General features: G+C 62.6%; 46 protein-coding genes and 1 tRNA gene (2 of these 47 cut by a window edge). 24 read left to right on the top strand and 23 right to left on the bottom strand.

All coding sequences use genetic code 11. The features are described 5' to 3' along the window. Nucleotides 1-1,270, bottom strand: the 5' portion of a protein-coding gene (locus tag BM400_RS01995) for an ABC transporter permease (RefSeq protein WP_089841375.1). Its footprint begins 2 nt before the window's first position; only the first 1,270 of its 1,272 coding nucleotides appear in the window; its start codon is at nt 1,268-1,270; its stop codon straddles the left edge of the window (only 1 of its three bases is visible, at nt 1). 73 nt (nt 1,271-1,343) lie between these two features. On the opposite strand from BM400_RS01995, the gene BM400_RS01990 reads away from it, so the two are divergent. Beyond that, nucleotides 1,344-1,433 (top strand) — tRNA-Ser (locus tag BM400_RS01990). Between the two features lie 236 nt (nt 1,434-1,669). Here the strand turns inward: BM400_RS01990 and BM400_RS01985 are convergent. Genes BM400_RS01985 through BM400_RS01970 form a run of 4 tightly spaced genes read right to left on the bottom strand, consistent with a single transcriptional unit; the run spans nt 1,670 to nt 10,948 of the window. Further along, nucleotides 1,670-3,238: an efflux transporter outer membrane subunit gene (locus tag BM400_RS01985; protein WP_089836145.1), complete on the bottom strand. Its 1,569-nt coding sequence runs from the start codon at nt 3,236-3,238 to the stop codon at nt 1,670-1,672. Then, the gene (locus BM400_RS01980) at nt 3,235-6,366 is read right to left on the bottom strand and encodes an efflux RND transporter permease subunit (protein WP_089836143.1); all 3,132 of its coding nucleotides are present in this window, start codon (nt 6,364-6,366) and stop codon (nt 3,235-3,237) included. Before BM400_RS01980 ends, BM400_RS01985 begins: the two co-directional genes overlap by 4 nt. Next, the gene (locus BM400_RS01975) at nt 6,363-9,707 is read right to left on the bottom strand and encodes an efflux RND transporter permease subunit (RefSeq protein ID WP_089836141.1); all 3,345 of its coding nucleotides are present in this window, start codon (nt 9,705-9,707) and stop codon (nt 6,363-6,365) included. Before BM400_RS01975 ends, BM400_RS01980 begins: the two co-directional genes overlap by 4 nt. Next, nucleotides 9,704-10,948 (bottom strand): efflux RND transporter periplasmic adaptor subunit, encoded by a 1,245-nt coding sequence (locus BM400_RS01970; RefSeq protein WP_089836139.1) that lies wholly within the window; start codon nt 10,946-10,948, stop codon nt 9,704-9,706. The genes BM400_RS01975 and BM400_RS01970 overlap by 4 nt, the downstream gene beginning before the upstream one ends. 863 nt (nt 10,949-11,811) lie before the next feature. Between BM400_RS01970 and BM400_RS01965 the strand changes: the two genes are divergently transcribed. Beyond that, complete coding sequence (locus BM400_RS01965) at nt 11,812-13,059, top strand: hypothetical protein (protein WP_141223778.1); 1,248 nt, start codon at nt 11,812-11,814, stop codon at nt 13,057-13,059. 724 nt (nt 13,060-13,783) lie between these two features. On the opposite strand, the gene BM400_RS01960 is transcribed toward BM400_RS01965, so the two are convergent. Beyond that, nucleotides 13,784-15,088 carry a M23 family metallopeptidase gene (locus BM400_RS01960; protein ID WP_089836135.1) on the bottom strand — a complete coding sequence of 435 codons (1,305 nt, stop codon included), beginning with the start codon at nt 15,086-15,088 and terminating at the stop codon, nt 13,784-13,786. 664 nt (nt 15,089-15,752) lie between these two features. Here BM400_RS01960 and BM400_RS01955 point away from each other — a divergent pair. The 3 genes from BM400_RS01955 to BM400_RS01945 are packed head-to-tail and all read left to right on the top strand — an operon-like array spanning nt 15,753 to nt 20,855. After that, nucleotides 15,753-16,403, top strand: coding sequence for an RNA polymerase sigma factor (locus BM400_RS01955; RefSeq protein ID WP_089836133.1), 651 nt, complete (start codon nt 15,753-15,755; stop codon nt 16,401-16,403). Further along, entirely contained in the window at nt 16,400-19,927 is a 3,528-nt protein-coding gene (locus BM400_RS01950) for a CHAT domain-containing protein (protein ID WP_089836131.1), read from the top strand. The genes BM400_RS01955 and BM400_RS01950 overlap by 4 nt, the downstream gene beginning before the upstream one ends. 28 nt (nt 19,928-19,955) lie before the next feature. Next, nucleotides 19,956-20,855 carry a hypothetical protein gene (locus tag BM400_RS01945; protein ID WP_089836130.1) on the top strand — a complete coding sequence of 300 codons (900 nt, stop codon included), beginning with the start codon at nt 19,956-19,958 and terminating at the stop codon, nt 20,853-20,855. A 55-nt stretch (nt 20,856-20,910) separates the two neighbouring features. Here BM400_RS01945 and BM400_RS01940 read toward each other — a convergent pair whose 3' ends face one another. Next, complete coding sequence (locus BM400_RS01940; protein WP_089836128.1) at nt 20,911-21,756, bottom strand: fumarylacetoacetate hydrolase family protein; 846 nt, start codon at nt 21,754-21,756, stop codon at nt 20,911-20,913. After that, on the bottom strand, nt 21,757-23,157 hold the full coding sequence (locus tag BM400_RS01935) for an NADP-dependent isocitrate dehydrogenase (protein ID WP_089836126.1): 1,401 nt from the start codon (nt 23,155-23,157) through the stop codon (nt 21,757-21,759). Nucleotides 23,158-23,462: 305 nt separating this feature from the next. On the opposite strand from BM400_RS01935, the gene BM400_RS01930 reads away from it, so the two are divergent. The 13 genes from BM400_RS01930 (at nt 23,463) to BM400_RS01870 (ending at nt 35,862) form a co-directional block, all read left to right on the top strand. Next, nucleotides 23,463-23,834 (top strand): NADH-quinone oxidoreductase subunit A, encoded by a 372-nt coding sequence (locus BM400_RS01930; protein WP_089836124.1) that lies wholly within the window; start codon nt 23,463-23,465, stop codon nt 23,832-23,834. Nucleotides 23,835-23,851: 17 nt separating this feature from the next. Further along, the gene (locus tag BM400_RS01925) at nt 23,852-24,493 is read left to right on the top strand and encodes an NADH-quinone oxidoreductase subunit B (protein ID WP_089836122.1); all 642 of its coding nucleotides are present in this window, start codon (nt 23,852-23,854) and stop codon (nt 24,491-24,493) included. Further along, on the top strand, nt 24,477-25,100 hold the full coding sequence (locus tag BM400_RS01920) for an NADH-quinone oxidoreductase subunit C (protein WP_089836119.1): 624 nt from the start codon (nt 24,477-24,479) through the stop codon (nt 25,098-25,100). The genes BM400_RS01925 and BM400_RS01920 overlap by 17 nt, the downstream gene beginning before the upstream one ends. After that, nucleotides 25,097-26,251 (top strand): NADH-quinone oxidoreductase subunit D, encoded by a 1,155-nt coding sequence (locus BM400_RS01915; protein ID WP_089836117.1) that lies wholly within the window; start codon nt 25,097-25,099, stop codon nt 26,249-26,251. The genes BM400_RS01920 and BM400_RS01915 overlap by 4 nt, the downstream gene beginning before the upstream one ends. 60 nt (nt 26,252-26,311) lie before the next feature. Then, nucleotides 26,312-26,896, top strand: a complete 585-nt coding sequence (locus BM400_RS01910) for a 4Fe-4S binding protein (protein ID WP_089836116.1) — start codon at nt 26,312-26,314, stop codon at nt 26,894-26,896. Next, entirely contained in the window at nt 26,893-28,071 is a 1,179-nt protein-coding gene (nuoH, locus tag BM400_RS01905) for an NADH-quinone oxidoreductase subunit NuoH (RefSeq protein WP_089836114.1), read from the top strand. Before BM400_RS01910 ends, nuoH begins: the two co-directional genes overlap by 4 nt. 13 nt (nt 28,072-28,084) lie before the next feature. Next, entirely contained in the window at nt 28,085-28,606 is a 522-nt protein-coding gene (locus BM400_RS01900) for an NADH-quinone oxidoreductase subunit J family protein (RefSeq protein ID WP_245781628.1), read from the top strand. Further along, complete coding sequence (nuoK, locus tag BM400_RS01895; RefSeq protein WP_089836112.1) at nt 28,603-28,914, top strand: NADH-quinone oxidoreductase subunit NuoK; 312 nt, start codon at nt 28,603-28,605, stop codon at nt 28,912-28,914. The genes BM400_RS01900 and nuoK overlap by 4 nt, the downstream gene beginning before the upstream one ends. 21 nt (nt 28,915-28,935) lie before the next feature. Further along, nucleotides 28,936-31,014 (top strand): NADH-quinone oxidoreductase subunit L, encoded by a 2,079-nt coding sequence (gene nuoL, locus BM400_RS01890; protein WP_089836110.1) that lies wholly within the window; start codon nt 28,936-28,938, stop codon nt 31,012-31,014. Continuing rightward, entirely contained in the window at nt 31,014-32,516 is a 1,503-nt protein-coding gene (locus tag BM400_RS01885) for a complex I subunit 4 family protein (RefSeq protein ID WP_089836108.1), read from the top strand. Before nuoL ends, BM400_RS01885 begins: the two co-directional genes overlap by 1 nt. 4 nt (nt 32,517-32,520) lie before the next feature. Next, nucleotides 32,521-34,017 (top strand): complex I subunit 4 family protein, encoded by a 1,497-nt coding sequence (locus BM400_RS01880; protein WP_089836106.1) that lies wholly within the window; start codon nt 32,521-32,523, stop codon nt 34,015-34,017. Beyond that, nucleotides 34,017-35,465 carry an NADH-quinone oxidoreductase subunit N gene (locus tag BM400_RS01875; protein WP_089836104.1) on the top strand — a complete coding sequence of 483 codons (1,449 nt, stop codon included), beginning with the start codon at nt 34,017-34,019 and terminating at the stop codon, nt 35,463-35,465. The genes BM400_RS01880 and BM400_RS01875 overlap by 1 nt, the downstream gene beginning before the upstream one ends. A 115-nt stretch (nt 35,466-35,580) precedes the next feature. Next, a complete protein-coding gene (locus tag BM400_RS01870; RefSeq protein WP_089836102.1) occupies nt 35,581-35,862 on the top strand; it encodes a hypothetical protein in 282 nt (93 codons plus the stop codon). Nucleotides 35,863-36,096: 234 nt separating this feature from the next. Here BM400_RS01870 and BM400_RS01865 read toward each other — a convergent pair whose 3' ends face one another. The 4 genes from BM400_RS01865 to BM400_RS01850 form a co-directional block, all read right to left on the bottom strand. Further along, nucleotides 36,097-36,426 (bottom strand): DUF2752 domain-containing protein, encoded by a 330-nt coding sequence (locus BM400_RS01865; protein ID WP_141223777.1) that lies wholly within the window; start codon nt 36,424-36,426, stop codon nt 36,097-36,099. After that, on the bottom strand, nt 36,423-37,142 hold the full coding sequence (locus BM400_RS01860) for a DUF4339 domain-containing protein (protein WP_089836098.1): 720 nt from the start codon (nt 37,140-37,142) through the stop codon (nt 36,423-36,425). The genes BM400_RS01865 and BM400_RS01860 overlap by 4 nt, the downstream gene beginning before the upstream one ends. Nucleotides 37,143-37,417: 275 nt before the next feature. Beyond that, the gene (locus BM400_RS01855; protein ID WP_089836096.1) at nt 37,418-39,124 is read right to left on the bottom strand and encodes a rhamnogalacturonidase; all 1,707 of its coding nucleotides are present in this window, start codon (nt 39,122-39,124) and stop codon (nt 37,418-37,420) included. Between the two features lie 411 nt (nt 39,125-39,535). After that, nucleotides 39,536-41,203 carry an alpha-amylase family glycosyl hydrolase gene (locus BM400_RS01850; protein WP_089836094.1) on the bottom strand — a complete coding sequence of 556 codons (1,668 nt, stop codon included), beginning with the start codon at nt 41,201-41,203 and terminating at the stop codon, nt 39,536-39,538. Between the two features lie 61 nt (nt 41,204-41,264). Between BM400_RS01850 and BM400_RS01845 the strand changes: the two genes are divergently transcribed. Together BM400_RS01845 and BM400_RS01840 are read left to right on the top strand one after the other, a co-directional pair. After that, nucleotides 41,265-41,900, top strand: a complete 636-nt coding sequence (locus tag BM400_RS01845) for an LbetaH domain-containing protein (RefSeq protein ID WP_217644066.1) — start codon at nt 41,265-41,267, stop codon at nt 41,898-41,900. A gap of 2 nt (nt 41,901-41,902) precedes the next feature. Then, nucleotides 41,903-42,322: a GNAT family N-acetyltransferase gene (locus BM400_RS01840; protein ID WP_217644065.1), complete on the top strand. Its 420-nt coding sequence runs from the start codon at nt 41,903-41,905 to the stop codon at nt 42,320-42,322. 75 nt (nt 42,323-42,397) lie between these two features. Here the strand turns inward: BM400_RS01840 and BM400_RS01835 are convergent, their stop codons facing one another. Both BM400_RS01835 and BM400_RS01830 read right to left on the bottom strand, forming a co-directional pair. Beyond that, nucleotides 42,398-43,492 carry an alpha/beta hydrolase gene (locus tag BM400_RS01835; protein ID WP_089836092.1) on the bottom strand — a complete coding sequence of 365 codons (1,095 nt, stop codon included), beginning with the start codon at nt 43,490-43,492 and terminating at the stop codon, nt 42,398-42,400. Between the two features lie 102 nt (nt 43,493-43,594). Further along, the gene (locus BM400_RS01830) at nt 43,595-44,839 is read right to left on the bottom strand and encodes an MFS transporter (protein ID WP_089836090.1); all 1,245 of its coding nucleotides are present in this window, start codon (nt 44,837-44,839) and stop codon (nt 43,595-43,597) included. 548 nt (nt 44,840-45,387) lie between these two features. On the opposite strand from BM400_RS01830, the gene BM400_RS01825 reads away from it, so the two are divergent. After that, the gene (locus BM400_RS01825; protein ID WP_245781627.1) at nt 45,388-46,956 is read left to right on the top strand and encodes a DEAD/DEAH box helicase; all 1,569 of its coding nucleotides are present in this window, start codon (nt 45,388-45,390) and stop codon (nt 46,954-46,956) included. A 114-nt stretch (nt 46,957-47,070) separates the two neighbouring features. Next, the gene (locus BM400_RS01820; RefSeq protein WP_089836088.1) at nt 47,071-47,586 is read left to right on the top strand and encodes a VIT1/CCC1 transporter family protein; all 516 of its coding nucleotides are present in this window, start codon (nt 47,071-47,073) and stop codon (nt 47,584-47,586) included. 75 nt (nt 47,587-47,661) lie between these two features. On the opposite strand, the gene BM400_RS01815 is transcribed toward BM400_RS01820, so the two are convergent. The 8 genes from BM400_RS01815 to BM400_RS01780 all read right to left on the bottom strand — a co-directional run bounded on the left by BM400_RS01815 (nt 47,662) and on the right by BM400_RS01780 (nt 55,091). Then, a complete protein-coding gene (locus BM400_RS01815; protein ID WP_089836086.1) occupies nt 47,662-48,480 on the bottom strand; it encodes a DUF3891 family protein in 819 nt (272 codons plus the stop codon). A 184-nt stretch (nt 48,481-48,664) separates the two neighbouring features. Then, a complete protein-coding gene (locus BM400_RS01810) occupies nt 48,665-49,456 on the bottom strand; it encodes an ABC transporter permease (RefSeq protein WP_089836084.1) in 792 nt (263 codons plus the stop codon). Continuing rightward, nucleotides 49,453-50,223 carry an ABC transporter ATP-binding protein gene (locus BM400_RS01805; protein ID WP_089836082.1) on the bottom strand — a complete coding sequence of 257 codons (771 nt, stop codon included), beginning with the start codon at nt 50,221-50,223 and terminating at the stop codon, nt 49,453-49,455. The genes BM400_RS01810 and BM400_RS01805 overlap by 4 nt, the downstream gene beginning before the upstream one ends. Then, nucleotides 50,223-51,875 (bottom strand): CocE/NonD family hydrolase, encoded by a 1,653-nt coding sequence (locus BM400_RS01800; protein WP_089836080.1) that lies wholly within the window; start codon nt 51,873-51,875, stop codon nt 50,223-50,225. The genes BM400_RS01805 and BM400_RS01800 overlap by 1 nt, the downstream gene beginning before the upstream one ends. After that, nucleotides 51,872-52,255 (bottom strand): hypothetical protein, encoded by a 384-nt coding sequence (locus BM400_RS01795; RefSeq protein WP_141223776.1) that lies wholly within the window; start codon nt 52,253-52,255, stop codon nt 51,872-51,874. Before BM400_RS01795 ends, BM400_RS01800 begins: the two co-directional genes overlap by 4 nt. Continuing rightward, on the bottom strand, nt 52,252-53,043 hold the full coding sequence (locus BM400_RS21530) for a creatininase family protein (RefSeq protein WP_141223775.1): 792 nt from the start codon (nt 53,041-53,043) through the stop codon (nt 52,252-52,254). Before BM400_RS21530 ends, BM400_RS01795 begins: the two co-directional genes overlap by 4 nt. Before the next feature lie 77 nt (nt 53,044-53,120). Further along, nucleotides 53,121-54,464 (bottom strand): FAD-binding oxidoreductase, encoded by a 1,344-nt coding sequence (locus BM400_RS01785; protein WP_089836076.1) that lies wholly within the window; start codon nt 54,462-54,464, stop codon nt 53,121-53,123. A gap of 24 nt (nt 54,465-54,488) precedes the next feature. Then, complete coding sequence (locus tag BM400_RS01780; protein ID WP_141223774.1) at nt 54,489-55,091, bottom strand: nucleoside deaminase; 603 nt, start codon at nt 55,089-55,091, stop codon at nt 54,489-54,491. Nucleotides 55,092-55,257: 166 nt separating this feature from the next. On the opposite strand from BM400_RS01780, the gene BM400_RS01775 reads away from it, so the two are divergent. Both BM400_RS01775 and BM400_RS01770 read left to right on the top strand, forming a co-directional pair. Beyond that, nucleotides 55,258-56,298 carry a LacI family DNA-binding transcriptional regulator gene (locus tag BM400_RS01775; protein WP_089836072.1) on the top strand — a complete coding sequence of 347 codons (1,041 nt, stop codon included), beginning with the start codon at nt 55,258-55,260 and terminating at the stop codon, nt 56,296-56,298. A gap of 319 nt (nt 56,299-56,617) precedes the next feature. After that, nucleotides 56,618-57,589, top strand: coding sequence for a sugar phosphate isomerase/epimerase family protein (locus BM400_RS01770; protein WP_089836069.1), 972 nt, complete (start codon nt 56,618-56,620; stop codon nt 57,587-57,589). Here the strand turns inward: BM400_RS01770 and BM400_RS01765 are convergent. After that, on the bottom strand, nt 57,586-57,671 hold the final stretch of the coding sequence (locus BM400_RS01765; protein WP_245781626.1) for a c-type cytochrome. 2,293 nt of this gene lie beyond the right edge of the window; 86 of the gene's 2,379 nt are visible here — the last part of the coding sequence; the start codon falls outside the window, past its right edge; it ends in the stop codon at nt 57,586-57,588. The two genes, BM400_RS01770 and BM400_RS01765, sit on opposite strands and share 4 nt — an antisense overlap.

Raw genomic sequence — 57,671 nt, 5'->3', positions numbered from 1 at the left:
ACTCGTACTTCAGCGTCTCCACCGGGTCCAGACGAGCCGCCCGGTTCGCCGGAAGCGTCCCGAAGATGATCCCCACGATCACCGAAGTCGAAAGCGCGATCACCGCCGAAAGCGGGTCCACGGGGATCGTATACGGCGTCAAAAAACGCACCGAAAGCGGAATCGCCAGCCCGATCGCCGTCCCGATAATGCCCCCGCATAGCGAAAGCAGCACCGACTCCGTCAAAAATTGCAGACGAATCTCCAGACGCGTAGCCCCCAGCGCCTTGCGTATCCCGATCTCACGCAGCCGCGACTGCACATTTGCCAGCATCGAATTCATGATGCCCACGCCCGAAACGATCAGCGTCACCATCGCCGCCAGCGACAGCACAATCGTCAACATATCGGCAATTTTGGCCATCTTCACCAGCAACTCCGTCAACGTCACCGCGTTATAAACCGACGTTGGACGATGCCGCGACCGGATAATCTCCAGGATCCGCTTGCTCGCCGGCTCCACCATCGCCGCGTCCTTCGTGGTGAAGAAAATCTCCTTCACCGTATCGGTCCCGGTAAAGTAGCGCGCCACCGGATAGGGAATCAGCAGCGTCTGCTCGCTGATCTCCGACATCCCATACGTATCGAAGCTCTCCTTGAACACCCCGATAATCGTGATCGGAATCCCCAGCACGCTGATCGTCTGCCCCACGGCCGCATTCGAAGTCCCAAACAAAGTCTTCGCCAGTGGTTCGACCATTACGGCGACCTTCTGGTGTCCCAGCGAATCTTCCTCGTCGAAAAACCGGCCAGCCAGCACCTGCAAATTCCGAACAGTCTTATACTCCGGCGACACCCCCAGGATCATCGTGTCCTTGGTGACACCGCCGCCCACGCTGATCGGATGATGCGTCTCCAGCATCGGCGACGAAGCCACGATGCCCGGAACCTCATCCAGTACCGCAGTCATATCCTCGCGGGTCATAAAGTCCGGCGTGGCCGAGTTGTCCGGGCCAACCGTGCTTCCGCCCGCGAACTGCACCTCAATTTTGTTGGGGCCCATGCTCGTCAGTTGGTCCAGAGCATACTGTTTGCCCGTAAGTCCAAGCGTAGCAACGAGAATGATGGATGCGGATCCAATGATCATGCCCAGCATCGTCAGCAAGAACCGAACCTTGCTCGCCCTGAAGCTGTCAATGGCGAGATGGAAGATATCGGAAAAGAGCATCGTCGATCGCGCGCTCGCGAGGGTCGAGTCGAAGGTGCTCTTGGTTGTGCCAGCCGTTGCCATCTTCATTAGACGCTATCGCATTTCGATACGATGCGGTAGTTTCGTCATCGTACAATCGTACTGGTACGACCGCGGAGGGATGTGTGAGCGGTTGAAACAGGCGGTCTTGAAAACCGCTTAGCCTTGACGGGCTACGGGGGTTCGAATCCCTCTCCCTCCGCCATTCAGCCTTCATAATGATCAACTTGCGAGATGTTGTAAACCACGGTTGCCCTTTACGGGTATTCTGTCGAGTTTTCAACTCATTCGGGAAACAGAGAAGCTAAGTAGCCGATTGGCATGGCGATACTGGACCCGTTTCTCTCGCGATGAGGAGCTTGGTCTGTGGAATGGCAACTCAAGCGAATGCCTGTCTCGCCGGCACTTGAATCCTTAGAGGCCCCGGGAAGGTCCCCTGCTTCATTTCTGAATGGTGCTATCCGCTTTGCTGAAGCGCGCTGAAACTTGAGCGGGAGTCGGCAGGTCCGAGTTACTCCAACCTCCCCCTAAGGCTTGTATGAGCTGCACGGACGCTGTCATCTGCGAGGTTCTCACTGTCACCAGGTTCGTTTGATCGCTGAGGAGAGTGAGCTGCGTTTGCACCACGTTGAGATACGGGTCGACGCCCGCTTCATAGCGAGCTGTTTCCAGATCGAGAGACTTTTGCGCCGAAGCGGCCGCGGTTTGCTGCTGCAGATACTGCCGCGCAAGGATGCGTGACGATGCGATGTAATCCTCGACCTGCTGGAAGGCAGTGAGCACCGTCTGACGATAGGCGGCGACATCCGCGTTATAGGTGGCGATATCTTGATTCACGGTGGCTCGGCGCAGACCGGCATCGAAGATCGTCTCCGATGCGGAGGCGCCGACCGACCAGACTCGGCTCGGCCAGTCGAAGAGTTGCGCGATCGCTGCGCTCTCCGTGCCGGCGCTGGCGGTGAGTGGGATCGTCGGGAAGTAGGCTGCCGTGGCCACGCCGATCAGCGCGTTCGCCGAGGCCATCTGCCGTTCCGCGGCAGCGACGTCAGGCCGCCGCTCGAGAAGCTGCGACGGCATGCCAATCGGGATCGCGGGCGGAGTTGCGTCCAGCGGCTTGGTCGGGATCGAGAAGCTGGAGGGATTGACGCCCACAAGCACCGCGATGGCATGTTCATATTGCGCACGGAGGATGCCCAGGTTGGTCGCGGCAGCCTCGGCATTCTGGAGCGTGTTCTCGGCTTCGACAACCGCTGCCTGGTCGTCGATCCCCGTGTCGTAAAGCCCGCGCGTCAGCTCAACCGACTTGCGATCGGCTTCGATCGTCTTCTTGTAAACCTCGCTCAAGGCATCCTGCCCGCGCAGTTCAAAGAGATAGATGGCTAAGTTGGACTGCTCGCTCAGCCGCTCGTTCTCAAGATCGGCCGCGCTCACTTGTGCAGCATACTGGTTCGCACTCACCTGGTTGCGCACCTTGCCAAACAGATCCGGCTCCCAGGAGGCCTCGAATGGGATGGAGAACAGCGAGGTCTGTCTTCCTCCTGTCGTGATCGTACTCGTGGTGGCGGTTGTTCCTCCTGTGGTGGTGGCGTTGGTCCCCGTACTGGTGGTGGTGTTCGCGGAGGATCGCGAGCGTGTGACGCTGGGTGCGACGCCGAGCGTTGGATAAAGCTGCGACCTCGCCTGCGCAATCAGCGTCCGCGCCTCCATGTAGTTCTGGAAGTATTGCTTGATGTTCTGATTGTCGATGTTGAGCTTGTCTTCAAGATCATTGAGCTCCGCGTCGTTGTAGATCAGCCACCACTTCCCACGCAGCATGGCGTCCTGCGGTTGCGCGGGTTTCCAATCGCCGGAGCCTTCGGGCGCGGGCGTCGCGGCCTCCTTGTACTGCGTCGGCGGGGGCGCGGGCAACGCCGCGGGTCTCGTATAGTGCGGACCGACACGGCAGCCGGCGAGCAGAGACAGGCTGAGAGCGGCAAGGGAAATCGAGCCAATACGTAGAGGGGTGTTCATCCGTGAGCCTCCGACGGCGCCGTCGTGGGTGTTGCGTTGCCCGCATGATCCTTACCTGCAAAACGAAGCCGTATGCGATCCAGCGTGAGGTAGACAACGGGCGTGGTGTACAGCGTGAGCATCTGACTGACGAGGAGGCCGCCGACAATGGTGATGCCTAGCGGGCGGCGCAACTCCGAACCCGTTCCCGTACCGAAGGCCAGCGGAAGAGCGCCAAAGAGCGCCGCCATGGTCGTCATCAGGATAGGACGGAAGCGCAGGATGCAGGCCTCGAAGATAGCCTCTTCGGTATTCATGCCCTGCTCGCGCTCAGCCTGCAGCGCGAAGTCGATCATCATAATTGCATTCTTCTTGACGATGCCGATCAGCAGCACAATGCCAATGATCGAGATAACGTTCAGGTCTTGGTGGAAGAGCATCAGCGCCAGCATCGCACCCACGCTCGCCGAGGGCAACGTGGAGAGAATTGTGAGGGGATGAATCAGGCTCTCATAAAGCACCCCAAGCACGATGTACACGGCGAGCAGCGCGGTCAGGATGAGGTAGGGCTCGGAACCGAGGGATTGCTGATACGCCTGCAATGTTCCTGAGAAGAACCCCTGAACCGTCGTGGGCAGGTTCAGCTTCTGCTTCAGGCCTTCGATCGCCTGGGTCGCGTCGCTGAGCGAAAGGCCCGAGGCCAGGTTGAAGGATACGGTGACCGATGGGAAGAGGCTTGTGTGATTCAGAGCAAGCGGAGTCGTGCCCGGAGTCGCCGTGCTGAAGGATGCGAGCGGCGTGTTGCCCGAAGCCGTTGTCGAAGAAGCATTCGGATTGTGGAAGTACACGGTCTTCAGGCCATCCGGACGCTGCCAGTATTGCGGAGCAACCTCGAGCACCACGTAGTACTGGTTGAGCTGCGTATAGATCAGCGACACCTCCGATTGACCGAAGGATCCATAGAGCGCACTGTCGATCGACGTCGCGGTCTGGCCGAGCCTTGCCGCGGTCACGCGATCGAAGTTGACCTTCTCTTCCAGGCCACCCATCTGCTGATCGGAACTGACGTCCTGAAAGCCGGGCAGGCGCTGCATCCCGGCAAGGATCTTCGGGCCATACGTCTGCAGGTCATCGACGCTGTCCGCTTCGAGCGTGTACTGATACATCGCATTGCTCGAGCGGCCACCGATGCGGATGTCCTGCTGGGCCTGGAGGAATGCGGAGGCAACGGGAAGCGCATTCAGCTTTGGCCGCAAGCGATTGATAACATCCGCCGCGCTCGTCTTACGGACCGCCAGGGGCTTGAGCGAGATAAAGATGTTGCCCGTATTGGTCGCGCCCTGGCCACCCGTGAAGCCGATGACATGTTGCACGGCAGGATCTTTCCCGATGACGCCCTGGATCTTCTGGATCGAGTCGTTCATCACGTTATAAGACGCATCCTGTGGCCCGCGGGCCGCACCCGCGAGATTCCCCGTATCCTGCTGCGGAAAGAAGCCCTTCGGAATGCGAACGACAATGATGACGTTGAGCGCAATCGTGAGACCGAGGAGCACAAGCATCAAGACAGAGTTATCGAGCGCCCAGTGCAGGCTGGAGCGATAGACTCTCAAAACCCAGTCGAAGAACCTTTGGGTGATGTTGTAGAACCACCCATGTTTCATCCCATGCTCGCTCTTGAGCAGATAGGCGCACATCATGGGGGTGGTCGTCAGCGAGATCACCATCGACACCAGGATGGCGGTGGAAAGTGTCACCGCGAACTCCCGGAACAAGCGTCCGACGATACCGCCCATCATGAGCAGCGGAATGAAGACCGCGATCAGCGAGATGCTGATGGATAGAACGGTGAACCCAATCTCCTTCGCCCCAAGCATCGCGGCGTCGAAGGCCGACATCCCCGCCTCCAGATGGCGGGTGATGTTCTCCATCACGACGATGGCATCGTCCACGACGAAGCCGGTGGAGATCGTAAGAGCCATCAGAGACAGGTTGTCGATCGAATAGCCCAACAGGTACATGACCGCGAAGGTGCCGATGAGCGAAACCGGAACCGCCACCGCGGGGATCAGTGTGGCGCGGCCGTTCCGCAGGAAGAAGAAGACAACGCCGATCACAAGAACGATGGAGAGAACCAGCGTCCGTTCGACATCGTTCACGCTGGCCCGGATGGTCGTCGTGCGGTCCAGGACGACCGTCATATCGATGCCTTGCGGAATCGAGGCCTTCAACGACGGGATCTGTGCGTAGATGCGATCCACCGTGTCGATGATGTTGGCGCCCGGCTGGCGGAAGACAATCAACACGACCGCGCGTTTGCCGTCGAGATAGCCAGAGGTGCGAATATTCTGCGTCGAATCGACGACATCCGCGACGTCGGAAAGTCGAATCGCCGCGCCATTCTTATAGGCGACCACGATCGGTTGATACTCTGCCGCGTGCGAAAGCTGGCCGTTCACGACAATATCCGCGGTGTGGTCTCCATCGGTGATCTGGCCGCGCGCGAGATTGGTGTTTTGCAGACTCAGGACCGACTGCAGGTTCGCCATCGTAAGCCCGTAGCCGGCCAGTTTGTTCGGGTCGACCTCCACGCGGACCGAAGGCAACGCACCGCCGCCAGGGTTTACCTGACCGACGCCCTGGATTTGAGAGAGCTTCTGCTGAACCACGGTCGAGGCTTCATCGTAGAGCTTGGACGCCCCATACTTGTCCGACGTCAGGCCGATGATCATGATCGGCGAGTCCGCGGGATTCACCTTGCGGTAGGTCGGATTGGAGGGCAGGTTCGCAGGCAGGTAACTGCGGGCTGCGTTGATAGCGGCTTCCACATCGCGCGCTGCGCCGTCGATATCGCGGCTGAGGTCGAACTGGATGGTGATGGAGGTCGCTCCCAGCGTGCTGGAAGAGGTCATCTCCGTCACACCCGCAATATGGCCGAACTGGCGTTCGAGCGGTGTCGCGACGGACGAAGCCATGATGTCCGCGCTTGCACCCGAAAGGCTCGCGGCAACAGCGATGGTTGGGAAATCAACCTGGGGCAGAGGCGAGACCGGCAACACGGTAAAGCACACCCCACCGGCGATCGCGATGGCGATGGTGAGCAGAATCGTCGCGACGGGGCGGTGGATGAAGGGCGAGGAGAGGTTCACGCTTGTCCGCCCTCGGGCTGCAGGCCCTGACCGCTTTGACCATGATCGCTCGCGTCGCCACCGTGACCGGGGGCATGCTCACCGGTCCTTTGCTCCGGCTTGCGCTTGCTGAAGCGCTTCGCCAGGTTGTCGAAGAAAATGTAGATCACCGGAGTCGTATAGAGCGTCAGTACCTGGCTGACCATCAGTCCGCCGACCATCACGATGCCGAGCGGACGGCGAAGCTCCGAACCGATGCCATGGCCGAAGGCAAGGGGAAGACCACCCAGAAGCGCCGCCATCGTTGTCATCATGATCGGGCGGAAGCGCAGCGTTGCCGCCTCGAAGATCGCTTCCGCCGAGGTCTTGCCATGGTCGCGCTCTGCCTCCAGGGCAAAGTCGACCATCATGATGCCGTTCTTTTTCACAATGCCGATGAGCAGCACGATCCCGATGATCGCAACCACGCTGAGGTCTTGATGAAACAGGATCAGCGACAGGAAGGCTCCAACGCCAGCCGAAGGAAGTGTGGACAGGATCGTGATGGGATGGATGAAGCTCTCGTACAGCACGCCCAGCACGATGTACACGGTGACCAGCGCAGCGAGAATCAGCAGAGGCTCGTTGGAAAGCGAGTTGCGGAAAGAAGCCGCCGTTCCCTGGAAGTCCGCCTGCACACTCGGCGGCATCTTCATGTCCTTCTGGATCTTCGTGACCTTGGTGATTGCCGTTCCCAGCGATGCGTTGGACGCAAGATTGAACGATACGGTGACGGAGGGAAACTGCCCTTGATGCGTGATGGACAGTGGCTCGGTGGCTGTTTCGAAGTGCGAGAACGCACTCAACGGAACGGAGTTCGAGTAGGTCGATCCGCTGGTCGAAGTCGGAGCGACATGGGTCAGCGCGTTGACTGGCGCGTTCAGCGTCGGTGTGGACGCCGTGTACGCGGCAGTGGTAGTCAGCGCGTTGCTTCCCGCAGAGGTGGAACCTTGGCCGGACGACGTCGCCGCAGCGCCCGTAGCCGCGCTCGAAGCATTTGCCTGGATAAACAGATGGTTCAGCTTGTTCGGATCCTGCTGGAACTGAGGCTGCGCTTCGAGGATCACGTGGTACTGATTCAACTGCGTGTACATCGTGTTGATCTGGCGCTGTCCGAATGCGTCATACAGTGTTTGATCGACCGTGGTCGGCGCAATCCCCAGACGGGAAGCCGTGGGGCGATCGATCACGAGCGAAACCGCAAGGCCACCCAACTGCTGATCCGTCGCGACATCCTCGAGCTCTGGCAACTGCTTGAGCTGGGCCACGAACTTGTCCGTCCACTGATTCAACTCCGCTTGATCCGCATCTTCGAGGGTGTACTGATACTGTGTGCGGCTCACGCGATCGTCGACCGTGATGTTCTGCACGGGCTGCATGTACAGCGTGATGCCCGCGACATCCTTCAGCTTCGTCTGTAGCCTGCGAATGACATCCGCGGCCGATGCGTCGCGATCCTCAAGCGGCTTCAGGTTGATGGAGAACCGTCCGCTGTTCCCGGTGGTGTTCGTGCCATCGGCGCCGATGAAGGCGGAGAGACTTTGGACCGCGGGATCCGTCAGGATGATCTTGCTGAGTTCCTGCGTCTTCGCCGTCATCTCCTTGACGCCGATCGTCTGCGGCGCCTGCGAGATGCCCTGAATCACGCCCGTGTCCTGCACCGGGAAGAAACCCTTGGGCACAATGATGTAGAGAAAGACCGTGAGTGCCAACGTGGCAACGGCCACCAGCAGTGTGGCGGTCTGGTGCGTGAGAACCCACTTCAGCGTCCGTCCGTAGAAAGCGATCATGCTCTCGAACACACGCTCGGACGCCTGATAAAACCGGCCTTCCTGCGCCTTGGGATCGTGCTTGAGAATGCGCGCGGCCATCATGGGCGTGAGCGTCAAAGACACCACGGCCGAGAGGATGATGGTGACCGCAAGCGTCACGGCGAACTCACGGAAGAGGCGGCCGACCACGTCGCCCATAAACAGCAAGGGGATGAGCACGGCAATAAGAGAGACGGTCAGCGAAAGAATCGTGAACCCGATCTGCTCTGCGCCCTTGAGCGCAGCCTCCATCGGCGGCATCCCTTCTTCGAGATAGCGTGAGATGTTCTCCACCATGACAATCGCATCGTCCACCACAAACCCGGTGGAGATCGTCAACGCCATCAGCGAAAGGTTGTCCAGCGAATAGCCGAGAGCGTACATGGCGCCCATCGTTCCCACCAGGGACAGAGGCACCGCCACCGCTGGGATGATCGTCGCATACAGGTTTCGCAGGAAGAGAAAGATGACGAGAATGACCAGGCCGATCGTCAGCACCAGCTCGAACTCCACATCGCTCACGGACGCCTGAATGGGCGTGGTCAAGTCGGTGAGTGTCGTGACCTCGATGCCTGCCGGCAGGTTGGCCTTGAGCTGTGGCAGCAGAGCCTTGATGCTCTTCACCACGGAGATCGTATTGCCGCCCGGCTGGCGCTGCACATTCAAAATGATGGCGGGCGTCGTGTTCATCCACGCGGCCTGCGTCGTGTTCTCCACGCTGTCGACGATATTCGCGACATCCGGCAACATCACCGGAGCTCCGTTGCGATACGCGACCACAACCTTCCTGTAGTCCGCGCTCGAAACCAACTGATCGTTGGCATCGATCTGGTAGTCCTGCCGGCCACCGTCGAAGTTGCCCTTCGCCGCGTTGACACTGGCCGAAGTGAGGGCGGTGCGAAGATCTTCCATCCCAAGCCCATAGGATGACAGCGCCGTGGGATTGGCTTGAATGCGAACGGCCGGCTTCTGTCCACCGCTGATGCTCACAAGGCCAACGCCGTTGAGCTGCGAGATCTTGGGCGCAAGCCGCGTGTCGACGAGATCTTCCACCTGTGGCAGCGGAATATTCTTCGAGGTCACAGCCAGTGTCATCACCGGAGCATCCGCCGGGTTCGTTTTGCTGTAGATCGGCGGCGAGGGCAGGTTGGCCGGGAGAAAGTTCTGCGCGGCGTTGATGGCTGCCTGGACTTCTTCTTCCGCCACGTCGATGTTCAGCGACAGGTTGAACTGCAGCACGATGACGGAGTTACCGCCCGCGCTGGTGGAGGTCATCTGACTCAGCCCTTGCAGCTCGCCGAACTGACGCTCGAGCGGAGCGGTCACCGTGGTTGCCGTCACCTCGGGGCTTGCGCCGGGATAGAACGTCAACACCTGGATCGTCGGGTAGTCCACCTCAGGCAAAGCCGAGACAGGCAGTTGTGTATAAGCCACAATGCCCACCAGCAAGATCGCCGCCATCAGAAGCGCCGTCGCCACAGGACGGAGAATAAACGGTCGGGATGGGCTCAAGGCGTGTTGCTCCCGGTGCTCTGTCCCGGTGCGGCGCCCTGATCGGAAAACTTCACCTGCGACCCGGACTGCAACTTGTCGAAGCTCGAGTTGGCCACCACTTGCCCTGGGTTGACGCCTGTGACCTGCGACGTATCTCCGTCCGTCACGCCGACCTTGACCGGCTGCATCTGCGCTTTGTTGTTCGCAATCACGTAGACGAACGTGCTCTTATCGCTGTGCTGCACCGTTGAGCTGGGCAACAGCGTTACATTCTGCAGGGTATTGACCAGCAGCCGTGCGTTGACGAACTCATTCGGATACAGCGTGCCGTCTCGATTGTCGAACTGCGCGCGCGCCTTTACGGTTCCGGTCGTTGTATCCACTTGGTTGTCAAGTGATAACAAGGTGCCGGAGGCGATCTTCTTGAGCGCCGTGCGGTCGAACGCGTCCACCGTAAGCTTCGTGCCGCCCTTCATGCGTGGAAGGACCTGGCCCAGAGCATCTTCGGCAAGCGAGAAGATCACGGTGATGGGCTGGACCTGGGTGATGACCACAAGCGGCGTCGTTCCGCTCGCAGTGACGAGGTTACCCGGGTCGATGAGGCGAAGACCCACGCGTCCACTGATCGGCGCGACGATGTGGCAGAAGTCCACCTGCACCTGATCGAACTGCACGGTGCCTTCGTCCTGCTTGACCGTGCCCTGATCCTGCAGCACAATCTTCTCCTGGTCTTCAAACGTCTGACGCGGAATTGCGTTCTTCGCCCAGGCCTGCCGATAACGCTCAAGGTCCATCTGCGCTTCCGCAAGAATTCCTTGATCGTGAAGCAGCGTTCCCTGCGCGGTCAGAAGGTTGGCGCGATAGGGTCGCGAATCAAGATCGACAAGCGGATCGCCTTTCTTCACCATCTGTCCTTCGCGGTAGTGAACGGCAACAACCACGCCCGTGACCTGTGCCGTGATCGACGAAGTGTACACCGGGGTCACCGTGCCGATGCCTTCCTGATAGATGCCAATGCTCCCTTGCTTCGCCGTAGCAGGCACCACAGGCACGGTTCCACCGCCTGCTCTCGCTGGCTTGGCAGCGGCCGTGTCATGCCGGTGCATCACCCACCAGAAGGCGAGGAAGAAAACAAGCAGAAGAATGCCCCACACGATGAAGCGCGACGCATCCTTGCGTTTGTGCTCTGGGGTGCCGGTGGTGGCTGGGAGCAGATGGGCGGGATCCGATATCGGCTGCTCGGAGCTATCGAGAGACAATATTGCACTCTCCTCAATCTTCCGTCGGAAGATGAATTCTCTACCAACCAATGACGAAGGCTCGAGACAAAAAGATTCAGGGCCAAACGAAACGATTCCATATCAATCACATTGACGACGGGGATTGCGGGATGAGGAGCTGAACTCACGAGGCCCCATCTGGAGCTTCGGAAGATCGAGAATCACTGGGGCGAGAGGACTTGAGTGAGACGGTGTGCAAACGGTTCGCGACCCACACGGTGAGTGCCTTCGTCAGCGTGGATTTGTCGGTCCCTGCCCACGCTCCAGGGAGAATGGCTTCGGAAACTCGTCGGCATCGGGCTCACCAAAGATCTGCCGGAGTGCATAGAAGGATTGACTCTCTCTCCTTCGCACGCTCCAATAGGCGACGGGAGAAATTCGTAGAACCAGTAGCGTGGTTTTTGGGGCATGTGAGATCGCGGAACAGGTTGTGCGGCATCGCAGAGCACCATCGATCGCGATCCTGTTTCCAGCCGCACTTGTCATGGCCGTAACGCATCTCGGGGCAAGCGAACTCAAGCCGCCAAGCAATTAACGTTTCAAGCATTGTTGAGCATAGGATCATGACAAGCAAACCCCTCTGGAAGTGCCTCTTCGCGTTCTGCCTCCTCCCCTTCACCTGCGAGATGGGTGCAGCGCAAACGGATGCGGTCATTTCTCATCTCGAGTTTCATTCGTCAGACCCTGCATTGGACACAAGCTTTGCGTGGGCCAGGCAGCAGGCACTGGCGTACGCCCATGCCGGGACGGGCTCCATGGGGCCATGGTACGAAGCGGCTCTGCCGGGCCGAGATTCCTTCTGCATGCGCGATGTATCGCACCAGACGACCGGAGCCGCTGTGTTGGGTCTCTACGAGGCTAACCGCAATATGCTTCAACGTTTCGGTTATGCCGTGTCCGCGACGCGAGACTGGACCGGCTATTGGGAGATCGACAAGCAGGGAAATCCCTCTTCGGCCGACTACGTGAACGACGATGATTTCTGGTACAATCTGCCCGCAAACTTTGACGTAATCGATGCAGCCTATCGCATGTGGTTATGGACTGGCGACGATACCTACATCCGGAGCAGCCCAATGCGCAACCTGATCTCGCACTCTGCGCATGAGTACGTGGATACATGGAACCTTTCTCCCACGACGATCCTTACCCGCACACGGCTGATGAATCGCCGTCAAAAGCACGGCAAGTTTGTCGATGCGCGAGGCATCCCAAGCTACACAGAAGAGACGCAGGACTTTGTTGTCGGCTCCGACCTCATCGCGGCGGAGTATCGCGCGTTTCGAGACCTGCAAGCTATCGAAGAGCGACAGGGTCATACTGCCACTGCGAAAGAGTATGACGGAAAAGCGGCGCAGCTCTCTTCTCTCCTGGAGCAAGAGAGCTGGAACCAGGCCGATCATCATCTGGGAGGCTCGTACTCCCGCGAAAAAGGGTGGAAGGGGACCGGGGACGATCTTGCACTTTACTTTGAGGCTCTCGCCGATTCGTCTCACGTCCGTGAGTCGCTGAAGTATGTCGCCTCCGGAGATCATTGGAAGAACGAAGGAATTGAGGCGGAGAGCTATCTTCCGCAGACCCTGTATCGATATGGCGACAAAGAGTCAGCCCATCGGGTGCTTCTCGATCTGTCGCGTGCGGATAAACCGCGGCGTGAATATCCTGAGGTTTCCTACGCCGTAGTTGCCGCGGTCGTGACGGGCGCGATGGGGGTTCAGCCAAAGTACGACTCAAAGGTTCGCAAAGTTGTACTCGCGACGTTTCCACAACTCATGTCCGATGAGGAGACAGCGACGCTGACAGGTCTTCGTATCTTCACCGGCACAGTGGATGTCGGCGAAGTCGGGTTGCATCAGGTGACGATGAAGAACAAGACCTCCAAAGCTTTTACATGGAGAGCGACTTTTCCAGGAACTCACCAACAAATCCTGGTCGATCACCAGAGACGCCGATCCCATGCCACAACGCTGCTCGATGGGCGATCGATTTCTTGGGTGGATGTAACCCTTGATGCGGGTCGCACAGCCGTTGCGCAACTGGATCAAACCGCGGAGCACACAGATCTCAGCAGTCAGAGTTCTCTCCGGTAACACTCGCCTTCGACAAAGGCGAAATGAACCGCTGTATTGCCCATTCAAAACTCGAGGCCGGCAGTGTATATCGCTCCTGACGTGAGTCGAACGCAGCAGGCAGCCAATCCAGTGTTCGACTTCGTCATGACGGCCCAACAAGAAGCTGTGTTTATGGGGAAGACAGAGCAGCATATTTCGGCATTGCTCAGAACGGGCTGCCTGCGATCCGCTCAGTCATGTCTTGGACTTTATCTCTCATCGCCTGCACGCCTTTTTCGCCAATGTCAGGCTTAGGTTTTTGGCATGGACCAACTGAAAACAAAGGCTCGCTGTCGCACGCGTGCGATGACCTGCTGCGTCAATGCGCCGGGCTCTCTTTGAACGATGCATCCGATCGCTTCGTTCCCCACACCAATTAGTTTGCGGCTCAGGGGACCATATGATGCCGGATAGGATCCGAAGTCCTTGAGGCGAACGTCACCTCCGACGAGTCCGGCTGCGGTAGCTCGATTGATAGGACGAGGTCAGACCGCATGAGGCAGTGAACGGATGGCAGATACGATACGCGACATCAGTGGAGTTTCTCTCCTTGGCCTCATCCTCGGAGTGCAAGGCATGGCGCAAGACTGCAACGCATACTGGAGAGGGGTTTGACCAGGCCTGCGTCCTCCGCCATTACGCCTCTTGCGCTCTGCCGCAGGGGGTTCTAATCTCTCTCCCTCCACCATCAATCCCCGGGTCGCTATTGATTAAACCCAGGCAGATCCACGCGCCGCACGACGTGATCCTTGATCCAGTGCGCGTCCCACCATTCTTTCGGATCGATCTGGACGCCATCGAGCTGCATGGCAAAGTGGATATGGTCGCCGCCGGCCATCCCCGTCATGCCGCTCAGTCCCATCACCTGCGAGCGCTTGACCATATCGCCCACATGCACGTCGATCCGGCTGAGATGGCCATAAATCGTCTGCAGGCCGTATCCATGGTCGACCACGATGCAGTTGCCATAGATGCCCAGCGGCGCTGCCCAGACGATACGCCCGTCATTCGAAGCCTCGACGCCTACATGCTGAGTCACGGCAAGATCGTAGCCAAGGTGAACCTGCTGGTCGATCTTGTTGCCTTTGTAGACGTAGCTCCGCACATCGGCAAACGTAGCCTCGGCCGCGGAGTGCGCCTGCCGCGTAAAGGGCTGCGACCAGAGAAAGCTGTCGGCGGTTTTTAGGCGAAGGTCGGAGAGCGTCTTGTTGTTGGCTTTCCGCATCTCGGTGTTGATCTTCACGAAGCGCGCGATCGGGTCGCCGGTTCCATTCGGATCGAGCTCTCCGAGCACCTTCTGCATAAACTGGTCCGTAATCTGGATCTGGTGTTGCGTGTAGACTGGCTGCTCCCGCTTGGGGAAGATGACGGTCAGCGGCGTGGTCACATCGTTGCCGGCGGCATTCGAGGCATACGCCATGGGAATCGTCCCTGCCGGCATATTCCACGCAAACGCGTAGAGCGAAAATAGGCCCGGCTTGCCTCCAGGCATCGGCCAGGCCCGGAAGGTCTGGTCGCCGACCCGTACTCCGGCCGACGTGTACGAGCCGGTGACGTTCATCGTGGCGAGATCGGCCATGCCGAGATAGAGATAGTGCTGGTCGGAGTCCGCGCTGATCTGCGGCGGCTGGGTCACCACATTCACGTCGCGCTCCCAGCGGGTGGTCTTGTGCAGCAGCCCGCCGGAGGTTGCTTCCAGGATCAGGTGCGCCGTCCCGTCATGCAGTTCCGGCGTGGTCCTGGTGCCGAGTTCGACGTTGAAGCTGGAGTCCGGACCCTTGGTGGTGGCGGAAGGCTGCCACGTCTTCTGATACTGCGCCCCGCTCTGCACGAGTGTAGAGGTCAGCTTGCTGACGCCGTGTGCGTCGTGGACGTTCACCGTAAACGGCGTTGCCTGACCGATCGTCGTGGGCGCTTCCGGGACGTCGAGAGTGGGCTTTGAGCAGCCGGTGAGGGCGAGAAACGACGAAAACACAACGAGAGGGACGGTAAGGGCCGGGGTTCGCACAGAACGATTTTAGCGCTGTGGAGCGGGTATCGAGGCGCAAGTCTTGTCTCTGCTGTTTACCTCTTGCGCTCCCTCCGACCGCAGAGTAGCGGCGAATCCGCACCAGGATGCACTCATTTTGGTGCATCGCCCGTAATCGTGGTCTTCTAAAGGGTTTGCGAGTGAACTCCACAAATTTCCCAATGTTTCACCAGAAACATTTTGGGTGCGAAGACGTGGTGTTGTGCATGGATATTCGTGGTGCCATGTATGGAAAACCTGGAAGAGTGGCGCTAACGCACAGCCGGTGGATACTCATGGTACAGGTAGAACACGCGCGGCTCGTCTTCGAGCACCTTCAACTGGCTTTACGACACGCCGGCCAACCGCACGAAGCTGCCTGAAAAGCACCATAGCCTGCTCGCCGGTGTCCTCGCGCAGTCCGACCCGGAGAAGGCTGATGCCGCCATGCGGGCGCATGTCATGCATGGCGCAGAAGAAATCCTCAAACGCTTCGAACCACGCTCGCTGTTGTTTCCGCGAGGATAGCTCCGCGGCAGCGAAGGCGATGCCACAAGCAGCCGCTGCCGGCGCAGCTTTTCCTCCCCTGTGCCTCTGACTTTGTCTATACTGGCCATAACACTCCCACTATCGTGAACTTCTGACCATAGACAGAGATTTTGCCATGCCGCAGAAACGGACTGTCGCCGAGTTGATCCCCATTTGCCTGGAGACAAACTCTGATTCCGCGTGGCTGGAGCTTGTGCAGACGCTACAGCCGGTTATCGCCTCAACCGTGCTCCGGTGCGTCCGGCGGTATGACCATCCCAACCGTGCCGTGGTGGACGATCTCGTGCAGGAATCCTTCCTGCGGCTCTTTCGCGACGACAGCAAGGCTCTTCGCACCTTCGTGCATCGCCATGAGGCGGCGATCTTCGCCTTCGTGCGCGTGGTGGCCGCCTCGGTCGCCAACGACTACTTCCGTAAGCTCAACGCGCAGAAGCGAGCCGGCGAATATGCCGTGGACATGGACGATCACGCCCTGACCAGCGCTGCGCAGAGCGAGGTCATCGTCGATCCCTTGCTGCTGCGCGACATCGAGCGCCATGTCGAGGGCCTGGCCAGCGATCCAAGAGACAGGATGATCTTCTGGTTCCACTACCGCCAGGGATTCACCGCGGCCGACATCGCGGCGCTGCCGGGTATCGGCCTGACCCCGAAGGGTGTGGAGAGCTGCCTGCTGCGGTTGCTGAAGGCCGTGAAACGAAAGATGGTTCCGATGCTGCCTCCGGCTGAAGGTTTACCGCCATCGTCTGCGTTAGGAGAGATGAGATGAGGCACGCCGAAGACCATATCGATTTCTCCGACCTGGAGCTCCTGACCCTTCCCGGTACCGGTCTTGCGGAAGAACAGATCGAGCGCCTGCGCCGAATGCGCGAGCACATGGAGGACTGCACCGACTGCGCTGGGGCCGCGGCGACACACCTGGCGCTACTCCGTGGCGAACCCGGCACGGCAGCCTCCGCCACGTCCGGGTGTCCGCATGACGAGCTCTGGCTGCATCTTGCGGCGGAACTGCTCGACGAGGCCCAAGCGCAGCCCATGTTGATCCACGCGGCGACCTGCGGGGACTGCGCCCAGCGGTTGAAGGACGCGATGGCCGAGGTGGCGCCGTCCTCGCTGGACGACGAGGTGCCGTGGCTGGAAAGCTCAACCGCACCCTGGCAGAGCGAGATGGCACGCACGCTCGCAGACCGTGTAGTGCCGGCACCCGCGAAGATCCTGCCGTTCCCGCGGCGCAGAGTATGGATGGCAGCCACCGCCGCGGCGCTTCTGTTCATGATCGGCGGAGCCACCTGGTTTGCGCGTCGCGATACGGACAGCGCCCTGCTCGCCCGCGCGTACGACACGCAACGGCGCACCGATCTGCACCTGCCCGGCGGTTCCTCTGTCGCGAAGGCCTCGGCCACACGGGGCGCCTCCGCCCAGGACCTCCCGACGGAGCTGATGCAGCTTCAACTGCGCACCGCGGAGCATCTGCATGCGCGACCGAACGATCCCTACTGGCTGGCGATGCGCGGACGCATCGCGCTGGTCGCGAACGACGGTGAAGCCGCTCGCAAAGACCTGCAACTGGCGATGGCCTCCGGGATGTCCGGCCTCGACAGCGACCTTGCCGACGCCTTCTTCGAGATTGGCGAGGCCAACCACGACCCGATCGCCTGGTCCCGCGCCGCGGATCTCTACGGCAAGGTCATCGACGAGACCGATGGCAAGCGCGATCCGCGCCCCAGGGCCCTCGCCTTCTTCAACCGAGCCCTCTGCTGGGAGCGGCAGTCGGTCTTCGTGGAAGCGATCGCCGACTACGAGCAGGCCCTTGCGCTCGAACGGGATCCGGGATGGCGCAGGGAGATCGAGCAACGCCTGGAGCACGTGAAGGAGCAGCAGAAGAAGAGCGAGGTGAATCGCGGTGCCGCTATGGACCTCTCACCGGCCGGTTTTCTCGCGGCGTCGGCAACGGCCCCGGAGACCACCGCGCAGGATTACGAGCTCTACCTCGACGCCGCCACGCGTGAGTGGCGTCTGGGCGATCCCGCCGCCTCGCCGGAGGCAAAGGCCGCCGCGAAGAAGCTTGCCGAGATCGGCGCGAGTCACCACGATCCGTGGCTAACCGAGCTGCTCGCCGCGCGCCCCGCGGAAGAGGCCGCTCAGCATCTGGCGGCCGCCACGCAGGCCAGCGCCAGCGGCAACGCCGACAAGGCCTTCACCGAGGCCGAAGCCGCCTCCCAATCCTTTCAGCGAGCGCACAATGCAGCCGGTGCGCTGCGTGCCGAGGCTGAGCGCGTCTACGCGTACCAGCGGATGGGCAAGGTGGACCTCTGCCTCGACGCCTCGACCCGGTTGCTCGCCGAGCCCGCTCTGCAGCGCTACGCCTGGATGCATGTCTACGTGGCGCTGGAACACGCCAGTTGCGGCATCGATAAGCTCGAAGTCTCCAGCAGCATCGCCGAGACCGAGCAGACGCTGCACGACGCGCGCTCCGCGGGGCTTCGCCTGCAGATGCTCCGCGCCGAGAGCTTCCTCGTCACCATGTACGACATGGCCGGCGAGACCCGCACGTCCTGGATCCTTGCGCAGAGCGGCCTCGAGACCTGCCTGGAGGGACATGGCGCACGCATGTCCACCTACCAGTTCCTGCATGCGCTCTACAACACGGCCAACACGCAGGGGCTGCGCTGGACGGCGGCCGGTCTCGCCGATGCTGCCGCCCAGGCCTCGCAGTTGGTCGCCAACGTTCCCATCAAGGCCTACGCGCAGGAGGTGGCGGGTACCGCCGCCACAGCCGTCGGCCACTACGCGGACGCCGATGCCGCATTCGCCAGGGCCACGGCGTCCATGGCGCAGATGCCGCAGGGCGTCGCCGCCCGGTTGTACAGCGCCGACTGGGAGACCGACCGCTCTGCCCTGATGGCGCGCAAAGGCCAGCTTCAACCAGCCGTGGACCGGATGCAGAAGGCCTCCGCCGTCTTCGGGACGACCGGCAACTACAACGCGCGGCAGCATCACAACACGGAGCTCGCCAGCCTTCTGCTGAAGTCCTCCGACCCTGCGCAGTCCATGCACTTCAGCCTGCTCGCGACCAACGACGCCGAGGCCGGGTTGAATGCGGCCCACGACGAATCCCAGAAGCTGGCCTGGGGCCGCGACAATGGACGCGGCTACCGTCTGCTTGTGCAGTCGCTGGCCACCATGGGCCGCAAGGAAGACGCGCTGGGCGTCTGGGAGTGGTATCGCTCCGCAGCCTTCCGGCAGGGCCAGCCGAGGCGGGCGGGCGATGTACCACCTCTTCCTCCGTTGCCTGCGGAGCGACGCCACGGCCTTACGCTCGTCGTGGCTCGTCTGGAAGATCGCTACGTCGTGTGGTCTGTCTCGCCCAACGCCATCCGCATGGCAGTCGTGCCCGATACGCTCGAGCACGTCGAGCTGATGGCGAGCACCTTCGGCGAGCTCTGCGCCGACCGCAACTCTTCGCCGGAGTCCATCCACATCCTCGGCGCGAAGCTCTTCCGCCTGCTCTTCGCGCCCTTCTCCAATGAGATCGAAGGCAGCTCCGCGATCCAGTTCGATCTCGACGCTGCGTTGCGCCGCCTGCCGCTTGCCGCTCTCACCCAGACGACCCGCGGCTATCTGGGACTCGACCACGCGATCACCATGCTTCCTCCCTGGTGGATCCTCCGCTCCTCCCCGGACGAGCCCATGCCGGAGCATCCGCGCGTCCTGCTGGTGGAAGGCGCGCCCTCGGTCCTCGACGCTTCCGGCAGCGTCGTCTCCACGCTGCCCGAGGAGTACCTCGAGACCCGCGACCTCGCCATGCTTTACCCGCAGGCTCTCCTCATCCGAAGCAAGGAGAGTGCCCGGGCCGACCTCCCCAACCTGCTCTCCAGCGCTCATCTGTTTCACATCGATGGCCACACGGTCGAGCACAACAACGAGACCGGGCTGCTGCTTGCCAATCCCGATGTCGTCTTCAGCGCCTCGTCGCTCAAGGGGGTTTCGCTGCACGCATGCCGTCTGGCCGTCGTCGCAACCTGCTCCAGCACCGCGGGCGCGGAGTACAGCCTCGAAGACCACGGAAGCCTTCCGCACGCGCTTCTGGTGGCCGGCGCCCACCGTGTTGCGGGCACGCTCTGGGACGTCGACTCCAAGTCGTCGCGCGAGCTGATGCTCGCCTTTTACAACTCCCTTCGCAAGGCAAACACCGCACCGGCCGCGCTGCGCAAGGCACAGCAGATCATGTCTTCCACGCCCGCCACGGCGCACCCGTTTTTTTGGGCCGCCACGGAGGTTTTCACGCAGTAAATCCGTTCTTCTTCACAGGAGAACGCTTATGCCAGAAGAAGTCCGTAGCACCACCGCCAATCAGCTTGTCATCCTCTTCGAGGGCTCCTGGTTCTTCATCCAGGATCCCGAGGACTCCACACGCATCCTGGCTCTCTGCCCCTATGTCGACGCGCCCGATCACGTCTGCTGGTTTGGCTTCTGGGATGGCTCCTCCATCGCAGGACCCAACGCCACCGGCCCCAACGGAGCCATGCAGGAAGGCGAGAGCCTGTGGGTGGACGTCATCACCGATCAGGCGAAGAACACCGCCCCGGTCGATGCCCTGTTCCAGGCGGCGCAGGCTGCATACTCCTTCCCGTACCTCACCAGCAGCGACCCCGCAACCTCTCCGCTTCAACTCACGGACACCACCGGCATGCGTCGCGTCTCCATCTCCATGCCGGACTCGATGCGTGCCGATGGCCTGCTCACCAACGCCACCGTCTACGGATCGCAAAACCCCGGCTCCACCATCAAGCTCGACGCCGGTTCGTCCTATGTCGACTTCCTCTTCGTCTATTACTACGACACGCAGGCCGACGTCGCTATGGGCACGCAGTTCTTCGAGCAGCCCGTCTTCTCCACCTCTCTCGCAACGGTCGTTCCGCACCTCATCTTCAAGGTCATGGGGACGGCCGCGGACGCGCAGGATATGGCCTCGGAATACACGCATCTCGTGCAGACCTTCGACTCGCTGCGGCAGATGGTCTTCTCTCCGGACGGGATCTGCTGCGACGTAGCCATCTACCCGGAGGCTGGGCAGAGGCTGCAATTCGAGATCCTCGACCCATCCTTTAGCGCCGCGGAGCTGGGCATCCCATCCCAGCAACTGGGGGGCCTGCGGATTCGCGACTACGCCTCCTGCGCCGCCGGACCCTTCGCCGCGAGCGGCGTCCTCGGAGGCTAAGCCGACAAGGGCGGGCAGGCCAGCCCTGTCCGCCTTTGGTCCTTTTCGATTCTGGCTAAGCCTTGCCTTCGCCGATGCTATTGCGCAGCGTCCCGACGGATGCGATCTCGATCTCCACGACATCGCCCACCTTCATAAAGAGCTGCGGCTTGCGCTTCGCCCCCACGCCGCCCGGCGTTCCTGTGGCGATCACATCTCCCGGCGAGAGCTGCGTGAACGACGAGCAGTAGTGAATCAGTGCGCGGATGTTGAAGATCATCTCCGCGGTATTGGCTTTCTGCACCTCATCGCCGTTCAGCCACGTCGTCAGATCGAGCGCCTGCGGATCGGCGATCTCATCCGCCGTCACGATCCACGGCCCAAACCCGCCCGTACGCGGAAAGTTCTTGCCCGGCGTGAACTGCGTGGTGTGCCTCTGCCAGTCGCGGATCGAGATGTCGTTGAAGCACGCGTATCCGGCCACGTGCGACAGCGCATCTTCGAGCGCAATGTGCCGTCCCGCGCGCCCTATCACGACAGCCAGCTCGCCTTCGAAGTCGATCTCGCTCGACACGCCTGGAGCCCAGGCATCCTGCCCATCCGCCACCAGCGTGTCCGCGAAACGAGTGAAGATCGTCGGGTACGCGAGCTTCTCCCCACCCGTTTCCACGCGGTGTTCTTCGTAGTTCTTGCCGATGCAGAGGATCTTCGCCGGATCCGGAACAGGAGGAAGCAACTGCACCGCCGAGCGCGCAAGCCGAGGCGCTTCCGTCTCCTGCGCGATGCTCAGGAAGTCCTCGCCAAGCAGGGCCTTCAGGGTCGGAAAGCGTCCACGCAACACCGCCCCAAGATCCTTCACCGTGGTGCCCTCAAGCACTCCGTAACTCGATACGCCATCTGTAACAAACGAGATCAATTTCATTTACATATTCTCAATCATGCGCGTCGCAAATTCACTCGTCTTCGCCTTGGTCGCGCCCTGCATCTGCCGCTCGAAGTCGTAGGTCACGAACTTCTGCTGGATCGTCTTCTCCATCGACGATTCAATCAGCCGAGCCGCCTCTTTCCATCCCAGAAAATCAAACAGCATCACCCCCGAAAGGATCACCGACCCCGGGTTGATCACGTCCTTGTCCGCATACTTCGGCGCGGTCCCGTGCGTGGCTTCAAACACCGCATACCCATCGCCGATATTGCCTCCCGGCGCGATCCCCAGTCCGCCCACCTGCGCCGCCGCCGCATCCGAGATGTAGTCGCCGTTCAGGTTCGTCGTAGCCAGCACGCTGTAGTCCGAAGGCCGAATGATGATCTGCTGGAAGATGGAATCCGCGATGCGGTCATTGATCAAGATCTTCGATTTCCACTTGCCATCTCCATGCGAAGCCCCGATGCTCGCAACCACCGCCTTCACCTCCGCAATCACCGACTCGCCAAACTCCTTCGCGGCGAACTCGATCCCCGGTTCGATCAGCGCGGCGTTCTCCTCCGCTGTCAGCTTCGGATTGTCCTCCAGGTTCCCGAGGATCCAGCTCTCGCGCTCCGTCACGGTGTCCGCGCGGAACTCCTCCACTGCAACCTCGTAGCCCCACTCGCGAAACGCGCCCTCGGTGAACTTCTGAATATTCCCCTTGTGTACCAGCGTCACCGTCTTGCGTCCGTTGTCGAGCGCATACTGAATCGCTGCGCGCACCAGCCGCTTCGATCCCGTAATCGAGATCGGCTTCACGCCCACGCCCGAGTCCAGCCGGATCTTCTTCTTCGAGCCCTTCAGCATGTCGTCGTTCACAAACGCGATAAACCTCTTCGCCTCGGGCGTCCCCTCGCGGAACTCGATCCCCGCGTAGATGTCCTCCGTGTTCTCCCGGAAGATCACGACGTCCAGCTTCTCCGGATGCTTCACCGGGCTCGGCACGCCGGCGTAGTACTTCACCGGACGGATGCACTGGTACAGATCCATCAACTGCCGCAGCGCTACGTTCAGCGAGCGAATGCCGCCGCCCACCGGCGTCGTCAGCGGCCCTTTGATCGAGACGCGAAAGTCGACGGTCGCCTTCACCGTATCGTCTGGTAGCCAGTCCTGCGTCTTCCGGTACGACTTCTCGCCCGCCAGCACCTCGTACCACTCCACCTTGCGCTTACCGCCGTACGCCTTCTCCACCGCCGCGTCGAACACCCGCTGCGAGGCCTTCCAGATATCCCTTCCGGTTCCATCGCCCTCGATAAACGGGATCACCGGATGATCCGGCACCACATAACTTCCGTCCTTGTATTCAATGGGTTGGCCGTTCGGCGGGACAGGGATTCCGTTGTAGCTGCTCTGCATACGATGTAACTCCGACAGGAGGGTTGGGCGAAACAGGGCCGAAGCATACCACCACCCGTAAAGATTTGTCCTGCCGGATGGGCCGCTCCGCGCGGGCAGCGATCACGGCGCCTGCGGCAGAACCTTCGTGACTCGTATACCGGTCGTGGCGCAAGGTTGTCCTGCGGGCCTTCCGTAGGTCAGCAAGAAATTCATTCCTGACCAACGGAAGGGGCACGCGAAGGGGTAAAAAGGCGTGTGAACACCAGCCGCCCGCGCAGGGCGCACGTTACGCAGGACAGTGTGCTACCGTGGGTACGTCAAAAATGGGAAACGTTTCGTATCTCCCAATTCTCGTTCTTCTGCTCGGCGCGGTCGGTTTCGCGGTCGCTCCCCTCGCGCTCGCGTGGCTGTGGGCGAAGAAATTCTCGCCCGCCAAACCCGGCCGATCCAAGAACGCCGTCTACGAGTGCGGACTTGAATCCTCCGACGATGCCTGGGTGCAGTTCAAACCCGGCTACTACCTCTACGCCATCCTCTTCCTCGTCTTCGACGTGGAAGTCGTCTTCCTCCTGCCGTTCGCGACCGCCCTCACCGGCTTCGGGCTTGGAGAGTGCCTCGCCGTCTTCGTCTTCCTGTTCCTGCTCATCGCGGGCCTTGCCTGGGCCTGGCACAAGAAGGTCCTCACCTGGACGTAGCCTGAAGGGTTTCCATCATGGATGAAGCGCTGAAGAACGAGCTGAGCAAGCAGGGTATCTTCGCCACCACCCTGCAGGATCTCTACAACTGGGGCCGCAGAAGCTCTCTCTGGCCATTGAACTTCGGCCTCGCCTGTTGCGCCATCGAGATGATCGCCACCACCATGGCCCGCTACGATCTCGCCCGCTTCGGCGCCGAGGTCTTCCGCCCCTCGCCCCGTCAGGCCGACCTCATGATCGTCGCCGGCACCATCACCAAGAAGATGGCGCCGCAGGTCGTGCGCCTCTATAACCAGATGCCCGAACCCAAGTACGTCATCTCCATGGGCGCATGCGCCATCTCGGGAGGGCCCTTCAAGCAGGGCTACAACGTCCTCAAGGGCATCGACCGCTACATCCCCGTCGACATCTACATCCCCGGCTGCCCGCCTCGTCCGGAGGCCCTCATCGAAGGCTTCATGGCGCTGCAGAAGAAGATCGACGAGCAGCAACTCACCGGCGCAGACCGCCCCCGCCACCTCCACGCCGACGAGCCCAGCGAGTTCACCATCCCCACCTTCGGCACCCACGATCTTGAGCCGCCACGCAATCGTGACGTTTGGCGCCCGCCCCTCGTCAATATCACCACCATAGGCAGGGACGATGCTGGAACAACTTAAGCTCGAGATCGAATCCGCCATCCCCGGCTGTCGTCTGGAGCTGGTGACGAATCCCAGCGTCTCCGCACAGCACAGCCTGCTCCTCGACCCGGAGCACGCTGTCGCCGTAGCTCTTTTCCTGCGCGACGCCCCGGCGCACCGCTACGACTTTTGCTCCAACGTCACCGGCATCGACTGGCCTCCGCTCGAAGTCTCGGAAAAGGTAAAAGTAACCAAACTGGTAGACGGCGTAGAGACCCAGGTCGACGAGCTCCGCACCACTGAGTCCGGCGACTATCTCGAAGCCGTCTACCACCTCTACTCCATGGAACTCAGGCACGGCCCCGTCATCCTTCGCATGCGTACGGAAGACCGCGCCGCCCACGTGCATCTCCCTTCCCTCACACCCGTCTGGCGCAGCGCCGACTTCCAGGAACGCGAGATCTTCGACCTCTTCGGCATCGTCTTCGACGGACACCCCGACCTCCGCCGCATCCTCATGTGGGAAGGCTTCGTCGATCACCCGATGCGCCGCGACTATGTCGAGCCCGACGACTACGAGTACGAGCCCACCGCGCACGACGAAGTCTTGCACCGCGCCCAGCACACCCACGGCGGTGCCGTATGAACACAGCGGTAGCCCTGCCACCCGGCGCCAGCCTCACGCCCACCAAGGCGGACTCGCACCTCCTCGAAGTCTCCATGGGCCCGCAGCACCCCTCCACTCACGGCGTCTTTCGCATGGATGTCGTGCTCGACGGCGAACGCGTCATCAAGCTCAAGCCCGTCTTCGGCTACCTCCATCGCAACCACGAAAAGATCGCCGAGCATGAGAGCTATCTCGGCTCCATGCCCTACACCGATCGCCTCGACTACTTCTGCTCGCTGACCAACAACTGGGCCTACGCCCTGGCCGTCGAAACCCTCGCCGGCATCGTCGTGCCCGAGCGCGCCGAGTACCTCCGCGTCATCACCGCCGAACTCACGCGGTTACAAAATCACGCCTGCCTCATCGGCTTCCTCATGCAGGACATGGGCGCCAGCGGCACACCGTTGATGTACGCCTTCCGCGAGCGCGAAAAGATCCTCGACCTCTTCGAGTCCCTCACCGGCGCGCGCATGATGTGCAACTACATGCGCTTTGGCGGATGCCGCGTCGATCTCCCCGCCGGCTGGCTCGAACAAGCCCAAAAAGTGGTGGCCGAATTCCCCCGCTTCCTCGACGAGTTCGAAAACCTCCTTGCCAGCAACGAGATCCTCATGGCCCGCACGCAGGGCGTCGGCGTGCTTAGTAAGGAACTCGCCATCAACGCCGGCGTCACCGGCCCCATGCTGCGGGCCTGCGGCGTCAACTACGATCTCCGCAAGGTGGACAGGTACGGCATCTACGGCCGCTTCAGCTTCCGCGTCCCGCTCGGCGATCACGGCGACGTCTACGACCGTTACATGATCCGCCTGCTTGAGATGCGCGAGTCCTGCAAGATTCTGGAGCAGGCCCTCCGCGATCTTCCCGAAGGCCCCATCCAGGATCCCAAGACCAAGATCCGCGGCTTCCGTCCCAAACCCGGCGAAGCCTATGGACGTATCGAAGCTCCCAAGGGCGAGCTCGGCTTCTATCTCATCAGCGATGGTTCACCCGGCCCCTATCGCTATCGCGTCCGTCCCCCCAGCCTCATCAACCTCACCATCCTCGAAGACATGTGTCTCGGTCAAAGCATCGCGGACGTTGTGATTATTCTCGGGAGCATCGACATCGTGATGGGCGAGGTCGACCGGTAAATGGAGTAGAGTGGTGTCGCACAAAATTTGAGCTTTTTTCGGCGAGGAATGAAGGATTCTATGCTCGGTGAAGGTCTTCTGAAGGGATTGGCGGAGACGGCTCGAAACTTCTTCGGAAGCTATGTCGGCAAGGAACGTCTGACGACCGTGCAGTTCCCCGAGGAGCGTGCCCCGCGCATCGAAGCCTCGCGCAACTTCCCCTTCCTCGTCTACGACGGCGACGACTGGCAGCAGGGCCTGCGCTGCGTCTCCTGCCTCATCTGCGAGAAGGAGTGCCCACCCAAGTGCATCTTCATCGAAAAGAGCGTCGATAAAAAGCCGGACGCCGTCGGCAAGCAGCAGTTCTACCCCGCGCGCTTCAACATCGATGTCTCCGTCTGCATGAGCTGCCAGATCTGCGTCGAGGTCTGTCCCTTCGACGCGATCAAGATGGACGTCGCCTTCGAGGCCAGCACTGCCGAGCGCTTCAACGATCTCCTCTGGAACAAAAAGCGCTTAGCGAAACCCAACGAGTACTACCACCAGATCCATCCCACCGAGGCTGCCGCCGTCGACGCCGACCTCGCCGCCGCCCGCGCCAAAGCCGCCGCCCCCAAGCTCACTCCACCCGCAACGCCAGCCACGGGGAGTGTACCGGCACAATGAACCCCCAGGCCCTCGATCAGGTATTTGTAACAACCAAAGCCTTCCTCATGGGCCACGTCCCCGCGCCCGCGCAGCCCATCGCCTCGGCCATCCTCTCTGTTGTTCCCGTCCTCGTCGTCTTCCCCCTCCTCTTCGCCATCACCACTGTGCTGGAGCGCAAAGGTCTCGGCCGCATGCAGAACCGTTACGGCCCCAACCGCGTCGGCCCCTACGGCTTCTGGCAGCCCATCGCCGACGGCATCAAGTCGCTCACCAAGGAAGACGTCGTCCCCCGCTCTGCCGACCAGGTCGTCCACTTCCTCGCGCCGCTCTTACTTGTTCTCGCTGCCTTCCTCGGCTATGCCGTCCTGCCCATCGGCCGCAACATGGTCATCATCAACCTCGATGCCGGCCTGCTGTTCTTCTTCGCCATCGGCTCCATGGTGGAGCTCGCCGTCTTCATGGCCGGCTGGTCCAGCCGCAGCAAATACTCGCTCCTCGGAGCCATGCGCGCCATCGCGCAGATGATCAGCTACGAGATCCCGCTCGTCCTCTCCGCCGTCGTCGTCATCATGGCCTCCGGCTCGCTCTCCACCGTCACCATCGTCGCGCAGCAAGCCGTCTACACCAACGGCCTTGCCCACTGGTTCGTCTTCACGCCCTGGGGTCTCTGCGGCTTCATCCTCTTCATGATCGCCGCCGCCGCCGAGTCCAACCGCTCGCCCTTCGATCTCCCCGAAGGCGAGTCCGAGCTCATCGCCGGCTACTACACCGAGTACTCCGGCTTCAAGTTCGCCCTCTTCTTCCTCGGCGAGTACCTCGGCATGTTCGCCACCTCCGGCCTCGCCATCACGCTCTTCCTCGGCGGCTGGTCCGCGCCGTTTTCCTTCCTCACCTTCATTCCCTCCTGGATCTGGTTCTTCCTCAAACTCCTCGTCTTCATCGCCGCCTTCATCTGGGTGCGCGGTACGTTCCCTCGCCTCCGCATGGATCAACTCATGGGCCTCGCCTGGAAGTTCATGCTGCCCATGACCCTCGTCAACCTCTTCGCCGCCGTCGTCTGGCACCTCATGCCTGGAAACATCCTGCGCTGGCCCGTATCCCTCGCCCTCATCGCCGTCTCATGCTTCTTCCTCAGCCGCGGATCGAAGCAAACCAGGAAGCTTCAGGTCCGCACCTACCGCTTCGCCGAATAAAGAGCCGCAGCTCATGGAAATGACAGCAGCCTTCCTCATCCTCGCCGCACTCACCATCGCCGGATTCGCCGCCGCCATGACCCTGCGTCACATGGTGCACTGCATCCTTGCGCTTACCATCGGCTTCGTCGGCCTTGCGTTGCTGTACCTTCTGCTCGGCGCGGAGTTTGCAGGCTTCACCCAGATCATCGTCTACGTCGGCGCCGTCGCCATCCTCGCCGTCTTCGCCATCATGATGACCCGCAGCGCCGGCCCGCTCGCGCAACCCGCCTTGTCTTCGTCGTGGATCACCGGAGGCATCATAGCCATCTCCCTCTTCGCGGTTCTCGCATGGGCCGTCATCCGTGGCAGCGGATCCTTCCCCATCGCGACCACACCGCCCGATGCCCCCGTCTCCGCCATCGGTAACACCTTGATGCACACATTCGCCCTGCCTCTCGAGATCATGGGCATCCTCCTCACCGCCGCCCTCATCGGCGCGATCATCGTCGCGATGCCCAACGAGCCCTTGCGTGGAAAAGGCGGTGATGCATGAACCCCCTCACCGCCTGCCTCCTGCTCTCGTCTTTCCTCTTCTGCATCGGCCTCGCCGGAGCCCTCACCCGTCGCAACGCCATCCTCGTCCTCATCGGCATCGAGCTCATGCTCAACGCTGCGAACCTCAACTTCATCGCCTTCTGGCGCTACGGGCCCAACCCCGCCGCGTTCACCGGCATCCTCTTCACGCTCTTCTCCATCGGTATCGCAGCCGCCGAAGCCGCCGTTGGCCTCGGCATCATCCTCGCGGTATACCGGCACACGCAAACGACCGACCTGGACCAGATGAATAGCATGAAGGGCTGAAACACTTCCCTTGGACTCCCGATGAACGGTATCGTACAAAATCTGTGGCTCGTCCCCCTGCTGCCCATCCTGGCAGCAGGAGTCATTGCCCTTTTGAAACAGAGGCATCGAACCCTTGCCGCGTCCCTCGCGATCGGGTCGATGGTCGCGTCGTTCCTGCTCTCCGTCGTCGCCTTCTTCCATCTCCTCTCCATGACCGAGGTCTCCAGCGAGGTCGTCAACGTCCCCTGGTTCCAGATCGGCGACGCATGGTTCCGCATCGGATGGATCCTCGATCCACTCACCATCGTGATGCTCCTCATGGTCACCTTCGTCGGGACGCTCATCTTCATCTACAGCGTCGGCTACCTGCACGACGACGAAAACTTCACGCGCTTCTTCTGCTTTCTTGCCCTCTTCGCCGGAGCTATGCTCGGTGTCCTCATCGCCAACAACCTCCTCCTGCTCTTCATGTGCTGGGAGATCGTCGGCCTCACCTCCTACCTGCTCATCGGCTTCTGGTACGCGAAGCCCGCAGCCGCAGCCGCGGCGAAGAAGGCCTTCCTCGTCACCCGCATCGGCGACATCGGATTCTTCCTCGGCATGGTCTGGCTCTACACCCAGACCGGCACGCTCCTCTTCTACGACAACGGAGCCGGCGCACTCGAACACTCCGCCCTCGCCACGCTCGTCGCCCACACCACCCTCTACGGCATGACGGTCTCCACCGGCATCGGCCTGCTCCTCTTCTGCGGAGCCGCCGGCAAATCCGGACAGGTCCCGCTCCACGTCTGGCTCCCCGACGCCATGGAAGGGCCCACCCCCGTCAGCGCCCTCATCCACGCTGCGACCATGGTGGCCGCAGGCGTCTTCCTCGTTGCCCGCGTCTATCCCCTCATGGCCGCGCACCCGGCATCGCTGCCCGAACTCACCCCCTCCATCGCCCTGCAGGTGATCACCTGGGTAGGAGCCATCACCGCTCTCTTTGGCGCCCTCGTCGCCGTCGCCCAGTACGACATCAAGCGCATTCTCGCCTACTCCACCGTCTCGCAGCTCGGCTACATGATGATGGGTCTGGGCGTCGGCGGCGTCTCCGTCGGCATGTTCCACCTCATCACCCACGCCTTCTTCAAGGCCCTCCTCTTCCTCGGCGCGGGGTCTATCATCCACGGCTGCAACGGCGAGCAGGACATCCGCCTCATGGGCGGACTGCGCAGGTCCATGCGCATCACCTTCACCACCTACGCCGCCGGCATGCTCGCGCTTTGCGGCTTCCCGCTCTTCTCCGGCTTCTGGTCCAAGGACGAGATCCTCCACGCCGCCTTCTCCTGGTCCGTCTCCCGCACGCCCTTCTACATGGGCGCCTTCGGAGCTCTCCTCACCGCCTTCTACATGACCCGCCAGCTCTGCTACATGTTCGCCGGCGAATCCCGCCGGCCTGTCGTCCCGCCCACTCTCGCCGCGCACGCCCACATCCACAACGGGCACCCGCACGAGAGCCCGGCCATCATGACCGTCCCGCTCGTCATCCTCGCCACCAGCACGGTGCTCTTCGGATTGATCGGTGCGCCCACCTGGCCATGGTTCCAGTCCTTCCTCGAAGAGAAGCGCCCCACCTTCAACCTCGCCGCCTTCTCCACCGGCGGCATCCTCGGCCTCATGACGGTGTCGTCCTTCCTCGTCGTCCTCGGCATCGCCCTTGGCTACTGGCTCTACTACCGCAAGCCCATCCGGCACCATGAACAGCAGGACGCGCTCGACGCCCTCGAGCCACGCCTGTTCCGTATCCTGAACCACGCGTTCTACATCGACGCCCTCTACGCCTCGACCATCGTCCCCCTGAACAACGCCTTCGCCACCCTCTCCGGCCTCCTCGACCGTTGGCTCTGGAGCGGCCTGGTCACGGCCATCGCGTCGACCGTCGTGGGACTCGCCAGGGTCGACAACTTCATCGACACCTACCTCGTCAACGGCACCTTCGACGCCGGCACCCACACCGTCTCCTTCAGCGGACGCATCCTCGCCCGTCTGCAAGGCGGACGCATCCAGAGCTACCTCCGCATCGTCGGCCTCGCCTTCATCGCCCTGGTCGTCCTCCTGCTCTGGAGGGCCAAAGCCTGATGCTCCTCACCCTCATCACCGCCCTGCCCGTCCTCGGAGCCGTCGCCACCCTCGCCTGTGGCAACAACAGGAAACTCGCCCGCATCCTTGCGCTCACCGCAAGCTTAGCCGCCCTGGCGCTGGCGATCTACCTCGCCTGCCACTTCGACGCCACCACCACCGCCCTCCAGTGCGAAGAGCGCTACGCCTGGGTCCCCGCGCTCAACATCGAGTACCGCGTAGGCATCGACGGCCTCGGCCTTCTCATGGTCCTTCTCTCGTCCATCGTCGTCCCCATCGGCATCGCCGCATCGTGGAGCATCGAAGACAAACCCGCCCTCTACTTCGCCCTCATGCTCCTCCTTCAGGCCTGCCTCTTCGGAGCCTTCACCGCCCTCAACTTCATCCCCTGGTTCACCTACTGGGAACTCAGCATCATCCCCGCCTTCTTCCTCATCAAGCTCTGGGGTGGACCCCAGCGCTCTCCCGCGGCCATGCAGTTCCTCGTCTACACCATGGTCGGGTCCGTGGCGATGCTCCTGGCCTTCCTGGCCCTCTTCCTCGCCACCAATCAATTCGACTTCCTCGCACTCGCCAACCTCGCCCAGACCAACCAGCTTGCTCCCAAACTCGCCGGCCACGTCTCCCCGTTCCTCCTCTTCGCCGGTGTCTTCCTCGGCTTCGCGGTCAAAGTCCCGCTGATGCCCTTCCACACCTGGCTCCCGCCGGCCTACAGCGAAGCCCCCTCCGGCACCACCGCCGTCCTGACCGGAGCCATGTCGAAGATGGGCCTCTACGGATTCCTCCGCATCCTCCTCCCCCTCTTCGCCCCGCAGATGCGCGAAGTCCTCACCCCGCTCCTCTGGCTCGCCGCCGCAACGGTCGTCTTCTCCGCCTACGCCGCCCTCGCCCAGAAGGACCTCAAGCGCACCTTCGCCTACTCCTCCATCAACCATCTCGGCTACTGCCTGCTCGCCCTCTTCGCCATCGTAAAGTTCACCGCCGACGACTCCGCCCGGCAAGCCGCCCTCAGCGGTCTCATGCTGCAGATGTTCAGCCACGGCCTCACCGCCGCCACCATCTTCTGGTTCATTGCTCTCATCGAGCAGCGTGCCAACGGCCAACGCGGCCTCAACGACTTCGGTGGCCTCCGCAAGATCGCACCCGTCTTCACCGGCCTCATGGGCATCGCGCTCTTCTCGTCCCTCGGCCTCCCCGGCCTCAACGGCTTCATCCCCGAGTTCCTCATCTTCAAGGGCGCCTTCCCCCTCGTCACCTGGGCCACGTCGCTCTCCGCCATCGGCCTCATGATCACCGCGATCGTCATGCTCACCATCCTCCAGCGCGTCTTCTCCGGCCCCCTGAACGCAGCCTGGTCCACCTTCCCCGACCTCACCTCCGGCGAACGCCTCGCCCTCGCCCCGGCCATCGCCCTCATGTTCGTCCTCGGTCTCTACCCGCAACTCCTCTTAGGCCTCATCCACAGCACGGTCACCCTGATGACGCACCAACTGAAGTTCTAAAACTATGCTCGCGTGGACCATCTACATCTCGCTCATCGGAGCCCTCACCCTCCTCCTCTTGCCCAAAGCAAGCCCCACCCCCGCGCGCATCGTAGCCTTACTCACCGCCATCGCCGGTTTCATCATCGCCCTGCTCGCCTTCCTCCAGCACCGCACCGGCGAGCTCTTCACCATCGCTCGCGTCCCCTGGATCCCCGCCCTCCACATCGAGTACCATCTCGCCGCCGATGGCATCTCCCTCTCCCTCGTCCTCCTCACCGGCATCGTTGCCATCACCGGCGTCCTCTTCTCCTGGAACATCGCCCGCCGCACCCACGCCTTCTTCGCCTTCTACCTCCTGCTCATCGCCTGTGTCTACGGCGTCTTCCTCAGCTACGACCTCTTCCTTCTCTTCGTCTTCTACGAGATCGTCATCATCCCCAAGTACTTCCTCATCGCCATCTGGGGCTCCACCCGCAAGGAGTACGGCGCCATGAAGCTCGCCCTCTATTCCTTCCTCGGCTCCGCCATGGTCCTCGTCGGCATCATCGCCGCCTACGCCTACTCCGGCACCATGTCCCTCGCCAACATCTCCCCCACCGCCTTCCCCGCCCACTTCCAGATGTGGGCCTTCCCGTTAGTCTTCGTAGGCTTCGCCATCCTCGCCGGCCTGTGGCCCTTCCATACCTGGGCTCCCACCGGACACGTAGCCGCTCCCACCGCCGCCTCCATGCTCCTCGCCGGAGTCGTCATGAAGCTCGGCGCCTACGGATGCCTCCGCGTCGCCATGGCCCTCTTCCCCCTCGGCCTCGCCCCCTGGGGTTTCCATGTCCTCGGCCTCGGCTCCTGGCGAGACGTCTTCGCCCTCCTCGCCGTCATCGGCATCGTCTACGGAGCCCTCGTCGCCCTCGTCCAGAAGGACTTCAAGTTCGTCATCGGCTACTCCAGCGTCTCGCACATGGGCTTCATCCTCCTCGGCCTCATGACCCTCTCGCAGATCGGCATCACCGGCGCCGTCATCCAGATGTTCTCCCACGGCATCCTCGCCGGCCTGCTCTTCGCCACCGTCGGCCGCATGGTCTACGACCGTACCCACACCCGCGAGCTCGGCCAGCTCGGCCCCATGCACCTCAGCCGCGCCCTCCCCTTCGCGACCGTTACCTTCGTCCTCGCCGGCATGGCCAGCATGGGCCTCCCCGGCTTCTCCGGCTTCATCGCCGAACTCATGATCGTCGTCGGTGCCTGGCACGCCTTCCCCGTCCTGGCGCTCTGCGTCGGCGTCGGCATCCTCCTCGGCGTCGTCTACGTCTGGCGCGCCATGCAGAAGGCCTTCTTCGCCGAGCAACCCAGCGAAGCCGCCCCACCACCGCTCGACCCCATCACCCTCCCCGAGTACCTCGGCGCGGCCATCCTCCTCGCCACCAGCATCGCCGTCGGCGTCTACCCGCAGATGCTCCTCCGCATCATCATGCCTGCCTTGAACTCGCCCATCTTCGACAACCTGCGCAAAGGAGGTATGTAGTGCTTTCCTACACCGGCCTCCTCCAGCTTGCGCTCCCCGAAGTCATCGTCGTCGTCACGGCCCTCCTCGTCCTGGCGCTGGACCTCGCTCTCCGCACCCAGCCCGCACGCACCCGCTTCACCATCGCCTCCACCCTCGGCGTCATCGGATGCCTCGCCGCCATCGCCCGTCTCGTCCTTGTCCCCGAGCAGGTCAACCTCCTCAACGGTGTCCTCCTCGCCAACCCCCTCACCCATCTCATCCAGATCGCCCTTCTCGTCCTGGCCATCGGAACCCTCCTCATCGCCATCGACACCGGCTTCACCGACCATGTAGGCGAGTTCGTCCTCCTCATCCTCCTCGCGACCGTCGGCATGATGTTCCTCGTCGCCACCCAGGACCTCCTCGTCCTCTTCCTCTCCCTCGAGCTCCTCTCGCTCTCCCTCTACGTCCTCACCGGCTTCGACAAACGCCGCCCCCGCGCCGCCGAAGCCGCCCTCAAGTACTTCCTCTTCGGCGGCATGTCCGCCGCCTTCCTGCTCTTCGGCTTTAGCATCCTCTACGGCCTATCGAACTCCACCCGCTTCCACGACATCGCCGCCGCCATCCACACTCCCTTGAACCCCCTCGCCGTCATCGCCATCGTCACCACCGTTATCGGCTTCGGCTTCAAGATCGCCGCCTTCCCCCTGCACTTCTGGGCACCCGACGTCTACGAAGCCGCCCCCATACCCTCCGCCGCCTTCGCCGCCTCCAGCTCCAAGGTCGCCAGCTTCTTCCTCTTCTTCCAGATCATGACCCTCGCCTTCGCCAACGCGCAGGGCGCCACCAAACCCTTCACCCCCGGCTGGATCCCTATCCTGGTCCTCCTCGCCGCCGCCTCCATGGTCTTCGGCAACCTCGTCGCTCTGCGCCAGACCGGCCTCCGCCGTCTCCTCGCCTACTCCGCCGTGGCCCACGCCGGATACATGCTCCTCGCCCCCATCGCGCACACCCGCGAGAGCCTCGCCGCGCTCCTCTTCTACGTCATCACCTACGCTCTCACCACCCTGGGCATCTTCGCCGTCATCGGTATCCTGCCGGACGACCGGCTCACGAGCTTCCACGGGCTCAGCCGCCGCGCTCCCCTGCCCGCCGCCGCGCTCTTCGTCTTTCTGCTCTCCCTCGCCGGCATCCCACCGCTCGCCGGCTTCTTCGCCAAGTTCTATCTCCTCGTCGCCGCCATGCAGGGCAACCCCGGCCTCCTCTGGCTCGTCATCCTCGTCCTCGCCACAAGCGCCGTGTCGCTGTACTACTACCTGCAGGTCCTCAAGCGCGTCTACGTCACCCCACCCGGCGAGGGCGACGGCATCATCCACACATCGCTCCTCACCAGAACCCTCCTCATCCTCCTCGCGGTCGCTGTCCTGCTCCTTGGCCTCGCCCCGCATCTCCTCCTCGGAGCGATTCTCCGCGCTCTTCCCGCCTGATTTTTTTCCCGCGCAATCTTCTTCCCAGTCTCTCCATCCGTCTGCTAGACTCGCTCCCCTCAAGCGGAGGCCTACCATGACGTCGCTCGAACTCACTGAAATCGTTGATCAAAGAATGACTGATCCGACAGTTCTCGGACGCCTCGCCTGCAACCTGCGCTCCAGCGAAGAGGTCCAGCAGCGACATCACGACCACCGCATGTTCTCCCTCGTCTGGCAGGACGTCGGCGACTCCTGGCGCTGCACCGTCTACTCCGACGACAACCCCGAACGCCGCATCGCGCAGGTCGACATCCACGAGAACTGCACCGTCCGCGTGGAATCCTACGAGCCCTGCCGGATCACCGTCTCCCCCGAAGAAGGCATCCTTTGCCTCACCCGCTACAAACCCCTCTAGCCTTACTTTGCTCTTGCCGTTGCTTCTAGGTATCCCAAAGCTTCAGCCTGGGGTCTCACAGCCCATCGTAAAAGGGGGCTTTAAGCCCCTGGGGTATGCCTTCCTGTCCCATCCGCAAGCCCTCCATCTCCGGGCCGCTGCCGTTGCCCTTTGGTTGTCATCCCCGAAGGGGATCTGCCTCTTCTTTTGCCGTTGCCTGTCGTTATCCGCCTTCGATTCCTGGAATTCGTGTCCTTAGAGCGCGAAGAAGTTCCGTCCCACCGTAAACAAGGCCACTCCCACGGAGACCGTGATCCACCAGCCCCTGCTCACCTCAGGCCAAACACCCCGCCGCCAAATCCCCGCCAAGACGTACCCCAGCCCCAACGGAATCTCACACACCACCAAAGCATTCAACCGCCACGCCGCCCCCAGGTTCCCTCGCAGCAAAGCCATCAAAGCCCGCGTTCCCCCACACCCGGGGCAAAGCACATGAAACATCGCATACACCGGGCAAGCCGGCCGCACCAACAGCACGACCGCCGCAAACAGCACGGCGGTCGCCATCATGTGTCTGGTACTCAATACGGCCTCGGCATCCCGTACGCCATCGCCCGCTTCATATCGGCGATGCGGTTCAGGTGATACGTAAAGTACAGCCCGCCAAAGAAGAACGTCATCACGCCCGAAAGCCGCAGACCCATCGGTTCAACCGTGTTGTAGTGCTTCTCCAGCTCATTGCGCATCGTGAATCGCGCATACAGCTTCAGCACCCACCAGCAGATCCACAGCAGCGAAACGCCCGTGTTCTCCGTATCGAAGTGAACGCCCGTACTGTAATGACGGATGCCATGGTGCTGCCCCACGACCGACAACACCAGCCAACCCACGGTCACGGCGATATAAAGCACCAGCACCTTACTCGCCGGCGCAATCCGGTTCACCCACGCCGCCAGGATCATGTTCCAGATAAAGATGAACACCGAGCAGGTCAGAATGCTGAACAGAAGCACAAGCCCCCAGCTCAGGTTCGGCGGCGGATCGTACGCGGCCGCCGGATAAGCCGACGCTGGAGGAGCCGCATAGCCCGGCTGATAGGTCTCCGTGTAGGCAGGCTGCTGCGGTGGCGGCATAGACGAAGCCGCGGGTTCCAGCAGCGAAGCCACCGTCACCCACTCCGTCATCTCATCGCTCTTGGCCATATCCGTCGGCAGAACGTTCCCCGAGGCGACATAGCGTGACAGGTCTTCGAGGGTATACGGTCCATAGTTCTGGCCGTTGCGCGTTACGTGATAGAGCATCGTCGGACTCCCGGGAGTAGCGGCTTATAGGGTTTGAAGAATCAGAACACGCCCCGCCTCCGAAGACAAGAGAAGACAGGAGCAGAGTACATCACTCACCTTCTATACGCAGTCTTCCCTCGCCCGTTCCCCACTCTCCACGGAGAACGCATCATCGGCCCATATCCACACTCTGGCCACGTTTTCCCGCGCCGAAAACTGCAGGGTATGCCGAAGAAACAGGCATGAATCCCAAAGTTGTTCTGCCGGAAGGGCCACTTTTCGACAGGACAGCTTTACAGGGTCTTGTTATCGGCGCTCGCGAGCGTAACGTCGGGGGTGGCTCGGCTGAAGGCGATGCGGAGATCGGTCACCTGATCCAGATGGAAGGCGGCCGGGCTGGTCGGCGCGGTGATGGCGAAGAAATCGGCCCGGTGGACGTCCAGCAGAGAGAACGACGGACGCGGGTCCGGGGCTACCGGTTCGATCTCGACGTGGCTCATCTCCAGGTTGCGGATGTGGCGCAGGAAGAAGCCCTGCGACGGCATCGGGCCGAACATCCCCGGGTCGGGGTACGACTCGATCTTCTCCGGAGGCACGATACCCACCTGATCCTGCGGGGCTCCGCCGACGTGCTGCGAGTAGAAGTTCGCAATCTTGATGTCGCGCAGCGGAAAGTCGGGAATGCCGCTCAGTATGCTGCCCAGGCGCGCCGATGAGTTGTAGCTGACGATGTTCGAGACCAGGATCCGCTGCAGCGTGCCCACTTTGGTCTCGGGCTTCGGTCCACGCAAACGCGCGCCGAGACGGAAGAACAAGGGCGACGAGTGAATGTCGCGCATCGTGATGTTGGTGATGGTGATGTCCTCGCACAGCGCGCCGTCTTCGCTCTCGAGCGCAAGTCCGTCGCAGCCCTCGAAGACGCAGTTCGAGATGGTGATGTTCTTGAAGCCGCCGTTGGACTCCGTGCCGCACTTGATGCGTCCCGTGCGGCCCACGCCGCGGACGTCGGCAGGAAACTTCTGCCACGTGCCGTCGAGGACCGAGCCCAGCATGTAGGTTCCCGTCACATAACAGTTGGTGATGGTGACGTTCTCGGTGGCGCGGTTGTAGCCCAGGGCATAGGAGCTCTTGGGGCAGATGCCGTCGTCCCATGGCGAATTCACGGTGCAGTTCGAGACCCGCACATTCTTGCAGCAGTCGATGTCCATGCCGTCGCGGTCGGTGTCGATCTTGAGGCCGTCGATGATGAGGTTGTCGACGCCGGTGAGGAGAAGGCCGAAGTGCCCGCCCTTGAGCAGCGAGAAGTCCTTGAAGGTGACGTTGCGGCAGTTCTTGAGCGCGATGGCCTTGTTGCCCACGCCGGGCTGCTCGGCCTGGTACATGGGATACTCGCCGCGCGGTGGGCGCTGCACGGGCGGTGTGCCCGCGGGGCGTTCCGGGCCGAAGCCGGTGCGCTGCGGGGCTCCCGGCGGACGCGACGGCCCAACGCCGAAGCTGAGGCCTTTGCCATAGATGAGGCCGGGTCCGGTGATCGAGAGGTCGTGCAGGTTCTCGCCCCAGAGGAGTGAGTTGTGCCAGTGGTTGTGGCCGTAGTCCTGGTAGGCGTCGTAGCTGGTATTGGGTTCGGCCGCGTCGTAGACGCCGCCAAGCTCGCCGGTGGTCTGACCGGGAAGAGGCGAGTCCGCCGCGAGGATGGTTGCGCCCTGCGCGATATAGAGGTGGACCAGGCTCTTGAGCCGGATGGAAAAGGTAAGGTAGGTACCGGCCGGAAAGTAGACCGTCCCGCCGCCGGCTGCCGCGCAGGCCTCGATGGCTGCGTTGATGCCTTTGGTGTCGAGCACCTTGCCCGACCCGGTGGCGCCGTAGGTGCGCACGTCGAACAGCAGGGGAGAGCTCCCGATCTTCGGCGCCTCGGCGAACGAGAGGGACGGCAGGGAGACGGCAAGCCCAAGTCCAGAGAGCTTGAGAAGGTCGCGGCGCGCGGAGTCGAAGGTTTTCATGGCGGGGTCATGCTAGCAGAGATTGGTCTGACCTGTCGCCCACAAAAACAATATTTCAATAGGCCAACCGAGTCGGAAAGCTTCCCAAATTGCACGTTGAACATGCTCAAAAAAGAGCACCCGTATCGCATTGAAAAGAAGGCATCTTCAGCGTTTGTGGTGAATTTCAGGCCAGAGGGGTAGGGTGGACGCGGTTGGGTCGGAGAGGGCTAGGATTCGGCGGCGGCGGTGACGAGCATCAGGCCGAGGCGGCGACCCGGGAGGGGGCAAGTGAAGTTACGTGAGGGGGGATACCACCCTTTCAAAGCAAAGCATAATTCAGATCGAAAGGATAAAAACGGCAAGAGCCAAAGCTGAAGAAGCTGATCGCACGGGCTAAGGTGGCTCCGGGCAAGATGATCGCTGCTGTTCTTAGTCGAGTTCGACGATCAAACCCTCATTGGGCCAGATCTCGAAGTCGCCGCGTACGGTGGTGGTGAGGTCGGTGGGGCGCCAGGAGTTGGTGGAGGCGAGGATGCGGCCGCCGGGTGTCCAGGCGGACTGGTTGGAGTTCGAGAGGTTAAGGATGATCTGGAGGCGCTCTGTGCCGTGGTTGCGGCGATAGCTGAGGACGTATCCGCTGGAGTAGACGTCGGAGACATCGCCGAGGTGCAAGGCGGGGGTGACGCGCCGCAGGTGGAGTAGGTGCTTGGTAAGGTTCAGGGTGGAGCGAGGGTCGCGTTTCTGGGCTTCTACCGATTTCCAGGCGAAGTCGCCGGTGACGGGGAGCCATGGGGTACCGGTGGTAAAGCCTGCATTTTCCGTATGGTCCCAGAGCATGGGGGTGCGTTCGGGGTCGCGGCCCTGGCCGATGCCGGGCTGGCGGAGCTCGGCGGGATCTTTGACCTGGCCGGCTGGGATAGGGACGTTCTGCATGGCGATCTCATCGCCGTAGTACAGGGTGGGGGTGCCACGGAGGGTGAGGAGGAGCATGGCGGCGACGCGGGCCTGCTCGGGGCCGATGCGGGTGGCGACGCGGGCCTGGTCGTGGTTGCCGAGAACCCAGTTGGGCCATGCTCCAGGGGGGAGCAGGCCTTCGTACTGGGTGATGAGCTGGGCGATGCCCTGGGCGCTCCAGGGAGCCTGGATGAGCTGGAAGTTGAAGGGGAGCTGCGCTCCGGTGAGGGCGTCTTCTCCGGGTGCGGCTCCGGGGCCGGGGCTGCCGTAGTAGCGGACGAGTTCGGGGAGTGGCAGGTAGATTTCGCCGATGAGAACCCGAGGGTTGGGTTCGCCGTGCTGGTTGAGGATGGTGCGCATCTCGGAGACGATGCGGTGGGTCTCGGGCTGGTCGGCGGTGTAGGTGGGGAGGACGGACCAGAGGGTGGAGTCGCCTTCGTGCCAGTCGGGGTTGGGCGGGTTGTCGCGGAACTGGTCATCCTTGATGAGGAGCCAGAGGACGTCCATGCGGAAGCCGTCCACGCCTTGTTTGTCGGGGCCGCGCTCGAGCCAGAAGCGCATGGCTTCGTAGATGGCGGCGCGGACCTGCGGGTTACGCCAGTTGAGATCGGGCTGCTGGGGCAGGAAGGAATGGAGGTAGAACTGTCCGGTGGCGTGGTCGTAGGTCCAGGCGGGACCGCCGAAGTTGGACATCCAGTTGTTGGGCGGACGGGGTGCGGTATCGCCGGGCTGGAAGGGTGCCGGATCGCGCCAGATGTACCAGTCTCGCTTGGGATCTTCTTTCGAAGAGCGCGAGGCGAGGAACCAGGGATGCTTGTCCGAGGAGTGGTTGGGGACGAAGTCGAGGATGAGCTTGAGGCCGCGGGCGTGGACGCCTTCGAGGAGGCGGTCGAAGTCTTCGAGGGTGCCGAAGAGGGGATCGACGTTGGTGTAGTCGGCGACGTCGTAGCCGAAGTCGGCCATGGGTGAGGGGTAGAAGGGGGAGATCCAGAGGGCGTCGACGCCGAGGTCGACGAGGTGGTCGAGGCGGGAGAGGATGCCGGGGAGGTCGCCTACGCCGTCGCCATTGGTGTCCTGGAACGAGCGGGGGTAGACCTGATAGATGACGCCGTCCTGCCACCAGAGACGCTTGGGAGTGCTCATCAGCCGTTGGATGCTTTGGAAGGCCGGAGGGTTACGTGAATTCGATTGGTAGGATGTGGGGATGAGTCTTGCGGGTTATGCGGCTGAGAACGGCTGGATGTTGACGGTGCAGAAGTCCTTTGGGGGCTTGCAGCGTCGGCTACGCGACAGACTGTTGGAGCGGAAGCTGGGGACGACAGGGCTTGGGCTGGGACGGTTGCCGCGGCTGATGGGTTTAAGCCATATGAAGGTAGGGGCGAACTTCAAGGCCGCGGATGGGCTGTGGCTGGAGGCTGTGACGGAGTATGGGGGGAAGATGTATACGCCTCAGCTTTCGATCGGGGCGAATTGTAATCTTTCGAGTTACGTCCATATTGCGTGCACGAACCGGGTGACGATTGGGGAGGGGCTGCTGTGCGGGTCGGGCGTGACCATTACCGATCATGCGCATGGGCAGTACCGGGGGCATGGGCAGACGGGGCCGGAGTTGCGGCCTGCGGTGCGGCGGCTTTCGAACGATGGGGTGGTGGTGATTGGGAAGAACGTCTGGCTGGGCGATGGGGTGGTGGTGCTGGCTGGAGCTGACATCGGGGATGGGGCGGTGATTGGGGCGAACTCGGTGGTGAATGGGGTGGTACCTGCCGGGGTGATTGCGGTTGGGGCTCCGGCGCGTGTGGTGCGGGAGTGGGATGGAAGTGCGTGGGCGAAAGGGGAGTAGGCGTGGCGTATGAGATTGTGGTGGCGGATGCGGTCGGGGCGGAGCATCGGGATCTGGTTGGCGGGATCCTGCAGGAGTACAACAACGAGGTTGGGCCGGCGCCGGGTTATTTTCCGGTGGCTTTGCTGGTGAAGGGGGAGGATGGCAAGGTCGCGGGTGGGCTTTGGGGGAAGGCGGCTTACGACTGGATCTTTGTGGAGTACCTGGTGGTGCCCAAGGATGCGCGGGGGCAGGGGCTAGGGTCGAAGCTGATCGGGATGGTGGAGGAGATGGCTCGGAAGCGGGGGCTGGTGGGGGTTTGGCTGGATACCTTCTCGTTCCAGGCGCTGGGGTTTTACGAGAAGCTGGGGTATGTGCGGTTGGGGGAGATTGAGGATAACCCGCGGGGTGGGGCTCGGTATTTTTTGAAGAAGCGGGTTTAGCCGGGAATATTGGAGGCTGCATTCCCACATCTCAACAGCGAGATGTGGGGCACCCGGTTTTGCGGCGGGTTGGGCTCAGTCCTGGATAGGGTAGCCGTGCCAGATGTATTCGAGGGCTTCGGGCAGGGTTTGCTGCTTGACGGCGCGGTCGGTGTGGCCGGCGTTTTTTGCGAAGACGAACTGGTAGTGGTAGCCCTTGGCGGCCAGGACCCTGGCCATGTTTTCGTTGGCGACAACCCAGTCGTGCATGTTGTCGCGCATGGCGTTGGTGTTGAGGTTGTCGCGGTCGCCGACCTCCATCCAGAGGCGGATGGGCTTGCGGGGGGAGTTGGGGATGAGGTGTTCGTGGAACTCCCAGGCTCCGTGGGGGGTGGCGGGGTTGGGCGGCCACTGCTGGTTGACGAAGGTGCCGGAGTAGGTGAGGACGCGGCGATAGAGGTCGGGGTGGTACCAGGCCATGATGAGGGCGCAGGAGCCTCCGGAGGAGCCGCCCATGGTGACGCGGCCGTTGGGATCTTTGGTGAGGCGGACGTGGGCCTCCTTTTCGACGCGGGGGAGGACTTCGTGTTCGACGAACTCGGCGTAGAGGGGCGACATGGTGTCGTACTCGAGGCCGCGCTCGGAGCCCTGGGCGTCGCCGCCGCCGTTGGAGATGGAGATGGCGATCTGGACGGGGATCTTGTGTTGAAAGATGAGGGTGTCGAGGGTGGCGAAGAGGAGCTTGTCGGGGCCGTCGGCGCCAACGAGGAAGGGGGCGATGGTGTAAGGGATGTATTGCTTGGGGATGTAGACGGTGACCTTGCGGGTGTAGGGCGCGGGGTGGCTCGTGGGGACGAGGAGTTTTGCCGGGTCGTTGGGATCGGGGGTGCCGAAGGTGTTGGGGTCGCGCGCGATGCCGGGGTAGCGTTTGGAGTCGGTCGACTTCATGGTGAATTCGAGGATGGTGCCCTCGGGGGAGGCGAGGGGTGGTGTGGTTTCGCGGGCGGGGTTGTGGGTGGGGCCGAGGATGTAGTTGCCGTCTTTGTTGGCGGGCGGGAGGGCGGTGTCGGGAAGCTCGGTGGCGGTGACGAAGCCGGGGGTGTGGGGGTCTCGTGTGGGTGGCGTGGGGCGGTGTGGAGTTTGAGCGGCGAGGGTGGTGGTGAGGAAGAGCAGAGGGAGGAGTCGGGGCATTTGGGGCTCCTGATTTCGAGACGCGGCGTGGGTAAGGATAGCAGCGGAGAACGGGTAGGCGGCATTCCCACATCTCAGAAACGAGATGTGGGGCACCCGGATCTAGGCTGGATCGAGGTGCATGCCGGTGGGGGCGGCGAGGGTGGCGTAGCTGAGGGCTCCGAGGAGGGTGACGGCGCTGCATACGGCCAGAGCGATGGTGAAGGAGTGAGTGCGGTCGAGGAGGAAGCCGGTGAGGATGGGGGCGGCTGAGGCGATCATGAAGCTGGCGAAGTTCTGGAGTGCTCCGAGGGAGGCGACGTAGCGGAGGGGGCTGACGGCCTGCACGTAGCCCCAGCCGGAGGTGCCGGCGAAGTGGATGCAGAAGAGGGCGGCGCTGATGCCGGCGACGGCTTGCGTGGTGGTTTCGCTATGGGCGACGAGGAAGGTGCTGAGGGCGGAGACGACCATGCCGCCGACCAGGTTGCGGCGATGGATGGTGGTGAGGACTCCGCCGCGGGCTGCGAGGTGGTCGACGACGACGCCGTTCGAGAGCATGCCGAGGGCTCCGAAGAGGAAGGGGAGGGCGGCGACCCAGCCGCTTTGGGTAAGGGAGAGGTGGCGCTGTTCCTGGAGGTAGCCGGGGAGCCATGCGAGATAGAGCCAGACGGTGTAGTTGATGCCGCCCCAGCCGAGCATCATGCCCCAGACGGTGCGTTGGCGGATGAGGGCTCGCCAGGCGGCTTCGGGGGCTTGGGGACCGGCCGGGGCTTCGGGCTCGGCGAACCCGGTGTCGCGGCGGGCGCGGTGGAGGGCGATCCAGAGGCCTGCGGCGACGAGGCCAAGGGCGCCGAGGAGGATGAAGGTGGGGCGCCATCCGATGGAGAGCATGATGGCGGTCAGGATGGGTGGGGCGGTGGCCATGCCGATGGTGGAGGAGGAGCTCATGACGGCGGTGGCACGGCCACGGGTGGCTGGGGAGAACCACTCGCGGGTGGCGCGGACGCCGGCGGGGTAGAAGGGGCCTTCGCCGGCTCCGAGGAGGACACGGAGGAGGATGAAGACGGGAAAGGTGCGGACGAGGCCGGTGAGCATCTGGGCGGTGGACCAGAGGATGAGGCCGGAGCCGAGGACGGCGCGGGTTCCGAGGCGGTCGAGGAGGCCGATGAGGGGGAGCTGGGCGAATCCGTAGGCGAGCGAGAAGGCGGAGAGGAGCCAACCCATCTGGGTGGCGGAGAGGTGCATCTCGGCGCGGATGGTCGTATTGGCCACCGAGAGGGAGGAGCGGTCGAGGAAGTTGATGATGCCCGCCAGAAAGAGGAGGGAGAGGGTCGCGGTTTGGTGGCGGCGGAGGGTCTGGGCGGGCATTGGGAGCCATTTTAGCTGGGGAGGTAGTTGGTTTGGGAGAGCAATGCGTCACTCGGATCACAAGGAGGAACGACGGATAGAGACGGGCAACGAGAGGGGCCCAGGGCTAAGGCCCCACGCCAATCTCAGGAGCGACGGAGATTCTGCGGGGATAAGTGCAGACGGTACAGCAAAGGGGACTGCTCTAAAAAAAGGTTCCCACTGGCGCAATGCCATGCTATTCTCTTTCTGTGGGCTACTTCGGCCACAGGCGACGCGGGCAAAGACTTCGAAGTGGATTCGAGTTTGGCCAGAGACCGCGAGATACGCCTTACCACCGCATCCCTTCTCTTGTGTGATGAAGTCGCGCTGGTTGCTCTGGCTGGATGGCTTGTTATAGGACAAGTCTCGCCGTGCAGCAGCAGCGCTTCGCTCAAACGACAGCAATGCTGACTACTTGAATCCATAGTTCCTGACCGGGCGCTTGCGCTTGTTTCTTGAACTTCTGCAACCCTTAGTCGTCGTTTGACCATGTACGCCCCCGCGCGTACCCAGAAGAAGGAATTCCATTGACCTCCGCAACACTTGAGCAGAACCCCACCGTTTCGACCGTTTCCGACAACAACATTGCCTCCACCGCCATTACCCCCGACGCGATCCAGATCGATCCGACGACCGGGCTTCCGATGCTGAAGGATGTGCATTTCAACGATTTCAAGATCTCCGAGAGCCTGAAGGCGCGTCTGCATGGTGCCGGCTTCAAGACGCCCACGCCGGTGCAGGCGAAGGCGATTCCGCCGGCTCTTGAAGGCAGCGACATCCTTGCGACCGCCTCGACCGGCACGGGCAAGACGCTTTCGTTCCTGATCCCGATGATCGAGCGCATGGATGCGACCTCGGTTCCTTCGACCAAGGGCAAGCGTCAGCCGATTCGCGCGCTGATCCTTCTCCCCACCCGCGAGCTCGCGATGCAGGTGCTCGAGGCTTACGCGAAGCTGGTTCCGGGCGTTCGCAACGACGCCGTGCTGGTGTGCGGTGGACTCTCCGAGAACAACCAACTCGACGCGCTGGATCGCGGTCCCCGCCTTGTGGTGGCTACTCCTGGCCGTCTTGAGGACTTCCTCCGGCGCCGCTCGGTAAACCTGACCGGTGTCGAGATGCTGGTGCTGGACGAAGTGGATCGCATGCTCGACATGGGCTTCCTGCCCGCGATCAAGCGGATCGTCGGCGCGCTGCCGAAGACCCGCCAGACGATGTGCTACTCGGCGACGCTGGATGCGAACATTCGCGAGATCGTTCGCGACTACGTCCAGAACCCGGTTCGCATCGAGATCGGTACGACCTCGAAGCCTTCGGATCGCGTGGAGCTTCGCGTGTACACCGTCATGCAGGACCAGAAGCTCGGCCTGCTCGACCAGATGCTCCGCGAAGAAGAGGGCACGTTCCTGGTGTTCTCGCGCACGAAGCATGGCGCGGACCGCATCTCGAAGAAGCTCGAAAAGCTCGGCCACGATGCCGATGTGATCCATGGCGATCGCTCGCAGTCGCAGCGTACGGCTGCGCTGAAGGGCTTTGCGAATGGCCGTCATCGCGTGCTGGTTGCGACCGACGTGGCGGCTCGCGGTATCGACGTGAACGACATTGCTCATGTTGTGAACTACGATCTGCCGAATGCTTCGGACGACTTCGTCCACCGCATCGGCCGCACGGGCCGCGCGGGCAAGAAGGGCGTCGCTACGACGTTCGTCGCTCCGCAGGAGCGTTCGGATGCCCGCAAGCTGGAGCGCGAGCTGAAGATCAAGTTCGAGTGGCGTGAAGCCGACAAGAACCTGCAGAAGGAAGAGCGCAACAAGCCTGTTGATCTCTCTTCGCCCGCTGCCGGCGATGTGCTCCAGATGGAGACGCGTTCCTGGCGCGGCAACGAGCCTGTTACACCGATGACGCCGAACCCCTACTCGAACCGCAGCCAGGGTCCGAGCGGCAACCAGAATGGTCCTCGTCCGGGTGGCCGTGGTTTCCGCGGTGCCTCGAATGGCCGCAGCGGACCTGGCGGTCCTGCGGGCGGACCGCGTGGCGGAGGCCGTAGCGGTGGTCCTTCTCCTGCGGGCCGTGTGAACCGCGGTACGCGGGGTCGCTAAGAGCAAGGGCTTTAGGGCCGAAGGCTTAGAAGATAAGAGCGGCCACCTCCCCGGAGGTGGCCGCTTGTCTTTTGTGCCGTGGGTGCCGTGAGTGAGGCGCGGTAGACTGTGGCCATGAGCGACAATCTGCCGAATTTCAGTGAGCTGACGAAGATCGTTGGCGACGATAAGAGCTTTATGCTGCGGGTGGTGCAGCCCGGCCTTGCGGGCTTGATGGATGGATCGGTGTCGACGCTGGCCCCGATCTTTGCGACTGCGTTTGCGACGCATAACTCCCATACGGTGTTCTTGATTGGGGCCGCGGCGGCGGTTGGGGCTGGGATCTCGATGGCGTTTTCAGAGGGCCTGTCCGATGACGGCGAGCTGACGGGGCGGGGGAACCCGGTGTTTCGCGGACTGGTGACGGGCGGGATGACGTTTCTGGGCGGGTTCCTGCATACGCTGCCGTTTCTGATTCCGAACGTGCATACGGCTTTGATCTGGGCGTACCTGGTGGTGGGGATCGAGTTAGTGGTGATTGCGCTGATCCGGCATAAGTACTTCAAGACGAGTTTTGCGTTGTCGGTGCTGCAGGTGATTGTGGGGGGTGGGCTGGTGTTTGCGGCGGGCGTGATTATTGGGCAGTCGTAAGGCAGGGCTTGAGGAGGTGTTCCCACATCCCGGAAGCGAGATGTGGGGGACCTGGAGTGGTGGCGGTTCTGTGGTCTATGCGGTGAGGTGGATGTCGAGTTCCCGGGTGGGGGCGTTGTCGTAGGCGTCCGCTAATGCCGCGCTGGAGGGGAAGGTGTGGCCCTCGACGTGGCGGGCGGTGACGCAGGTTTTGATCTCGGGCTGGTCGAAGGGCCAGGGGGTGAGGCGGAACTGTCGTGGACCGATGGGGTGAACCTCGATGGTGCGTTCGCCTGTTTGGGTGGGGAGCGGGTGAAGGCAGGTGGAAGGCCTGTTGAAGGCGACGCAACTGAGCAGCGACAGGTTGTCGGTGGCCTGGAGGAGGCGGAAGTTGTTGAGGATGGTCTCGTCGCAGACGTCCTTGGCGGTGTACTCGGGGTCGGTGCGGACGAGTTCCATGAGGCGGAGCTGGCGGAGGCGCTGGCGGTCGAGGAAGGCGTCGAGCAGTGGGAGCTGCGCGGGAGCGATGGTGGTGCGGTCGGCGCGGTCGGTGAGCAGGTTGTACGTATGCATGGAGACGAGAAGGGCAGAGTAGGGATCGACGGCTTCGACGAGCTCGACGGCCTGTTCACGAACGGCGAGGTAGGCGGCGAGGTCGATCTCCTCGAAGGCGGAGTAGGCACCGACGAGTTCGAGGGAGAAGGCGGAGGGTTTGCCGGCGCGGGTGATGGTGGGGGCGGCGTCGCGGGCGGCCCAACCGTCGTCGTGGACGCGGATGCCGTGCAGGACGGAGGTGCGGGGGGTGGGGGGAAGGAAGAGGTCGTTGCCCCAGTGGGAGGCGAAGTGCGCGGCGAGATGCGCATGGGCGGGGTGCGTGACGAGGAAGTAACCGGTGGGGGTTTCTAGGCGGAGCATTGGCGTCCTTGGTCGTTCTGGAAAGCAAACATAACTGGAGAAAAAGGATGTAAGGCGGATAAGGACAGGCAACAGCAAGAGCAACCGCAAAGCAAAAGAAGAAGCGGATCCCCCGCGGGGATGACAACCAAAGGGCAACCGCAACTGCAACTACGATAGCAACGGCTGACTTGTTTATTTTTCTTTATTCGAGCTCGGGTGATCTGGCGGATTCGTGCCACTGGTGGAGGAAGAACCACTCCAGGAACATGACGGTGAAGAAGAAGACGAAGCCGAGCAGGGTGGCGGCGGCTACGAGGGCGAAGAGGTAATCGGTTTCGAGCTGGGAGCTGGCGTACATGATGGCGTATCCGATGCCTCCTACGCCGACGCGGGCGGAGCCGGCGAAGATCTCTCCGGTGATGGCTCCGATGACGGCGACTCCGGCTGAGATGCGGATGCCGGTGAAGAGCGAGGGCAGGGCGTGGGGGAGGCGGAGGCGGAAGAGGATTTGCGGGGCGCTGGCGTTGTTGATGAGGAAGAGGTCGACCATGCCGCGATCGACGGAGATAAGGCCCTGGGTGGTATTGGCGATGATGGGGGCGAGGCAGATGATGAAGGCGATGAGCGCGACAGAGAAGAGGCCGGGGCCGATCCACATGATGATGAGCGGGGTGATGGCGATGATGGGGACCGTCTGGAGAAGGATGGTGTAGGGGTAGAGCATGCGGCGGATCCAGCGGGACTGCGCGAAGATGAGCGCGATGATAACGCCGACGAGGATGCTGGCTGCGAGTCCGGAGGCGGCTTCGGCGGCGGTGATGGCAAGCGAGGTGGCGAGGGAAGGGAAGCGCTCTGCGGTGGCCTTGGCAACGGCCAGAGGCGTCGGCAGCATGAACGGCTGGATGCCGAAGAGGGCGATGACGCCGAACCAGAGCAGGAGCAGCGCGGCGAAGAGGATGACTGCGGAGAGGGCCGTGATGAGAGTGCGCTTCATACGGTGTGGACCTCGCGGAGGGTGCGGGAGACATGGGCTACAAGTTGGTCGAAGGACTCGGAGGCGCGGGTCTCGGCGGTGCGCGGGTAGGGCAGATCGATGGGGATGTCGTGGGCGAGGCGGCCGGGGTGCGGGGCGAGGACGAGGATGCGGGTGGAGAGGAAGACGGCCTCGGCGACGGAGTGGGTGACGAAGAGAACGGTCCAGCTTTGTTGCTGGTAGAGGCGGATGAGCTCTTCGTTCATGCGGTCGCGGGTGATCTCGTCGAGAGCGGCGAAGGGCTCGTCGAGGAGAAGGATGCGGGGGTTGGAGGCGAGGGCGCGAGCGATGGAGGCGCGCATCTTCATGCCTCCGGAGAGCTGGCGCGGGTAGGAGTCGGCGACGTGGTCGAGGCCGACGAGCGTGAGGAGGTTGGAGACGATCTCGTCGCGGCGCTCGCGGGCGGTGTGTTCGAGTTCGAGGCCCAGGGCCACGTTGCGGCGGACGGTGCGCCAGGGCAGGAGCGTGGGGTCCTGGAAGATGAAGCTGGTGATCTCGCGGGCGGATTTGGGGGTCATGCCCTCGACTTCCACAGTCCCCGACGTTGTCGGGCTGAGACCGGAGACGAGGCGCAGGAGGGTGGACTTGCCGCATCCGCTGGGGCCTACGATGGAGACGAATTCGCCGGGCTGGATGCTGACGCTGAGGGATTCAAGAATGGGCTTGGCGGTGCCGAAGCGCTTGGTGACGTGGTCGAAGGCGACGGCGGGGACGCGGGCTTCCGGCATTAGCTCTCCTCTGGGGTGGGGAGGATGGGGAGATGGAGGGCGGAGGTGTGGGCCTGATCGTGGAAGAGGGTCTGGGTGGAGCGCGCCCAGTTCCAGGAGTCGGCCTGGCGAGGGTGGATGTGGGTGTTGGGGTTGCGGTCGTAGAGGGGGTAGGCGGAGCTGGCGATCTCGAGGCGGAGGCGGTCGCCCGGGGCGAAGACGATGGAGGTGGGTTCGAGGGGGAAGCTCCAGAGGCTGGGTGTGTCGGGGGTAAGGCCGCGGCGGCGGAGGATGCCGATGGTGAGGAACTGGGCGTCACCGTTGGGCTTGACGCAGATGAGCTTGGCGACGAGGTCGGTGGTGTGGGCGCTGGTGGCGAGGTGGATGGCGACCTCGGGGGAGCCGAAGACGTGGAGCGAGCGGGTGAGGGGGCGGGTGGTGTAGATGAGGACGTTGTTGCCAAGCTCCATCGCGGCTTGATTCGTCGGGCCGGGGGCGTTGGTTGCGCCGCCGGGGGCTAGGACGGGAACCTCGGGGTCGTAGTTGTAGAGGTCAGGCGGCTCAGGGGTATTTGGGGCTAGATGGGTGAGGGTTCCGTTGCCTTTGCTGGAGTTGGCGCGTCCCTCGCTGTGCAGATAGAGGGTGTGGTTGGGGGTGGGGATCGCGTCGGCTTCGTGCCACTGGTTTTCGTTCAGGGCGTAGTGGCGGATGCGGGGCTCGTTGGTGAACTCGCCGGTGTCCTTGAGCCAGTGATTGAACCAGCGGAGGTGAAGGGCATCGGTGTCGAGGTTAGCTTCGGGGCCGAGGGTGTGCGGGCCGATGCGATCTCCCCAGGGGATGTGGATCCAGGGGCCGGCGATGAGGTGGTGGTGGGGCTTGTGCTGCATGGCCTGGAAGGCGTCGATGGAACCCTTGAGGTAGGTGTCGAACCAGCCGGCGAGGTGCAGGGCAGGGAGGGTGATTTGATCGACTTGCTGGCTGATGTCTTGCGCTTGCCAGTAGGGGCCAGGGGTGTCGTTCTCGAACCAGTCTTTGACGTAGCCGCCGATCGCGGGATGGTGGCCGTAGGGGGTGGTCAGGTACTGGGCGGGTAGGTTGGCCCAGGCGGCTTCGAGCTTGTCGCTGGCTTCGCGGTCCTGAGCGCGACGGGCATCGGCTTTGAGCATCTGGAGACCCCAGCCGAGGGAGGAGGCCAGGCGGAGAGCGCCGTGGTAGTAGAACCAGCCGTGGTAGAGGTCGTGGGCGGTCTGGGCGGGGGCGATGCAGAGGAGGCCCTCGGGCTGGCGGGCGGCGAGCAGCCACTGGGTCATGCCCTGGTAGGAGAAGCCGTACATGCCGAATTTGCCGTTGGATTCGGGGCGTTTTTTTAGGAGGGCGAGGGTGTCGACGCCGTCCTGGGCTTCGTGGCGGAAGGGGTAGAAGGTGCCCTCGGAGGTGCCGCGTCCGCGGACGTCCTGGATGACGACGTTGTAGCCGTGGCGGGCGAACCAGGCGGGATGCGCGTAGACGACGGTGGAGGCGATGTCGCGTCCGTAGGGCTGGCGCATGAGGAGGGTTGGGTGGGGTCCGGCTTCGCGCGGGTAGTAGTGGTCGGAGTGGAGAATGGTGCCGTCGGACATGCGCAGGGCAACGGCGCGTTCGAGCGTGATTCCGTCGCCGAGGTCGAGGATCATACGATCCACCTTGTCGCGTGACGGAAGCGATAGGAGAAGATGGCGGGCAGAAACAGGACGGCGGCGTAGATGGCCTCGAAGGTAAGCCGCATGAGGGGAAGGCTGCGGTCGGCGTAGAGAACCCCGACCGCGATCAGGGCGAATCCGACGGAGGAGAGGGCGACGGTGATGCGTTCGCGATAGAGAGCGCCCGCGCCCAGGACAAGCAGGACAATTCCGATCGGCAGACCGCGATGGAGGTCGTGGCCACCGTGACTGGCGGCGTTGCGATTCATGAGCCAGAGGAGGATCGCGAGCGCGCCGAGAATGAGCTGCGCTGCGCCGAAGAGCTTGAACCAGAGGCTCGGCCAGTTCATGGGGGGTGGTGCTTGCGGGCTCATGGGACGAGCTCCTCGAAGTCGAGCATAGCCTGCAGCGCGGCGGCTACTTTGGTGGAGGCGGCTTCGATCCAGAGACGACCGTTTTCCGCCGTGGCGGGGGTGGGGTCGCCCATCACGCCGCTGGGCGCTATGTCGCGGGTGAGCCAGGAGAAGGTGGCGGCGGCGAACTCGGGGAGCAGTGGCTTGGGATTGTCGATGTGGGCGATGTAGTTGGTGGTGTATTGGTCCGGGTGGACGAGTTCCGGGGTGGCGGCGAGCAGGACGGCGGTCTCCCACTCGCCGGCGTGGAAGCCGTAGGCTCGCTCCTGGGGCGAGAGCCCGGCGGGGGTGGATCCGGCGCCGCCGGTGAGGTAGAAGGTGCGGAGACCGAACTCGGCGCGGAGGTCGCGGGCCATCACGTCGTCGAGGGCGGTGTTGCCTCCGTGGGTGTTGTAGAGGCAGAGACGATGGAAGCCTGACGCCTTGACGGAGGCTCCGATGTCTCGGATGACGGCCATGAAGGTGGAGGCCGAGAGGGACATGGTGCCGGGGAAGCCGATGTGTTCGTTCGATTTGCCGTAGCAGAAGTTAGGCAGGGCGTAGACGGGAGCTTCCGGGGGGAGTTTGGCCAGGGCGTGTCCGAGGAGGAGGTTGTTGATGAGGGTATCGGTGGCGAGTGGGAGATGGTGGCCATGCTGCTCGATGGCGGCGGTGGGGAGGACGAGCAGGGTGCGTTCTTTGTCGAGCGCTTCAACCTGCTTCCAGGTGAGGTTGGCGAAGTTGCGGGGTGCGGGGATCCAGGTTTGCATGGGGCTCCGTGGGGATTCGGTGGTGATTCGAAACCCACATCTCAGAAGCGAGATGTGGGGCACCCGATGTGGCGGCTCTATGAGAAGGTGGCCATCTTGCCTGGGTTGAGCAGGTTCTGGGGGTCGTACTTTTGCTTGGTGATGAGTTGGATGTTGTCGGGATGGTAGCGGCCACCCCCTTCGACGTTGTTGGAGTGAGGGTTGGCTACAAAGACGCCGATGGAGCGGCAGAAATCGATCATCTCGTTGAGGCGGGCCACGGTGGAGAAGCGGACGATGGGGATGGAGCCGGGGATGACGGCTCCGGTGCCGTTCTTCATGAACTCGATATGGAAGAGGAAGTCTTCGCCGTACTTCTGCTTGAGCTGGGCGAACTGACTGCGGACTTCGGTGGGCGAGAAGCCGCACTGGAGATAGGTATACTCGGGGTCGAGCTTCATGGCCCAGAGGGTGGTGTGGTTCCAGGTGTAGTCGGAGAGAAGGGGCTGGGTGCGCAGGCCCTGATAGGGGGCGGCGTGGGTGACCACTCCTCCGGCGGCTTCGGCGGCGGCTTGCAGGGCTTCGAGTTGGCTCGCGGCGATCATGAAGAAGATAAGGGCCTGACCGGGGCGGGTGATGTTTACGATGGGGGCGAAGGCGGCGGGGATGGGGTGTTCGAAGGTGGTGATGAGGCGCTTGGTCCAGGTGTCCTGTGTGGCGATGGCTTCGCTGAAGTCGTAGGCGGCGGCGAAGGTGGGGAAGGCGACGGCGCATTGGGCCCAGTCGACGGCGGGGGTGAGGGCGAGGCCGATGCGGACGATGATGCCGTTGGTGCCCCAGGAATGGATGACCTCGTGGACTTGATTGCCGGCGTGGTGGATGAGGCGCGGCGTGGGTTCCATGGTGACGACGTCGATGAAGCGGACGGTTTCGAAGTCGCGGAGGCCACCGTGAGCGACGGACCCGATGCCCCCGGAGCCACCGCCGAGGAAGCCGCCGACGGAGGCCTTGGCGACGGTGCTGGGGTAGCAGCGGAGCTCCCAGCCGAGGGTGCGGGCGTGGGTTTCGAGGACGCCTAGGCGTGTGCCGGGGCCAGTGATGGCGACGCCCTCCGGGGTGATCTCTTCGATGGCGTCCATGCGGGCGAGGTCGAGGACGATGCCGCCGTGCAGGGGAATGGCCTGTCCGTAGTTGCCGGTGCCGGCTCCGCGGGCGGTGACGGGGATGTTGCGGGCGTGGCAGCACGCGAGGGTCGCGGTGATCTCTTCGATGGAGATGGGTTGCGCGACGGCCTCGGCGGTCTTGTCGTCGAGAAGCGCCTTGAGGACGGGCGAATACCAGTAGAAGTCGCGGGAGAGGCGCTGCACGGTTTGCGCGTTCGTGAGGTAACGCGTGGGGTCGGCGAGACAGGCGGAGACGGCTTGGTGGTCGGCTTCGGTCATGGGAGCGGTTCTCGGTTGCCAGTGCTAGGTTGTGCTCTTTGGGTTCCAGGTGGCGAAGACTTTTTGCATGTTGGGGTGGTCGAAGAGGGTGTTGCATGCGGCTTGCAGAACGGGGCCGGTGATGAGGCAGGGCATGTCGGAGCGGGTTGCGACTTCCGTGGCGGGGATGTAGATCTGGCGACAGTGGCGTGCGGCGTCGGCGATGGTGGCACCGTAGACGACGCGGTCGAGGCCGGCCCACAAGGCGTTGGCCATGCACATGGGACAGGGCTCGCAGGTGGTGTACATGGTGTAGCCCTTGAGGGAGGGGCTCTTGAGCTTCTTTGTCGCCTTGCGGACGGTGCGTACTTCAGCGTGGGAGCTGGGATCGTTTTCCTGGCGGACGGCGTTGAGGGCGCGCATGAGCGGCTTGCCGGTAAGCGTGTCGACGATGAGGGCGCCGAAGGGGACGGGGGTGGAGGTGGTGAGGGAGCGGGCGGTGAAGGCCACGAGCGCGGCCATGAAGGCTTCGTCTTTTTGACGAAGGGCGGCGGACTGGGCGAGTTTCTGGCTACGAGTCAGCGAGGAACTGTGGGCCATGAGGAAATCTACCATGAGGCTTGCGTCGGGAGTTGTCGGCTCGGACACACATCTGTCTCGGAATCGAGGTGTGGGGCACCTGACTTCGCGGGAGCCGGGATGTTGTGGAAACGTTTATTTTTGACGCTGTGGTTCTGAGGGGATAGTCTGTCGCATCGGCCCTGAGGGGTTGGTTCCCATCATGTAGTATTCACAGGGAAGGAAGAACCCCCCTATGCCAGGCCGTTTGAAACCGACCAACTCGATGCCGACGCTGGTGCATGTCGCGAAGCTGGCTGGTGTCGGTCTGGGGACGGCTTCGCGGGCGCTGAGTGGACAGGGGTATGTCAGCGAGGAGACCTCGGCACGGATCCGCAAGGCGGTGGAGCAGCTTGGGTATCAGCGCAACGAGCTGGCCCGGAGTCTGAAGGTCAAGCGCTCGGGCGCGATCGGGCTGGTGATTCCGGATGTGGGTGGGCCGTTTATGGCGGGTTGCGTGCGGGCGATCCAGAAGGTGTTCCGGCAGGCGGGCTATACCTGCATCATCACGTTTACGGATGGCGATGAGAAGGTGGAGACCGAGGAGGTCGACTACCTGACGCGGCACCAGGTGGATGGGATTCTGATTGTGCCTTCGCCGGGTTCGGGCGCGCACTTCCGGACGCCGCAGATGGCGCATACGCCTCTGGTGACGTTCGACCAGCCGGTGGAGAAGCAGGACTATGACGCGATCCTGATCAAGAACCGGCACTATGCGCGGGAGGCCGTGGAGCACCTGATCGGGCATGGACATAAGAGGATCGCGGCGCTGGGGGTAAACCGGCATCACTATACGATTCAGCAGCGGATGGAGGGCTACCGGGTGGCGATGAAGGCTGCGGGACTGTCGCCGATGCTGGAGATCGTCGATCCGGAGGGCGGAGGAATTCCGAAGCAGTTGGATGCGTGGCTGGCGATGAAGCCCGCGCCGACCGCGCTGTTCAGTCTGAATGAGCTGACGACGCTGGAGGCGGTGGAGGCCCTGGCGGAGCGCGGGATCAAGATGCCGGAGCAGATTGCGTTTATTGGATTCGACGATATTCAATTGGGACCTTATCTGGATCCTCCGTTGACGGCGGTGGTGCAGCCGGCGGCAGAGATTGGAGAGAAGGCGGCGCGGCGGCTGCTGGAGCGTATTGACGCGAAGGAGAAGCTGCCGTCGAAGAGGATGATGCTGGAGGCCGCTCTGGTGGTGCGCGGGTCGTGCGGATGCCCGGTGGTGAAGAAGAGCCGGTAGGCTGGGTCTTCTGCCGGTCCTGAAAGCAGGGGGTAGCGAGTAGAAGACGGATAGTTTGCGCAAAGTCGGTTTGCCTGCTGGTTCAAGGACGTTTTGTGGTCTGAGGCACTGTCTTTCCGTACTCCGCAGAGGTTGAAGGTTGTGTTTTGGTGAAACGTTTTCCCTTTGATGGTGCCGTCGTGCGGATGGGCATTGACTTCTTTGTTGTGTGGAAGATATACCGTGTTACGCGTCGTGTGACGCTCAAACCATCGCATCAACCAGTGGGAGAGCAACACCTCCACCCTGGCGTCAGGGACCAGTAGACCAGGGAGCATGCATGCAACTCGGTATCTTCGATCCCATCTTCGGCCGGCTTAGCCTGGATGCCATGTTGGAACAGATCGGGCAGTATCGCGAGATCACAGCGATTGAACTGGGTACGGGCGGGTATCCGGGGAGCGACCATGTGGCGGTGGATGCGCTGCTGGCAAGCAAGGACAAGGTGCGTGAGTTTTGCACGCGGTTTGAGGATGCGGGGCTGACGATCTCGGCGCTGTCGTGTCACGCGAACCCGCTGCATCCGCATGAGAAGGTGGCGCACGATGCGGATACGGTGTTTCGCAAGACGGTGCGGCTGGCGGAGAGGCTGGATGTTGCGACGGTGGTGACGCTCTCGGGCTGTCCGGGCGGAGCACCGGGGGATATGACGCCGAATTGGATTACGACACCGTGGCCTCCGGACTATGTGAGCGCGCTGAACTGGCAGTGGGAGGAGAGACTGATTCCTTACTGGCGGGAGGCGGCGCAGTTTGCCGCGCATGCCGGAGTGAGGATCGCGATCGAGGCGCGGCCGGGGTTCTGTGTGTACAACACGAGTACGCTCCAGAGGCTGCGGCACGCGACGTCGAAGACGATCGGGATGAATCTGGATCCGAGCCATCTGTGGTGGCAGGGGATGGATGTGCCGGCGGTGATCGGGGCTCTGGGTGAGGCGATTCACCATGTGCATGCGAAGGATCTTTCGCTGTCGCCACGGAAGATCGCCAAGGATGGCTTGCTCGATAACCGAGGGTACGACGAGCTGGGGCAGAGGCCCTGGATGTACAGGGCTGTGGGGTGGGGGCATACGGAGTTCGAGTGGAGAGCTGTACTTTCGGCGCTGCGGCTGGCGGGGTATGACGGGGCGCTGAGCATCGAGCATGAGGATGCGCTGATCGCCCCGGATGAGGGGCTGGCTTCGGCAGTGCAGTTTCTTTCGCGGATCCTGTTGCAGGAGAAGCCGGTCGAGGCCTGGTGGAGCAAGACTTAGGGTAAGGCGAAGGCGATGTAACTGCCGCCCAGGGCGTGCTTCGGGTCTTTGCCTCCACCGGCTGCGATGACCACGTATTGCT

This window comes from Granulicella pectinivorans, from assembly GCF_900114625.1.
Lineage (GTDB): Bacteria > Acidobacteriota > Terriglobia > Terriglobales > Acidobacteriaceae > Edaphobacter > Edaphobacter pectinivorans.
The sequence above is the reverse complement of the archived record's forward strand: the minus strand, read 5'-3'. Positions and strand labels throughout refer to the sequence as shown.

Coding starts and splice junctions, on each gene's coding strand:
- BM400_RS01925 (WP_089836122.1), top strand. CDS start 23,852: ATGGATGAAGCGCTGAAGAACGAGCTGAGCAAGCAGGGTATCTTCGCC.
- BM400_RS01805 (WP_089836082.1), bottom strand. CDS start 50,223: ATGCCGGAAGCCCGCGTCCCCGCCGTCGCCTTCGACCACGTCACCAAG.
- nuoH (WP_089836114.1), top strand. CDS start 26,893: ATGAACCCCCAGGCCCTCGATCAGGTATTTGTAACAACCAAAGCCTTC.
- nuoK (WP_089836112.1), top strand. CDS start 28,603: ATGAACCCCCTCACCGCCTGCCTCCTGCTCTCGTCTTTCCTCTTCTGC.
- BM400_RS01935 (WP_089836126.1), bottom strand. CDS start 23,157: ATGCAGAGCAGCTACAACGGAATCCCTGTCCCGCCGAACGGCCAACCC.
- BM400_RS01940 (WP_089836128.1), bottom strand. CDS start 21,756: ATGAAATTGATCTCGTTTGTTACAGATGGCGTATCGAGTTACGGAGTG.
- BM400_RS01930 (WP_089836124.1), top strand. CDS start 23,463: ATGGGAAACGTTTCGTATCTCCCAATTCTCGTTCTTCTGCTCGGCGCG.
- BM400_RS01770 (WP_089836069.1), top strand. CDS start 56,618: ATGCAACTCGGTATCTTCGATCCCATCTTCGGCCGGCTTAGCCTGGAT.
- BM400_RS01835 (WP_089836092.1), bottom strand. CDS start 43,492: ATGCCCCGACTCCTCCCTCTGCTCTTCCTCACCACCACCCTCGCCGCT.
- BM400_RS01915 (WP_089836117.1), top strand. CDS start 25,097: ATGAACACAGCGGTAGCCCTGCCACCCGGCGCCAGCCTCACGCCCACC.
- BM400_RS01855 (WP_089836096.1), bottom strand. CDS start 39,124: ATGAAAACCTTCGACTCCGCGCGCCGCGACCTTCTCAAGCTCTCTGGA.
- BM400_RS01815 (WP_089836086.1), bottom strand. CDS start 48,480: ATGCTCCGCCTAGAAACCCCCACCGGTTACTTCCTCGTCACGCACCCC.
- BM400_RS01945 (WP_089836130.1), top strand. CDS start 19,956: ATGCCAGAAGAAGTCCGTAGCACCACCGCCAATCAGCTTGTCATCCTC.
- BM400_RS01800 (WP_089836080.1), bottom strand. CDS start 51,875: ATGATCCTCGACCTCGGCGACGGAATCACGCTCGAACGCGCCGTTGCC.
- BM400_RS01885 (WP_089836108.1), top strand. CDS start 31,014: ATGCTCCTCACCCTCATCACCGCCCTGCCCGTCCTCGGAGCCGTCGCC.
- BM400_RS21530 (WP_141223775.1), bottom strand. CDS start 53,043: ATGCAAACCTGGATCCCCGCACCCCGCAACTTCGCCAACCTCACCTGG.
- BM400_RS01860 (WP_089836098.1), bottom strand. CDS start 37,142: ATGCTCTATCACGTAACGCGCAACGGCCAGAACTATGGACCGTATACC.
- BM400_RS01820 (WP_089836088.1), top strand. CDS start 47,071: ATGAGCGACAATCTGCCGAATTTCAGTGAGCTGACGAAGATCGTTGGC.
- BM400_RS01880 (WP_089836106.1), top strand. CDS start 32,521: ATGCTCGCGTGGACCATCTACATCTCGCTCATCGGAGCCCTCACCCTC.
- BM400_RS01870 (WP_089836102.1), top strand. CDS start 35,581: ATGACTGATCCGACAGTTCTCGGACGCCTCGCCTGCAACCTGCGCTCC.
- BM400_RS01785 (WP_089836076.1), bottom strand. CDS start 54,464: ATGACCGAAGCCGACCACCAAGCCGTCTCCGCCTGTCTCGCCGACCCC.
- BM400_RS01920 (WP_089836119.1), top strand. CDS start 24,477: ATGCTGGAACAACTTAAGCTCGAGATCGAATCCGCCATCCCCGGCTGT.
- BM400_RS01900 (WP_245781628.1), top strand. CDS start 28,085: ATGGAAATGACAGCAGCCTTCCTCATCCTCGCCGCACTCACCATCGCC.
- BM400_RS01950 (WP_089836131.1), top strand. CDS start 16,400: ATGAGGCACGCCGAAGACCATATCGATTTCTCCGACCTGGAGCTCCTG.
- BM400_RS01810 (WP_089836084.1), bottom strand. CDS start 49,456: ATGAAGCGCACTCTCATCACGGCCCTCTCCGCAGTCATCCTCTTCGCC.
- BM400_RS01795 (WP_141223776.1), bottom strand. CDS start 52,255: ATGAGCCCGCAAGCACCACCCCCCATGAACTGGCCGAGCCTCTGGTTC.
- BM400_RS01830 (WP_089836090.1), bottom strand. CDS start 44,839: ATGCCCGCCCAGACCCTCCGCCGCCACCAAACCGCGACCCTCTCCCTC.
- BM400_RS01845 (WP_217644066.1), top strand. CDS start 41,265: ATGAGTCTTGCGGGTTATGCGGCTGAGAACGGCTGGATGTTGACGGTG.
- nuoL (WP_089836110.1), top strand. CDS start 28,936: ATGAACGGTATCGTACAAAATCTGTGGCTCGTCCCCCTGCTGCCCATC.
- BM400_RS01985 (WP_089836145.1), bottom strand. CDS start 3,238: ATGAACACCCCTCTACGTATTGGCTCGATTTCCCTTGCCGCTCTCAGC.
- BM400_RS01850 (WP_089836094.1), bottom strand. CDS start 41,203: ATGAGCACTCCCAAGCGTCTCTGGTGGCAGGACGGCGTCATCTATCAG.
- BM400_RS01955 (WP_089836133.1), top strand. CDS start 15,753: ATGCCGCAGAAACGGACTGTCGCCGAGTTGATCCCCATTTGCCTGGAG.
- BM400_RS01910 (WP_089836116.1), top strand. CDS start 26,312: ATGCTCGGTGAAGGTCTTCTGAAGGGATTGGCGGAGACGGCTCGAAAC.
- BM400_RS01775 (WP_089836072.1), top strand. CDS start 55,258: ATGCCAGGCCGTTTGAAACCGACCAACTCGATGCCGACGCTGGTGCAT.